We start from the raw sequence: 55,278 nt of genomic DNA on the forward strand, positions 1-55,278 counted from the left end.
TGTCCGCCCCCTGCACCCCGGACCAGCGCAAGCGCTGGACCCGGGGTCGATGAACTGCGCGATGCGCAGTTCATCGAACAGGCCGTGGCAAGACCACGAGCGGCGTTGCCAGCCAAGACGGCAGCGCTGACCTTTCAACCGGCAACGCGGTCCCACCGGCCTGTTGGGAGAACTGCGCACCGCGCAGTTCTCCCACAAAAGGTCCAGCGCTGGCGCTGGTCCGGGTCCAGGGGCGGACAGCCCCTGGTCGGGTCCGGGGTGAAACCCCGGCGCGACGCTGCCGAACACCTTCTAACTAAGGCGCGCCCGGTCCACCGAGCCAGACCGGGACGAACCTCGGGGAGGCAAGCGCCAAGATGCACGCGGCGGCTGCGAGCACGGCTCCGCCGTGGAGGAGCGCGAGACTGGCCCGCGTCAAACCCTTTGGCTGCGTTTGTCCGACGGAGCTTGCTGCCGCCAATGCGTTGGCGAGGGGAATGGCGAACGCGAGCCAGAGGAGTGGTGAGGTCGTTTCTCCCGGGGATTTCGGCGTCACCAGCGCGGCGACGAGCAGGTATGCCGAGAACAGGTAGATCGTCGGGCTTTTGATGCGTTGCGCCGCGAGGTGTGCGCGACCCTGGCGTGCGCCGCTGACGCCTCGGACTACGGCCACGACGACCGCGGCGAGCAGCCAGATCACGCTGAGGAGCCAGACGAGGGGGTACATCGCGTCCGCGCGGAAGATTCCGCCATACCACGAACCAACCGTACGGCTGTCGTGGTAAACAAAGAAACCATGAAGCGTGCGGCTCTTCCGCTCGGGTTCGCCCTCCTTGCTCTCTACGCGATCTTGCCTCTGGGCTGCGCTGGGGCGCCGCCGGAGCCCAAAGGTCCTGACATCGGCGTCGTCGATGCGACGGTCGTCGTCGAGACGTGTCCGGATTCGAAGACCATGAACGCGAAGGCTGCGCATGCTGCGATCCAGAAGCTCGTCGAGAAGTGCAGCACGGTCCCCAACGGCACTGCGCACTTCTCGACCACGCTCATGCCGGGCGGTCGGATCATGCTCGCGTCTCCTTCCGGCAATCCGGACGACGGCGTCGTGCCTACGTGCGTGCTCTCGAACCAGCTCACGCACCGCGTGTATCTGAGGCAGCCTTGCAAGTTCGACGTCAAGCTCGAAGAGCGCAAGGTCCAGCAGCAGCAAGCCTCTGCTTCGGAGGAGTGAACTGCGTCAGCGCGGGCAGTACCACGAGGGCAGTGGCCATGGGTTCGGCGTCTGCGTCATGAGCGCCCAGCCGAAGTAGACGAAGTCCACCAGCAGCACGAGCCCGCCCGCGCGCGCCACCGCCATCACTGCGCTCGGCCGCGACAGCCAGCGCGCTCGCTGCGCGAGCACGTACACGGCCACGCCTGCGGCGAGCGCGAACACGAGCCCTACCGCCGTTCGCCCGTACCAGTCCATCCCGAGCCCCGCGGGCCGCGACGCGAACACGAACCTTCGTTCGAGCGGCAGGTACCAGGGCACGGGCGACTTGCGCGCCGCGCTCACGAGGAACGCGAGCCCGTACGCGAGCCGCGCCGCGAGGAACGCGAGGAAGAGTCGCGCCGAGGGGGAAGGCGGCTTCGTCTCGCTCATCCGATCCCCCGCACTGACGCGACGATGAGGCCGAGTGTCACGTTCAGCCACACCACGCCGCACACGATGAAACTCATCACCGCGTAGATGCGCACGAGCCATCGCTCCTCGGCGGGACGGAGCGTGAACGCGAGCGCGCCGAGCCCGAGCGCCACGACGAGCGTGAGCGACGCGTACACTTCCTTCACGTCGAACAAGCCGGCGTAGAGCGGCGCGTATCGATCGAGGTAGATGCCGCGCACGTGGTAGCGGTACGTCGGGTAGAGCAGCGCGCCCACGGCGAAGGTGAACACGTACGCGACAGCGACGACCTTCGCCCACGTCTTCTCGGTCGCGACGCGGATGAACCGCTCTCGCAGATAGTGACGCATCGTGAGCGCGTGGTGTGTCGCGGCGCCGACGAGGACGATGCTGCCCGCGGCATGCAGCACCATGAGCAGGCGCCGCGCGCCGTAGAGGAACACGGCCTCCGTCTCGGGAGGCGCGCAAGGGTCGATCACGTGGAAGCCTCGGTTCGTCGCACGCGCGGACACTCGGGGTCGGGGCGGAAGCTGCTCGCCGCGTGACGCGAGACGACCTGACAACCACCACGACAGACGGGGAAGAGCGTGCACGAGGCGCAGGGCTCCGGCGGGGCTGCGTGATACGCGCGGAAGCGCTCGATCTCCTCATTCGACGCAGGCGAGAAGCTGCACGGCGCGGCGCGCCCCGCGACGTCGAGCCCGCCGAGGTGCCTGCCGGCCTCGCAGCCGAAGACGCCGAGCGAAGCGAGCATCTCGGCCGCGCGAGGTTCTTCCGCGAGCGCCTCCGAGAGCAGAGGCACGAGCGCGCAATCGATCCGCACCGACAGACGCCGCCGGTGCACGATCGCCGTGATCGCGGGCCAGAGCGCCTCGCGCTGCGCTGGCGTGAGCCGCGACTCGAAGTAGCCGATCCCCGCCGCGCGCCCCTGCGGCTTGTACCGCAAGAGCTGAAGCTCCCCCGCCCCGAGATCGGCGACACGCTCGGCCGTGGCCTCGAGATGCTCGAACGATCGCCGCGTGAGCACGAGGTTCACGCCGACGGGAATCTCCGCGCGCGCAAGAATCTCGATCGCCCGCTCGGCGACGCGCGCGCCGTCGAACCCGCGCACGGCCGCGTACGCGCCGCCCACGCCGTCGTGGCTCACGTTGATCTGCGCGAACGCGCGGAGCTCCTTCGCGCGCTCCTCTCGCAACCCGAACCCGCTCGTCGTCATCACGGGAACGAGCCCGAGCGAACGCGCGAAGGCCGCGAGCTCGCCGAGGTCCTCGCGAAGCAGCGGCTCGCCGCCGCCGAAGGCCACGGTCGAAGCGCCGCGCTCGGCCGCGGAGGCGAGCCGCGCGCGAAGCTCGTCGAGGGAAGGCTCCGCGCCGTCGGGACGCGCGTCGAGGTAGCAGTCTGCACACGGCGCGTGGCAACGCGCGTTCACCGCGAGATGCACTTCGAGCGGGCGCGGCGGTGCGGTCGCGCCCGCGGGCTCTCCCGAGGGAACGCCGAGCCGCGCGGCGAGCGCGTGATCGACGGCGACGAGGGTTCGATCATCGAGACGAACCCACGCGCCGAAGGGCTCGGGACGGGACCAGGGGGGCATGCGAGGGGAGCGGTCTAGTGCGGACGGGCGCGTGCGTCACGGGGACGGGCGAGCGGAGGCGTGCGCTTGACGGGGAAAGCGGGGTGCTCGAACCTTCGCGCGCGATGTTCCTGCGAAGCCTGAAGCTCAACCGGCTGCTCTCGTTCGGGCCCGACGCGGAGGCGGTCGAGCTTCGGCCGCTGAACGTGCTGATCGGGCCGAATGGGTCGGGGAAGTCGAACTTCATCGAGGCGATTAGCCTCCTCCGGGCTGCCCCGAAAGAACTCGTGGTCCCGGTCCGCATCGGTGGCGGGGTGGGCGCATGGATCTGGCGGGGTGCTCCTGGTGGTCAGGCTGAACTCGAGGCCGTCCTTTCCTACCAGCCAGAGAACGCGCTGAACTTGCGACACAGGATCGCGTTCACCGAGGTGAACTCCCGCCTCGATCTCGTCGATGAGCGAATCGAAAATGAATTGAATCGGGATGGGGCGTCGAAGCCGTCCTTTTATTTCGGGTATGAAAACGGACGTCCAATGCTCAACGCGAAGGAAGGCCCCAGGATGCTTCGTCGCGAGGACGTGGATCCGGAAAAATCCATTCTGGCCCAGCGCAAAGACCCAGACGTGTATCCCGAACTCTCGTTCCTGAGCGAGGCGTACGAGGGAATCCGTCTTTACAGAGAATGGACCTTCGGACGGTTTGCTCCACCGCGGCAACCACAGCGCGCGGATCTACCAGCGGGCTACCTGCTGGAGGACGCTTCCAACTTGGGACTCGTTCTGAACTGGTACAGGAACGATGTGCCGACGAAGCGGGCCCTGATCGAGCACTTGCGAACGGTCTTCGATGGGGTGGTCGACTTCTCGGTCCAGGTCCTCGGCGGCATGGTGCAAATCTTCCTCGAAGAGGAGCGCTGGACGATCCCCGCCTCCCGCCTCTCCGACGGCACGATGCGCTGGCTCTCGCTCCTCGCCATCCTCCTCGATCCCAAGCCCCCGCCCCTCGTCTGCATCGAGGAGCCCGAGCTCGGCTTGCACCCCGACCTGATGAACCCCCTCGCGCGCCTCTTGAAGGATGCGTCCGAGCGCATGCAGCTCGTCGTGACGACGCACTCGGAGGCGCTCGTGGACGCCTTCCGACATACGCCCGAAGATATTCTGGTCTGCGAACGTCGAGACGGCTCGACGACGATGCAGCGTCTCGATCCCGAGCAGCTCTCGAAATGGCTCGAGGAGTATTCGCTCGGTCAGCTCTGGTCCAAAGGGGTCCTCGGAGGGAATCGGTGGTAAGCCGAACCAAGGCAACGCCCTCCAGCGCTGTCTGGATCTTCGTGGAAGGCGGCGGGCCGACGCGCGACGAGCAAGCCGCGCTTCGACACGGCTTCTCCGATCTTTTCGCCAAGGTCCTGGGGACGCGCAAAAAACCCAGCGTGATCGCCTGCGGTGCACGCGGCCAGGCGTTCCGGGAGTGGCAATGCGCCCTGGAGAGCCATCCACACGTGCTTTGCCTCCTCCTCGTCGATAGCGAGGGCCCCGTCGCGAAGGGGGTCGACTTCTGGGCGTACATCCAGAACCGCGCAGGGGACGCGCACTGGAAGAAGCCAGCAGGCGTCTCCGATGAACAGCTCCACTTCATGGTGCAGGTCATGGAAGCCTGGTTCATCGCGGATCCCGCCGCTCTCGCGCGGTACTACGGCACGAGCTTCCAGCCGAACGCGCTCCCAGCACGCCCCGACGTCGAGAACATCCCCAAGCAAGAGCTCGCGAAGTCCCTCGCCCACGCCTCACGCAACACGACGAAGGGTTCCTACATGAAGCACCACGGCTTCGCCCTCATCGGCCTCATCGATCCCGCCAAGGTCCGCGCCGCTTCCCCCTGGGCCGCCCGCTTCTTCGACCATCTCCTCGCCATCTGCCCCGCCCGCTGACCGCGTCCGACGGGGTCGACGCGTTCCTACCCCCTCGCGTCATCTTCTCCCGTGGGCGTCGACGCGTTCCTACCCCCTCGCGTCATCTTCTCCTGTGGGCGTCGACGCGTTCCTACCCCCTCGCGTCATCTTCTCCCGCGGGGGTCGACGCGTTCCTACCCCCTCGCGTCCTCTTCTCCCGCGGGGATCGACACGTTCCTACTCCCCTCGCGGCACCCTCTCCCGCGGGGATCGACGCGTTCCTACCCCCTCACGCGCCGTTTTCCTGCTCGTTCCCGCCCCTCGTCCCTCGCCCCCGCCTCTACTTCCCCTGTCCCTCGATCCACACCTTGAGCTGGGCCCTCTCCTCATCCGTCATCGCCGTCGCGTTCCCGAGCGGCATATCCCGCGTCACGCTCGTCCGCTGCACCACCTTCTCTGCCTTTGCCAGCACTTGCTCCGGCGTCTCCAGCAGGAACCCCGACGGCGGCGCCACGAACGACGGGTGCGTCGGCTTTTGCGAATGACACGGCACGCAGCGCTTTTGCACGATCGCCATCGCCGTCGCCGTATCCACCGGCCCCACCACCGGCGGCGGCGCCGGCCGCACGAAGCTCAGCCCGATCGCCCCCCCGAACGCCGCCGCCACGGCCACGAGCAGCGACTTCTCTTTCCGGTCGTGCTTGAACGAGATGTTCAGGTAATGGCGGATCGTCACGCCTCCCGCCATCAAGAGCCACAGGATCAGCCACGCGCGGTGATGATTGTAGGCCAGCGCGAAATGGTTGCTGATCATCGCGAACGTGACCGGCAACGTGAAATAGTTGTTGTGCTGCGATCGCCGCTTCGCCTGCTCGCCGTGCCGCAGATCGAGCGGCTGCCCGGCATTGAGCTGTTTTCGCATGGCGATGTGATGGGGCACGATCGACGTCCACACGTTGAGCCCCATGCACGTCCCGAGCATCGCCCCCACGTGGATGTACGCGGCCCGCCCGCTGAAGACGTGCTGATACCCGTACGCCGCGATCCCGACGAACACGGCCATCACCGCCGTGATCACGCGATTGTCTTCAATGAAGAAACAAAGCTCGTTATAGAAGAACCAGCACGCCAGGATCGACGCGATGCTGATGCCCACCGCGGCCGTCGGGCCGATGTCCGCCACGCTCGGGTCGATGAGGTACGTCCGCGCGCCATACCAGTAGATCCCCGCGAGCAGGAGCACCCCCGTGACCAGCGTCGTCTTCGCCGGCCAGGCGTGGACGAGCAGGCGCTCGGGGTGGGCGTTCGGCCAGTATTGCTCGTGATAGTAAAAACTGCCGCCGTGGATCTCGTCGAGCGTGCCCCGGATGTTCTCCTTCAGCACCTTGCCCTTCGGCGGCCGGACGGACAGGTCGAACCAATTGAAATAAAACGACGTTCCCACCCACGCGATCCCCGCCATGAGGTGGAGCCAGCGAAGCAGAATCGCGATCCAGTCCTGGAATACCGCCATCATCGTGCCGCTCCGCGCCCCTATACCGCGACCACACGCACGCGTCGACGAGCGCGCTCGGTACGCGAGCTTTCTCCGGCCGATCCGTTCTTTTCGGGCTAAACTCCGCCCGTGGCTCTCCGTTCGTTCCTTTCCCGGCGCAGCGCCGTCTGGGGGCTCGGCCTCACCGCCCTGGTCGCCCTCGGCTGCGCCGCCGTCACCACCGCCCCGCGCCTGACCACCGGCCCGACCCCCGCGCCCGCGGTCGCCGCCGCCGCCGCCCCCGCGTCCGCGTCCGCCGCCGCCCCGTCCGCCGTCGCTCCAGCCGCCGCTTCCGCGTCCGAGGAGAGCGTCGCCTTCGATCCGGACGCCGCCGTGCCCCTGCTCGACGACGCGCGTCTCGCCGCCGTCAAAGCCGCCGTGACCCGCGAGGCGTACGTCGAGGCCGTGAAGGAGCTCGACGCCGTCCTCGCCGCCGAGCCGCGCCCCTCGAAGGAGGACGAGCACGCCTTCCGGTACCAGCTCGGACGGCTCCGCGCGCTCGCGGGCGATCCGCTCGGCGCCGCGCGCGCGTTCGGAGAATCCGCCGCGATCGGAGGGCCGCTCGAAGGATATGCCCGCTACCAGGCCGCGGACCTCTCCGTCCGCGCGGGCGAGCACGCCGAGGCCCTCCGCCACCTCGAAAAGGTGCCCGCCGATCTGCCCGTCACCTCGGACGTGGGGCTGCTCCGCGCCGACGCCCTGCTCGGCAAGGGCGACCTCGACGCGGCGCTGCCGCATTACCGCGCCTACCTCGGCAAGACGGGACACCCGCCGCGCTGGGTCGAGATCTCGCTCAAGGTGGCCCGCGCCCTCCTGCAAAAGCCCTCCGAGGAGCATGCCGAAGAGGCCATCGGCCTCGCGCGGCGTGTCCTCTACGAGGGGCCCTCCGGCGCGGGGAACGGCGAGGCGAAGTCGATCGAGACCGACGCCCTCGGCAGCTTGCCCTTCCCGCGCCGCAAGGCCTTCGAGACCCCGAGCCAGGACGACCTGCTCTCGCAGGCCAAGCGCCAGCTCGACGCCGGCCAGAGCCGCGAAGCGCTGCGCACGACCGACGGCCTCATCGCCGATCCCCTCGCCGCGAACCCCGGCGACCTCGGCTGCGGCGCGTGGATGGTCCGCGCCGAGGCCCTCGCGCGGCTGAAGAAAAAGCCCGAGGCCGAAGGCGGCTTCGGCACCGCGATCGAGCGTTGCGCCGGCACGCCCCGCCGCGTCGAGGCTCTCTGGAACGGCGGCAAGGCCTCCGCCCGCGCCGGCAGCCACGGCGAAGCCATGCGACGGTATGGCCTGCTCGAACAGGAGTTCGCCTCGCACAGGCTCGCGGACGACGCGCGCTTGAAGGGCGCGCTCGCCGCGCGCGAGCTCGGCGACGAGGTGCGCTTCACGCAGATGCTGACGAAGATGCCGGACGACTACCCGCAAGGGGACATGTCGACCGACGGCCTCTTCGAGCTCGCCCTCGCGCGCATGACGAAGCGCGACTGGGCCGGCGCCGTCGCGCCGCTCGAGCGCGCCCTCGCCCGCGCCCCGCGTGAACGCATCTACTACGCCGCCGGCCGCCTGCCCTACTACCTCGGCCGTGCGCGGCTGGAAACCGGCGCGCTCGATCAAGGCAAGGAGCTGCTCGCCAGCGTCATCCGCGACTATCCGCTCTCGTTCTACATGTCCCTCGCGTACGCGCGCCTCGCGGACAAGGACCGCGCCGCGGCCGATCGCGCGCTCGACGAGGCGCTCGCGCGGGAAGGCGCGACCGCTCCGCTACCGCCGCCGAAGAGTGCTTCCTTCGGCAAGCCCGAGTTCCTCCGCGCCCTCGCGCTCGCGCGGCAAGGGGAGTCGAGGCTCGCGCGCATCGAGCTCGATCGGCTCGGCGTCGGCACGCGCACCGCGCCGCCCGAGGTGCTCTGGGCCGCGGCGCTGCTCTTCTCGCGCGCCGGCTCGCCGAAGGAAGCGCACCAGATCCTCCGCACCGCGACGAACGCGATCGCCGCAGGCCGCGCCGAGCTGACGGACTGGACCGATCACTACCCTGCAGGCAACTGGCGCTCGGCCTGGGAGATCGCCTTCCCTCGCCCGTACGCGGCCGTCGTCGGGGCCGAGGCGCAACGCAGCGGCATCCCCGAGTCGCTGGCCTACGCGATCATGCGCGAGGAGAGCGCCTTCGATCCGCGCGTCGTCTCGAGCGCGGCCGCGGTCGGCCTGATGCAGCTCATCGTGCCCACGGCGCAGCGCATGGCGAAGCCGCTCAAGCTGAAGGGCGACGCGGAGTCGCTGAAGCGCCCCGAGATCAACATCGCGCTCGGCTGTCGTTACCTCTCGGTCCTCCGCGCGAAGTTCCAGGACAACCCGCTCCTCGCGATCCCCGGCTACAACGCCGGCGGCGGCAAGCCGAAGGACTGGGTCGACGAGCGTCCGAACGAGGACTTCGATCTCTGGGTCGAGCAGATCCCCTACGAAGAGACGCGGAACTACACGAAGCGCGTGATGACGAGCATGGCCGCGTACGACTTCCTCTACGGCAAAGGCAAATCCGGCGAGGCACTCGCCGCGCCGCTCTGGGCGAGCCCGTCGGCGCGGGCTACCCTGGCGGCCAAGGCCCCCTGACCGCGGGGGCGATTGTCAAGGAAAAACGGGCGAGACCTCACTCCTCCGCGGGACGTCGCCATCGCAGGGTGAGCTGATCGTTCTCGCGCTGCACGCCGTGCGCGCGCATGGCCTCCGCGACGAGCCCTGCGCTCTCTGCGCTGAAGACGGACGCGGCGGCGATACGCGGCCACCCCGGAGCGTTATGCAGCGGCGTGGTCGAGCAGAGCAGCTCGGTCACGCCGCGGAGGTCGTGGACGCAGTCCTCGGGCTTGATGCCGCCCCGCAGCCCGTCCACGCCGACGTCGGTCGCGAACATCGCCTTGTACTGATTCAACTGCGCTCGCACCTCGTCGGTCAGCTCGACCTCGGGCGGCAAGCCTGGCAGGGGCTTCTCGATCTCGCGCAGGGGTTCGTCGCCGACGCGCATGTACAGCGAGTAGTCGCCGATCACCACGGCCCACCCCACCACGAACGAGAACCACGCCATCGAGGCGCTGCGCACGTCGCGGTGCAGCGCGTCGTTCGGGTTCGAGGTGAGCAGCGCCTGCAAAGCCTCCACGTACTTGATCGCCAGCGCCTCGACGGCTGGACGCTCGGCGGTCTTGCCGAGCCAGGGGTCCGGCGGGGCGAACGCCTCCCAGCGAGGGTTCGGCGCGTAGCCTCGCACGCCGCGCAGATGGAGCACCCGCACGACGCGGCTGTAGTGATACCGATCGATGCGGAACTCCGGATACTCTTGCTCCGTGAATTTCCAGAGGAGCTGATCGCAGGCTTCGTAGTGAACGTGGCCGTTGGGCACTGCGTCCGTCCTTTCGGTGGGCGTGGCGGAGAGCATACGCGGGGGGAGCAGGATCGGGGTGTGTCCTCTAGGCGTGTCCCGGGGCCAGTTCTGGTAAGGTTCGCCCCGCATGACCACATCGAGCCCGGCCGAGAAGCTCGTCGGCGCGACCCTCAACCGGCGCTTTCGGCTCGTGCGCCTGCTCGGCGAAGGCGGCATGGGCGCCGTCTACGAAGCCGAGAGCGTGCAAGGCGAGGGCAAACGCGCTGTAAAACTCCTCCACGAGGAGTTCACCCGCATCCCCGAGGTCCGCGACCGCTTCCTCGCCGAGGTCACCGCCACGAAGAACCTCGTGCACCCGAACGTCGTGCCGATCCTCGAATCGGCCGTCGCCGAGGACGGCTCGCCCTACCTCGTGATGGAGCTGCTCCGCGGCCAGTCGCTCGGCGACAAGCTCGACGGCGGCGTCATCGTCCCCGTGCTCGAGGCCTACCGCATCACGAGCCAGATCCTCGCCGCGCTCTCGGCCGCCCACGCGCAGCGCGTCGTCCACCGCGACCTCAAGCCGGACAACGTCTTCGTCGCGAAGGATCCGGGCGGCAACGAGGTCGCGAAGATCCTCGATTTCGGCATCGCGAAGGTCATGGATGCGGCCGGCGGCATGGGCAACAAGACCCGCACCGGCGCGCTCATCGGCACGCCCGGGTACATGAGCCCCGAGCAGATCAAGAGCGCGAAGAACGTCGACCCGCGCAGCGATCTCTGGTCCGTCGCGACGATCCTCTACCAGATGCTCACGGGCCAGCTCCCGTTCGAGGCCGACAACGACTTCACGCGCCTCACGGCCGTCATCGTCGGCCACCCGACCCCGATCACGGTCTTCGCCCCGCACCTCGAGCGCTTCACGCCCTTCTTCGATCGCGCCCTCGAGAAGGACCCGAACAAGCGCTTCCAGAGCGCCGACGAGATGGCCCAGGTCCTCGCCGCCCTCACGCGCGCCGAGGCGCCCGAGGTCGTGGTGACCGGCGGCTGGAAGCCGCAACATGAGAGCGCCGCGACGCTGGCCTCGGCCGCCACGACCGCGATGCCCGTCGTCGACATCATGCCCACGGGCCAGACGCCGCCGCCGATGGCGCCCGTGTCGGGCTCGTTCGCCGTCGCCGATACAGATCCCGCGGCCTCGCCGCGCCACGGCGCGTCCGCGCCCGCCGCCGTGCTCTATCCGCCGCAGCCCGCGGGCGGCACGCAGATGAGCGCCGAGCCGCGCGGCGTCGCGGCCGCGGCTCGCATGCCCCCGCAGGTGGCGATCGTGCCGCCGCCGCCACTGCCGCAGCAGAAGGGCGGCGTCCCCGCGCCGATCGTCGCCGCCATCGCGATCGGCACGCTCCTCCTCGGCATCCTGATCGGTTACCTCGCGGGAGGCTCGTGACGTGGCTCCGCTCCTGCTCACGGCCCGCTTCGCCGCGACGATCGTCGGCGCCGCATCCCTGGTCGTGAGCCTCGCGAGCCCGCGCGGCGCTGCCGCCGCGGCTGAGCCTGCGCCACGTTTCATGGTCGTCGACCTGCACGTGGACGTCCCCTGGCAAGTCCACGGCAAGGGCCGCTCGCCCAAGCTCACCGAAGGGCAAGCGCGCATCGATGCGCTGCAAAAAGGCGGCTACGGCGGCGTCGTCCTGCCGATCTACATCTCCGACAAGATCAAGGGCGGCCCGAAGATCGACGACGCCGAGGCGATCTACCGCGCGGCCGTTTCGATCGTCGAAGCGAGCGCGATCTTCCTGCCCCTCGTCTCCCGCGTCGCCGAGCCCGATCGCATCAGCACCTTCCTCGCGATCGAAGGCGCGGGCGCGTTCGCCGAGGACATCACCGCGATCGATCATTTCATCGATCGTGGCGTCCGCCTCGTGAGCCTCGCGCACGCGAGGAACAACAAGCTCGCCTCGGCGGCGACGGGCGGCGGCGCGAACTACGGCCTGACCGACCTCGGCAAGCAGTTCGCCGCGCGCATCTACGAAAAAGGCGCGCTCGTCGACGTCTCGCACCTCTCCGACGCGGGCTTCCGGGACCTCGTCCCGATCGCCGAGGCGCACGGCGCGCCCATCATCGCGACGCACTCGAACGCGCGCGCGCTCTGCGACGTGCCGCGCAACCTCACCGACGAGCAACTCCGCACGATCGGCCGCACGGGCGGCGTCGCGGGGCTGAACTTCCACGCGCCCTTCGTGAAGGCCGACGGCGCGGCCACGGTCGCGGATCTCGTGGCGCAGGCCGAGCACATGATCGCGGTCGCCGGCATCGATCACGTCGCGATCGGCAGCGACTTCGACGGCGACATCAAGCCGGCCGAGGGCATGGAGGACGCCTCGCGCCTGCCCGCGCTCGCCCGCGAGCTTTCCAGGCGCGGCCGCAAGGACGACGAGATCCTCAAGCTGTTTTCGCTGAACGCGCTGCGCGTGCTCGGCTGGCGTCCTTCTCCACCTCGGGGGCTCCGCTCAGCAGAGCCGAGCTCTGCCCCCGAACCCGCCCCACCTCGGGGGCTCCGCTCGGCAGAGCCGAGCTCTGCCCCCGAACCCCCGCCGAAGACGAACGAGCCGAAGGCCCCGTGACCGAGAGAAGAAAGGACCTTTCATGACCACCGAGCTCGAGACCCGTTGCTTGAACACGTTCCCCGAGTGGCTGCGCACGCTCGCCGCCGACGCCGACGACGTCGCGAAGCTCCTCTCGTCGACGACGGCGCCCGTCTCGGCGCGGCGTTACGTCGCGGCGGGGCTCAACTACCTGTTCAAGTCGCTCGATCTCATCCCCGACGGCATCGAGGATCTCGGCTTCCTCGACGACGCGTTCGTCCTGCGCATCGCGGCCGCGCTCGCGCTCGACGAGAACCCGTCCGTGCGCGCCGAGGCGCCCGCGCTCCACCGGCTCGCGGCCGACAAGGCGCTCATCGTCGAGCTGCTCGGCAAGGACTATGGTCGCCTCGAAAGGTACGTGCGCGACCTGACCCGCGGCGCCGCGCGCGGCCGCACGGTCGACGAGATCCTCGAGGACGACGGCACGCGGACGGCCTTCCTGAACGAGGTCGCGGGCTGGGCGCAGAGCTACCAGGCACCAAGCTTCTCCCGCGACGAGAAGAACATCGTCAAGCTCCAGTCCTTCCTCTCCGCGAAGCTGCCTGCCTGATGACGAGCCACGATCCCGCCCACTTCGATCTCGTGCTGAAGGGCCGCCGCGTCGTCCTGCCGGACGGCGTGCGCGAGGCCGCGATCGCGATCACCGGCGGCCGCATCGCCGCGGTGCTCGATCCCTCGGCCGTTCCGCCGGGCGTACGCACGATCGACGCGGGCGACCGCGTGATCATGCCCGGCCTCGTGGATACGCACGCGCACGTCAACGAGCCGGGGCGCACCGAGTGGGAGGGCTTCGAGACGGCCACGCGCGCGTGCGCCGCGGGCGGCATCACGACGGTCGTCGACATGCCGCTGAACTCGATCCCCGTGACCACGACGCGCGCGGCGCTGGACGAGAAGCGCCGCGCGTCGGCGGGGCGCACGTGGGTCGATCACGGCTTCTGGGGCGGCGTCGTGCCGGGCAACGAGCGCGAGCTCGAGCCGCTCGTCGAGGCCGGCGCGCTCGGCTTCAAGGCCTTCCTCGTGCACTCGGGCATCGACGACTTCCCGATGGCCGAAGAGGGCGACCTGCGCCGCGCGATGCCGATCCTCGCGCGCCTCGGCGTGCCCTTGCTCGTGCATGCGGAGCTCGAAGGCGAAGCGCCCGAGGCCGCGGGCGATCCGCGCAGCTACGCGACGTACCTCGCCTCGCGCCCGCCGGCGTGGGAGGAGCGCGCCGTGCGCCGGATGGTCGAGCTCTGCCGCACGTTCGGCGGCCCCGTGCACGTCGTGCACCTCTCGGCCGCGGGCGCGCTCGATGACGTGGCGAGCGCGCGCGCCGAGGGCTTGCCGTTCTCGATCGAGACGTGCCCGCACTACCTGCTGCTCGCCGCCGAGGAGGTCCCCGAGGGGCACACCGAGTACAAGTGCGCGCCGCCGATCCGCGAGCGCGACAACCGCGAGCGGCTGTGGAAGGCGCTCGTCTCCGGCGCGATCGACCTCGTGGTCTCGGATCACTCGCCGTGCACGCCGCGGCTCAAGCTGCCGAACGAGGGCGACTTCCTCCGCGCGTGGGGCGGGATCGCCTCGCTCCAGCTCGGCTTGTCGCTCATCTGGACCGAGGCCAGCCAGCGCGGCGCGACGCTCTCGGATCTGGCGCGGTGGATGTGCGAGGCGCCCGCGCGGCTCGCGGGTCTGTCGCACAAGAAGGGCCGCATCGCGGCCGGGCTCGACGCGGATCTCGTCGTCTGGGATCCCGACGCCACGTTCGTCGTCGAGCCTTCGATCCTGCGTCATCGCCACAAGGTGACGCCCTACCTCGGGCGAACGCTGCGCGGCGAGGTGAAGACGACGATCCTTCGAGGTCAAACGGTGTACGAGGATGGCGTCGTCCGCGACGAGCCCCTCGGCGTCCCGCTCCTGGGACGTGGTGCGTGAACGAAGAGGAAACGATGGCTGATTTCGAGACGATGGTCGATCTCGCGTCGGAGCGCCTCGGTGGCGCGGCGATCTGGGCGACCGACGATTTCTTCGCGCCGAAGGAGAACCTGCTCAAGCCCGGCAAGGCCGTCTTCATTCCGGGCAAGTACACGGAGCAGGGCAAGTGGATGGACGGCTGGGAGTCGCGGCGCCGTCGCGTCGGCAGCGAGGACGCGTGCATCGTGCGCCTCGGCCTCGCGGGTCGTATCGCGGGCTTCGACGTCGACACGAGCCACTTCCTCGGCAACGCCCCGGCGAAGGTCTCCATCGAGGCGACGTACGTGCCCGGCTACCGGGCGCTCGAAGCGCTGCTCGGCGCGGACGTCGCGTGGACCGAGATCCTGGCGCTCTCCGCGGTCAAACCGGGCTCGCAGAATCTGTTCGCGATCACGGACGCGGGCACCTACTCGCACGTAAAACTCCGCATCTACCCCGACGGCGGCGTCGCGCGTCTCCGCGTCTACGGCGATGTCAAACCCGACTGGGCGTTGCTCCTCTCGGAGCACCGCGTCCTCGATCTCGCGTCCGTCGAGCACGGCGGCGTGGTCATCGGCGCGAGCGACGAGTTCTTCTCGGATCGGCGGAACCTGCTTTTGCCCGGTCCCTCGCGCGACATGGGCGACGGCTGGGAGAGCCGCAGGCGCCGCGGCCCGGGTCACGACTGGGCGATCGTCCGCCTCGGCCGCGCGGGCACGCTCGTGCGCACGGACATCGACACGATGCACTTCAAGGGCAACTACCCCGAGAGCTGCTCGCTCGAAGGATGTTTCCTCCGCGGGGAGGAGTCGCCCGAGGCGCTCGAAGCGGCCGCGTGGAAGGAGCTCCTGCCGCGCACGAAGCTCGAAGCGCACACGCGGCACGTCTTCTCGCTCCAGGCGAGCGAGCCGGTGAGCCACGTGCGCCTGCGCATCTTCCCCGACGGCGGCGTCGCGCGGCTGCGGCTCTACGGCGCGCCGATCACCACGTGAGAGTATCGCCATGGACGAGTGCCGCGCCTTGAACGATCTCGAAGGCGACGAAGCGCGCGCCGCGCTGACGCGCTGCTGCGGCAGCGCCCGCTGGGTCGATCGAATGCTCCACGAGCGGCCTTTCCAGAGCCGCGCCCATCTCTTCGAAGCGGCGTCGCGGCACTGGAACGCGCTCGACGTCGCCGACTGGGACGAGGCCTTCTCGCACCATCCCCGCATCGGCGAGCCCTCCGCGGCCTCGAGGTCGACGGCCGCATGGGCCGCGAACGAGCAAGCCGGCGCCGCGCGATCGGCCGACGACGTGCGCGCCGCGATCGCCGAGGGAAACCGCGCCTACGAGGCGAAGTTCGGTCGCATCTACCTCGTCTGCGCCACGGGCAAGACGGGCGAGGAGCTGCTCGCGATCCTGCGCGCGCGGCTCGACAACGACGCAGAGACCGAGCTCCGCGTCGCCGTGGGCGAACAAGAAAAGATCACGCGCCTGCGCCTGGAGAAACTCCTCTCGCCATGAGCACGAGCCCCATCACCACGCATGTCCTCGACACGAGCCGCGGCCGTCCCGCGGAGGGCGTCCCCGTCGTGCTCGAGCGTCTCGAAGACAGCGGCGAATCCGTCGTGCTCGGGCGCGGCAAGACAGACGCGGACGGCCGCCTGCGCGACCTGCTGCCGCCCGAGCCGCGCCCGAAGCCGGGGACGTACCGCATCACCTTCGACACGGGCGCCTACTACGCGGCGCAAGGCACGACGGGGTTTTACCCGACCGTCTCGATCACGTTCCTCCTCCGCGCGCCGGAGGAGCACCACCACGTGCCCCTTCTTTTGAACCCGTACGGATTCTCGACCTACCGCGGGAGCTGACCGGAGCCGCTGCGCTGGGGCGTTGCCCCAGGCCCCACCGGGGCTATCCGCCCCTGGACCCGGACCAGCGCAAGCGCTGGACCAGGATCGATGAACTGCGCGATGCGCAGTTCATCGAACAGGATCAGCCCTTCCGCGCCGCGAGGATCTTCACGAACGAACGCGTCGCGAAGTCGGCCGAGCCGAGCCCGGTCATCTGCTCGGCTTCCGCTTCCGTCAGCGCGCCGCAGGCGATTGCGCGAAGGAAGTAGTTCAGGAGCCCCTGCCCCGTCGCGGCGTCGTCGAACACGTCGCCGAGCAAGGTCGCCTGCGCGGCCTTGTCGAGGAACGCCTTCAGGCGCGCGCCCGCGGCTTCGAGACCCTCCAGGAAAAACGCGTACACCGCGCCGTAGCGCGCCGGGAGCTGCGCGGGGTGCAGATCCCATCCCTGGTAAAACCCGGTCACCAGCGAGTGCCGGATGTGATCGTGCGCGAGCCGCCACGCCCGATGCACCACCGCGCGGTTCTCCGCGAGCTCCGCCGCGCCGAGCGTCCCTCCCTCCGCCGCGCGATGCGGGCCGATCGGCATCACGTTCGTCGCGCCGTCCGACAGGAGCACGCCCGTCCCCGCAAGCGACACCTTCATCACGTGCTTCGCGAAATCACACGCTGGATGCGCCATGTGCTGGTGCGCCGCCGTGATGCTGCAACCGGCCGTGTAGTCGTACGTCCCGAAGTGCGCGCCCGTGCATCGCTCCTTCGCCAGCGCCATCAGGTGCGGCAGCGCGACGCGCCCGTCCGGCAGGAAGATCGACTGCGTCGTCTCCACCATCACCTCGAACAGCAGCGACTTCGGCGGCAGCACGAGCGCGGCTTCGAGCGATTCGAGGAGCGCCACGAGCGCCTCGACCTGCTCGGGCACCGTGATCTTCGGCAGCGTCACGACGAACCCCTCGGGCAAACGTCCACCGAGCCGGGTCACGAGCGTCGTCACGAACAGATCGAGCGTCCGCACGCTCCGCGCGCGTAGCTCCTCGTTCAGTGGCTTGATGCGGATCCCGATGAACGGCGGCGCCGTCCCGCTCGTCACGGCCTCTGCGACCTGCTCCGCCGCCGCGACCGCGTGCCCGTCCTCCTCGGCGTCCGGGCGGTTTCCGTAGCCGTCCTCGAAGTCGATGCGGAAGTCCTCCACGGGCTCGCGCGCGAGCTTCTCGAGCACGCGCTCGTGCACGACGCGCGCGAGGTATCCCGGCGAGCCTGTGGGCGCGTCCTTGAGCACGGCCGGATCGTCGGGCAGAGCGCTCGCGAACGAGAGGCCGAGCGCGCGGGCAAACGTCACGGGATCGGGCGCGTACGTGCGCATCACGTCGAGCGCGACCTCGCCGGATCGCTGACACGTGCGCGCCTTGAAGAGGTGCGCCCCGCCGTAGACCGTGTGCACCGGTTGCCTGCGTGAGGGCTCGCCGGGGAAGGCCTGGACAAAGTCGCGGTTCGCCTGGGCGAGCCGCGCGAGCGTGGCGTGGGGGAGGTTCTCCGAAGTCAGGGAGGTCTTCACGGCGCCATTGTGGAGCACTCCCTGGATGTACGGAAGCGCGAGCTACGAAGCGATCCGGCGCAGGGAGATCACCGGCTTGTTCGCGTCACGCGACTTGTCGAGATCGATCACGCCTTCGAGCGCCCATCCGCTGCTCTCGCCTTCCTCGTCGATGAGGACCTGGGAAAACTCCCAGACGAAAGGCCACTGCCGGATCTGCGTGTTCTCGGGGCTCCGCGCCTTCGGATCGATGCGGATCTCCGCGAACTCTTCCCAGAACGGCGCGAGCGCGTCCTCGAAGCGCCGCGGCGTCCAGTCCTCTCCGCCGGCCTCCACGAGCTCCGCTGCCTCGACGTAGTCCTTCCGCGCGAGCGCGCGCACCAGCGCGAACACCTCGTTCCGGATGAGCGCGATGAACGCGCGCGTGTCGGTGGTGAGGTCGAACTGCTCTTCCTTCGGCTCGGGTTTGCCCTCGACCACCGCCATCACGCGGTCGGGGTTCTTCATCCGCTCCCACTCTTCGAGCAGCGAGCTGTCGACCTGCCGCACGATCGCGCCGAGGAAGATCTCCACGTCGTCGAGCTCGTCGGTCTTCTCGCGCTCGGGCACCGTCTGCACGAGCGCCTTGTACACGTCCGAGAGGTAGCGCAGCAGCAGCCCCTCGCTCCGCTGCAGCTCGTACTCCTTCACGTAGTCCGAGAACGACCAGAGCCCCTCGAACATCTCGCGCGCGATCGACTTCGGCCGGATGTTCTCGCGTGCGACCCAGGGGTGCTTCTTGGCGAACTCGTTGAAGCTCTCGTAGATGAAGTCCGCGTTCGGCTTCGGGTACTCCATCTTGTCGAGCTCCGCGACCCGGTCCTCGAACTCCATCCCGGCGGCCTTGAGCTCGATCATCTTCTCGCGCTTCAGCTTGTCGAGCTGCTTCATCAAGAGGAGCTCGGGGTTCTCCAGGATGCTCTCGACCAGCGTGAGCACCTCGAGTGCGTACGTCTCGCTCTCGCGATCGAGCACCTCCACCGTCTCCACGAGCCAGAGCCCGAGCGCGTGGTTGATGGTGAAGTCCTCTTGCAGATCCGCGTTGACGCGCACCTTTCGGCCCGTCTCGTCGCGCTCGGCGAGCGGCACGAGCTCGATCACGTCGCCGCGCACGAGCGAGCGGAACATCGAGAGCGCGGTCTTCTTGTGGATCCGTCGCTGCGCCGGGGTCTCGTGCACGTCGTTGAGGAGCGTCTTCATCGCCCGGCAGCCGTCGCCCTCGCGCCCGAGCACGTTGAGCAGCATTCCGTGCGAGACCGAGAAGCGCGACACGAGCGGCTCGGGCTCGCCGGCGATGAGCCGGTCGAACGTCGATCGATCCCAGTGCACGTAGCCCTTCTCGGGCGGCTTCTTGCGCACGATGCGCTTCTTCTTCACGGGGTCGTTGCCCGCCTTCGCTTCGAGCCGGAGGTTCTCGATCGCGTGCTCGGGCGCCTGCGCGACCACGGTGCCTCGATCGTCGAAGCCCTTTCGACCCGCGCGCCCCGCGATCTGCTGGAAGTCGCGCACGCTGAGGATCGCCGTCTTCTGGCCGTCGTACTTGCAGAGCTTGGTGAAGAGCACCGTGCGGATCGGGATGTTCACGCCCACGCCGAGCGTGTCCGTCCCGCAGATCACCTTGAGCAGGCCCTTCTGCGCGAGCTTCTCCACGAGCAGCCGGTACTTCGGCAAGAGCCCCGCGTGGTGGAGCCCGATCCCGTGGCGCACGAAACGGCTGAACTCCTTGCCGTAGGGGCTGTCGAGGCGCACGCCTTCGAGCGCCTTCGCGATCGCGCGCTTGTCGTCCTTCGACGCGTAGTCGAGGCTCATGAGGTTCTGCGCTTCCTCGGCCGCAGCGCGCTGCGTGAAGTTGACGATGTAGATCGGCGCGCGCCCCTTCTGGACGAGGTCGTGCACGGTCTCGTGCAGCGGCCTCTCGCTGTACTCGAAGTCGAGCGGGACGGGCCGCTCGCGCGAGCGCACGAGCGCGGTCTCCTTGCCGTTCAGCTTCGTGAGGATCTTGGCGAACGCATCCGCGCCCCCGAGCGTCGCCGACATGAGCAGGTACGTGGCCTGCGGCAGCGTGAGCAGCGGGACCTGCCACGCGACCCCGCGCTCGCGGTCCGCGTAGTAATGGAACTCGTCCATGATCACGTAATCGACATCCGCGCGCTCCCCCTCGCGCAGCGCGATGTTTGCGAGGATCTCGGCCGTGCAGCAGATGATCGGCGCGTCGCGGTTCACGGACGCGTCCCCCGTCATCATGCCGACGTTCTCCGGGCCGAAATCCCGGCAGAGCGCGAAGAACTTCTCGCTGACGAGCGCCTTGATCGGGCACGTGTAGAACGAGCGCTTGCCCTGCGACATCGCAAGGAAGTGCATCGCCGTGGCCACGAGCGATTTCCCCGACCCCGTGGGGGTGTTGAGGATCACATTTTTGCCACCAACGATTTCGAGGAGCGCCTCTTCCTGGGCCGGGTAGAGCTCGAGCTCTTTCTCGGCGACGTAGTCGAGGAACCTGTCGAAGACGAGCGTCGGATCGACATCGTCCGGGGCGGGAAGGCGGCTGGCCAGGGGCGTGGGCACGGCGAGCGTCATGCCATAAAAGAGCTCTGGGGGCTTGCCTCCGAGATCGCCCTTGGCGTGAGGGGGCTGGTTGAGCTACCCCCGTCAAGGTGCGCGACGGCCAGACGAGCGACGTGAACGAACGATCGGAAGGTGGCGCTGACGCGGCGATCCGAGGCATCATGGTCCGGCGGAGCACTTGGATCGTGAAAGGCCCGGGAGGGAGCGCGTGAGCGCCGACAATCGCGAGGGAGCTCAGCCGCCGAGCGGAGCACCGGGAGCAGACGCAGGCACGCCCGCGGCGCCGTCCGCGGCGCCGGCTGCCGAAGGCGAGAACGTGATCACCTCGCACGGCGAGCGCGAAGCACGCGCCTACGTCGCGCCGATCGAGGTGCCGAAGCGACGGCAGCGCCTGAAGACCATGGACATGGCCAAGGTGCGGATCGCGGCCGACATGAAGGTCGAGGTCATGGACGCGCGGCACATGCCCACGACGAAGATGGAGCTGCCCCCCGGCGGCCTCCGTCCACCGCCGCCGCCGCCACAAGCCGAGATCGCGGACCCGAACTCGAGCCCGTGGACGGCGAGCAGCGGCATCGATCGCTCGATGCTCCCCTCCGCATCGCTCGGCCCCGCCGTGCCCGCGCCGGGCTCGCGCCCCGCGGCCCCGCAAGCCTCAGACGAGGACGAAGGCGGGCGCAGCATCGGGATCTGGATCGGCGTGGTGGTCGTCGCGGCGCTGCTCGGCGGCGGCGCGGCGTATCTCCTGCGCGGCAAGGTGTCGAGCGGAGGCAACGAGACGGGCGTCTCGTCGAGCGCGCCGATCGCAGTCACGGTGCCGGCGACGCCCGGCAAGATCCCGATGCCTCCCGTGACCGCGGAGCCCGCGGCACCCGAGCCCGCGCCGACCGAGCCCACGCCTGCCGAGCCCGCGGCGACGGCGGAGCCCGCGCCCGCGGAAGAGCTGGGGGCGGAGCCCGCGACGACGGCGCCTGTGCAACCGGGGATCAAGCCGGTCGCGACGTCGCCCCGCAAGACGACGACCACCACCACCACGAAGACCGCGCCGACCACGACGGCCGCGCCGACCACGACGGCCTCTGCGCCGCGGCGACTTTTCTAGGGAGCTTCGGGAGGGATGAGCATGCGAACCAAGGCACTGCTTTCGACGATGAGCTTCGCCCTCCTGGTCGCGGGCGCTTCGCCTGCGTACGCGGACGACGCGGCGCGGGCGGCGGAGCTGTTCGAGACGGGCAACAAGCTGTTCGACGAGCAGAAGTGGGCCGAGGCGGAGGCGTCGTACCAGGCCGCGTGGGATCTGCGAAAGAGCTTCGATCTCGCGGGAAATCTGGGCGATGTGGAGATGACGCTGGGCCAGCACCGCGATGCGGCGGAGCATCTGTCGTACGCGCTGGAGGAGTTCCCGGCGGGCGGGAAGCCCGAGGTGCGCGAGGCGCTGCAGAAGCGGCTGGAAGAGGCGAAGAAGCACGTCGGCACGGTGACGATCGGCACGAACATCGGTGGCGCGAAGATCTATGTCGACGGCCGGTTCGTGGGGCAGGCGCCGCTGGCGAAGGCAGTGTTCGTGGACCCGGGGAAGCGGGTGATCGAGGCGAAGCTGCCGGGGCACGATGACGTGCTGAAGACGGTCGATGTGGAGAAGGCGCAGAGCCAGGAGGTGAGTCTGGTGCTGGCGCCGAAGATTGGGGGGACGCCGGGGGGGAAGAGCGTGGCGCTCATTGCGGTGGGGGCCGGGCTCGGGGTGATTGGGATCGGGACGGGGATTGGGCTGATCGTGGCAGGCGAGAGCGAGCTGACCGCTGCGCGCGCGCTTCGCGATTCGATCCCCGAGGCGGTCTGCAATACCGCGCATCCGCAACACGGCATGTACACGGCCCAGTGCAGCGAGCTCAAGAACAAACTCGGCAAGACGGATACCCTTCACAACGTCGGCGTGGGTGTGGCCATCGCCGGCGGGGTGATCGCAGCCGGAACCGTGGTTTACGCGCTGTGGCCCAAGAAGAAGTCCCCGACGACGGGGCTCGACGTGCTTCCGATCGTGGCACCCACGTTCGCAGGTTTGTCGGCGTCCGGGCGCTTCTGAGGAGACCGTCCGAGTCTCGTTCGTCGATCCCGGTTCATCGAGATCGACGCATTTCCTTGGCTTCCAGCAAGTGAGGAGACATGCCGATGCGCACCCTACACAAGTCCCTTGCGTATCTCGGAATTCTGGTATGTGCCGCGATAGGGCAGCTCGCGGCATGTGCTTCGTATTCCAGCGATTGTAGCGAGAATGGCATTTGCCTGCCAAACGGCAACAAATATCTCGGCGGTGGAGAGGTCTCGCCCGAGTGCAAAGCGCTCCCGAGCGAAGACAGCTCGGTCATCAAGGACGAGTGCGGCATCTTCGTGAGCTCATCCGCTGCGGATGGCGGAGATGGAACGAAAGCCAAGCCATTCAAGTCGCTTCAAGCGGGGCTCGATGCTGCCGCGAAGTCGAAGTTCCGCGTGTATGCCTGCGCCGAGACGTATACCGAAGAGGCTAAGGCGAGCATCGTGTCGGTGTTCGGTGGGTTCGATTGTGCGAACGGCTGGACCTATGTGGTCGATCCGGCAAAACGCGCCACGATCGCGCCAACGGATGGGATCCCGTTGCGCGTGACCGGGGGTGCCTCGCTCCAGGTGCAGGACGTGATTGCGCAGGCACCGAGCTACGATCAGCCCGCGGCGACGGGTGAAGAGGCGAAGTCTTCGATCGCGGCGATCGTCGACGGCTCGACCGTCGAATTCGCCCGTTGCGATATCCTCGGCGGCAGAGCGCAGGATGGCGCTCCCCCCAGTCCTCCGCCAGACAGCACGGATCTGAAGGGTCTTGCTGGTAACCCCGGCAAGGACGCTTGCATGGCAGGAGCGGCCAATGCCGGAGGCGCAGAGCAGACTAAAACGTGCGACGAGGACGGCGTGATGGTCACGAGCGTCGGGGGCAAAGGCGGCAATGGTGGATCCGTCGAGCTCTCTCCGTTCAAAGCGCTGGCTGGTGCTCCCGGCGCTTCCGGATCGCCGGATCTCGGCGCGGGCCAGGGTGGGCAGGGGGAACCGGAGAGCGGTGTTGGATGGAGTTGCTCGGACGGCGGCAACGGGAAGGATGGCTTGGCGGGCAGCGACGGCACCGGCCCCGCGGAGGTTGCAATCAGCAACCCCGTGAACGCCTCCGGTTATGCCCCTGCGGACGGTAAGCCAGGCAACTGGGGGAGCCGCGGTCAGGGCGGCGGCGGGGGAGGCGGCGCGAGAGGCGGGCAGAACATCTGCGGCGCTGAGCGACCTGGCGCGAGCGGCGGCAGCGGCGGTACCGGTGGATGCGGGGGTAAAGGCGGCGAGGGCGGCAAGGGCGGCGGCGCGAGCGTCGCGCTGATCAGCGCGGACGCAACCGTGGCGCTAACCGATTGTAAACTCGAGGCGGGGCAAGGCGGCAATGGTGGCCCGGGCGGGCAGAGCCAATCCGGCGGAAACGGGGGCTTCGGGGGTAAAGGGGGTGAGGGAGCCAATGGCTCGAAGAACGCATGTTCCGGTGGTATCGGTGGCAATGGCGGGAGGGGTGGTCCCGGCGGTGGCGGCGCGGGCGGCCCTTCGATTGCCATTGCCCACAGCGGCAAAGCGCCCGAGAAGCGCGACGGCACCACGGTCCTTCCAGGTACCCCGGGGGAGGGTGGACTAGACGGCAGTGGCGGCATCATGAGCGCCGGAGCCGAGGGGACAACGGGAGACATCGTGAGCTTCTGACCGGACGAGGCGCCACGCGGTCCCGAGGTCACGTCAGAACACGATGGCTTCCTCGGCGGTGCCGTCCGGCCCAGCGATGACGCTCATGCCCTCGCCGCCTGCGCCGCCGAGGCTTGTCTCACCCAGGGTGTACTGCGTCGTCCCGCGCTTCGTGGGCGTCGTGCCGACGACCGCAATCACGATCGATGGCCCTCCCGCGCCGCCCCCGCCGGGGCCGCCCTTCCCACCGCTTCCACCGGGACCACCTTGGCAAGAGACCTTGGAGTTCCCGGCCTTCTGACCCGCGGCACCGCGAAGACCTCCCCCGCCTCCCGCTTGACCATCGCCACCCTTGCCCCCGTCGCCACCGCGTCCTGCAACGAGCTCGGAATCATTCAACGAGACCTGGGCATTGAGGCTCAGCAGCGCAATGCTCGCTCCACCGCTCCCGCCGGCCCCTCCGCCTTTCCCCCCACATCCGCCGCTGCCACCGCTGCCGCCGCTGGCGCCTGCGCCCGACATCCCGATGGCGCAGATGTTCGTCCCGCCGCGCGCCCCTCCACCACCTCCGCCGCCCTGGCCGATGCCGCCGGTTTTTCCTGCAGTCGCCAGAGCCGGTGTGTAGCCATCCGTGCCAATGGTTCCAACCGCCTCGGCGCTCGTGCCAGCTCCACCCTCCGCCCCATCGGCTCCGCTCATACCGCCGGTGCAAGCGAGCAACCCGTCCTTCGATTCACCAGTGCCGCCAGCTCCGCCTGCCGGACCACCATTCGCGCCATTACCAGCAGCCGCCGGGGTGGGAGGCGGTGATTCGATGGGTCCACCCAACCCGCCGGCCCCGCCCGTGGTGGCGATGCCGTCGCACATGAGTGTGACCTCTGCTCCGCCCAGATTGCCCGCAATGACGTCCCCAGAGCAGGCCTTGACCCCAGGAGTTCCATCCTTGCCGTTGAGGTTGTCATCGATGCCGAGGCTCTCGCCGGGCGCGCCATCTCCACCGCGGCCTGCCGTGAGAATACATCGCTCGACATTGACCGTTGCCGTCGCCATGATGGCCGCAATGGCTGACCCACCGGGGAGCGTCGCATTCGCCGCGACGATATCGAGATCCTCGAGCGTGGACGTGCCATCCCCCGAGACTCGAACCGAGGCTTGCAGGTCATCGGCGGTGCCGGGGGCGTCTGGATTGATGCGGCTCTTCGTGGCCCCGCCGTATGTCCACGTGCCACCCGCACAATCGATGCCCCCGAAGACGGAGATACCCGCGGGAATGTCCAGTCGTTCCTTGTAATCCCCGTCTGCGCACACATAGACGCGCGCTGTTCTCTTGGTTGCCTCCTTGACGGCCTCGTCAATCGTCTTGAAGGGGTTTGCGCTGCGGCCCGCGGGTCCGCTGCCGGCCACGGTTTTGCTCACGAAAATGCCGCATTCATCGCGGAGCACGATCGCATCTTTGCTTGGCGAAGCCACGCATCCTGGCGGAGGCTCCACTACGCCGCCGTAGGGGTTCCCATCCTCCAGGCACTGATTGTTCAACGAACAATCTTTCGGGTCGACCCCACAACCCACGACCTGCCCGAACCCAGTCGCGGCCAGGAGACCCAGAAACGCCAGGGTCGTGTGAACATTGCGCATCACAATCTCTCCTATGCGTGTAGCCAGGGTAAGCGCCTGGAACGAGAAAGCGTCCCACGTCAGCGCTCAGAATTGTCCAATCGCAGAAATCCCCGCGTACGTCGGCGCGACCGTCGGCAGTACCTGGAGACCCATGGTCGCCGACTTCTTCGATGGCATCAGAGTATAGACGAGCGTGCCGACGCCGATCACGCCCCCCGCTACGAGCGCACCGAGCCCCACGTTGTGCAGGGTTTGCGATCGCTCCAACGCACCGCGCAACTCGCCGCATGCGCCGGAGAACTCGGCGTTGCGCGGATGAAGGGGGCTACATGCCCCGTCGGGCATTCCGTTGTCCTGCGCATCCGCGTCGCTCACCAAACCGCTTGCCGCCACGAGAAGCCCAATTCCCACCCCTACCCCCACCACCCCCAGCGCCGCCCCCACCCCAACTACCACCCCACTCTTCCCCGCCCCCTCCTCCCTCACCGCCTCCCCCCGCTTCACCGTCACCTCCTCCCCCAACGCTGGCACCTTCACCCTCGTCACCGCCCCCTCCCCTGCCACCACCTTCCCCGCCCACCCCTTCTTCCCCGGCGCCGCCGCCTCCACCCGCTGCTCCCCTGGATCCACCGGCACCGCCGCTCCCCACACCGCCTCCTCCACCCGCTTCCCGTTCCGCCGCACCTCTAGCCCCGCAACCCTCGCCTCCGGCGCCACCTCCACCACCAGCTTTGCCAGCTTCGGCTCCAGCTCCCCCGCCCGCCGCGCCGCCTCCTCCATCCGCCGCTCGTCCTTCCCTGCCCGCGCCGTCGACTCCGCCTCCCGGAACGTCGCCCATGCGCTCGCCGTCTCCCCGTTCGTCTCGTAGCAATCCCCAAGCGCCAGCAGCCTCCCTGGCCGCGGATCCAGCTTCTGACTCGCCGCGAACTTTGGACACGCCTCCCCCGCGCGCCCTCCCTTCAGCAGCTCCCGCCCCTCCTGGAACAACGCATCTGCCGCAGCGCGATCCTCCGCGGGCCCTGCGTCCGCGCGCCCCCCGCCCAGACAAACCAGAGCCACGACTCCCAGCGCAGACACCTTCACGCGCATGCAATGACCTCGGCGGAGCACCTTACCAAGGCAAACCCCACCCGTCAGCATGCGCCGTCAAGGTGCGTACAAATCCTCGTTCCCCTTCGGCGGCCGAGGACGCACCGCCCCCGTGCTCGTCGCCGTCGCCTTCCCCGTTGCAGATGGTTTGACCACCGACGATCCGCGCACCGACGGCACGCTTGCCGCCGCCGCCGCTGCCGACGGCGCCGGAGCCACACTCGAAGCCGCCGCGCTCGTCGTCCCAACCGCGCGCGCGCTCGCCTCCGCCGACGCCGCATCCTCCACTGGCGCGACGATCACCGGCCCCGCCGCCTTCGCCGACGCCTCCCCCCGCACCTTCGCCGACTCCTCCCCCACCGCCCCGCTCGTCCCACCCGCGCCCGCGCCCGCACCCGAGAACAACACCACCCCGACCCCGAGCACTCCCCCCACGATCGCCAACACCACCCCGATCACCACGAGCCGCATCGGACTCGCGCCCTTCGTGCGTGAAGCCGACCCCGCGCCCGGCGCGACCACCACCGCGAGCTTCTCCGTCGCTGCCGTCCCCGACGTCGCCGACGTCATCGCTCGTGCCGCGGTGTGCTCTGCGAACGTCGGGCTCGCCTCGGGCATCGATCCCATCCGCGCGCCTTTCCCGCGCACCACCCGCCCGACCCGCTCCACGTACACCCGCGCATGCGCCGGCGCGTACGGCGCGAGCGCCGCTGCCAGCTCCCCAACGTCGCGGAACCTCTCCTCCCGATTCCGCGCCAAGCACCGCAGGATCACCGCCTCGAACCCCGCCGGCGCGTCCGCTCGGTACTGCCGCAGCGGCGTCGGTTGCCCCGCGATCACCAGCGCGCACACCGCCTGGATCGTCTCCGCGTGGAACGGCGTCCTCCCCGCGACGAGCTGGTACAGGATGATCCCGAGCGCCCACACGTCGCTCCGCGCGTCCACGCTCTTCGGCGTGTTCATCTGCTCCGGCGACATGTAGAGCGGCGAGCCGAGCATCTGCGACTCGTGCGTCAGCGCCACGTCGGAGCCCATGAGCTTCGAGATCCCGAAGTCCAGCACCTTCACGCACGCCGCTCCGCTCACGTCTTGCGTCAGGAACAGATTCGCCGGCTTGAGATCCCGGTGCACGATCCCCGCCGCGTGCGCCTCGCCGATCGCCTCGCACGCTTGCAGCACGAGATCCACCGCCTCCTCGAACGGCAGTTGCCTCCGCGCCTTCAGCGTCGCGGCGAGGTCTTGCCCGTCGAGGTACTCCATCACGATGTACGGCGCGTCGTTCTCATCTGCGCCGACGTCGAGCACCCGCGCGACGTGGTGGCTCTTCAGGAGCACCGCGGCGCGCGCCTCGCGCAAGAACCGCTCGCGTTGCTCCGGGCTCACGACGCGACCCGTGAGGAGCGACTTCACCGCGACGAGCTGCCCGAGATCCACGTGCCTCGCGGCCACCACGACGCCCATCGCGCCCGAGCCGAGCACGCGCTCCACGCGATACTTCCGCGCCAGGAGATCGCCGGGCTTGACGGGCATCTGGCTCATGAACCGCCATCTCAGCCGACTCGTACGGCAAGTCAAGAACGTGGCATCGCGCCTGTTCGTCGTCGCGAACGCCGGCCGTCCTCGCCTCGGTTTGTCTCCACCCAACACGGGCTCCCCCCGCGCCCCGGACGTCCCCCGCCTGACCCGTGTCCTCCCTCACGCACGAGCCTCGCGGTTCCTCATGGACTTTGCTCCCGTGTTGTCCGAAAATCGCAGTCGTGAGCAATCCACAAAGACCCCCGGATCGTGGCCCTCGCCGGAGCGATCCGGGCGTCGATGATCCGCGCACGGGACCGGACAGCCAGCCGCCTACGTCCACATCGTTCTCGGGCGTGATCGCGCGCGGCTTCGACACCGTGCCCATCTCCGTGCGGGGGGAGAGGGTCCAACCGCCGAGCGTGCCGTCGAGCCGCCTTCCGCCTTCGTCGGGCACCGTGCCGACCAGCGGGCCTTCTTCTTCGGGCACCCCTGCATCGGGCCAACCGAGCTCGGGCGTCCGTCGCACCAAGGGCGGCATCTACCAGGCCGTGCGCCTCCTCGATCAGAAGCATGGCTCGTTCTTCATCTCGCGGCTGATCCTCGTGACCGGCGTCAACCTCCGCAGCTTCGACTCTTCGAGCGTGGACGATCCCGTCGTCGCCGAGAAGCTCATCAAGGCGCTCCGCCCCCTGCTCTCTCCCGCGGAGCTCGACGGCCTCATGCCGCTTCTCGTCGCGCCGCAACGCTGAAGGGAGCTCGTCATGTACGTCGTTTGCGTCAAGGTCTCCGTGCTCGCCGACCACGTCGATGCCTTCGCGGAAGCGACGCTCGACAACGCCCGCGGCACCCGCGCCGAGCCGGGCAACGTCCGCTTCGACGTCCTCCGGGCCGCGGACGATCCCACGCGGTTTTTCCTGTACGAGGTCTACCAGACCGAGGCCGATTTCAAGGCGCACCAGCAGACCGCGCATTACCTCCGCTGGAAAGAGCTCGTCGCGCCGATGATGGCCGCCCCCCGCGCCGGCGAAAAATACGTCTCCGTGTTCCCCGAGCCCTGGGCCTAGAGCACCGCGTGATCCCGTGAAGTTCTCGTTCCGCACGGCGCCCGAGATCCACTTCGGCGCGGGCACCCTCGGCGAAGCGCCGGCCGCCGTCGCCCGCCTCGGCAAGCGTTGCCTCCTCGTCTCCGGCAAGAGCTCGCTCGAACGCTCCGGCAAGCTCGCCGCGATCGAGGAGGGGCTCCGCGCGCGGGGCGTATCGACGGCGCGATTCTGCGTCGATGGCGAGCCCGACCTCGCGGTCGCGGACGAGGGCGCCCGCGTCGCCCGCGAAGGTGGCCACGACGTCGTCCTCGCGATCGGCGGCGGCAGCGTGATCGACGCCGCGAAGGCGGCGGCCGCGCTCGCGACGAACGAGGGTTCGGCGATCGATTACGTCGAAGCCGTGGGCGCGGGCCGCACGATCGAGAAGACGCCATTGCCGCTCGTCGCCGTCCCCACGACCGCGGGCAGCGGCTCGGAGGTCACGAAAAACAGCGTCCTTCGTGTCCCCGATCTCCGCGTCAAGCGCAGCATTCGCAGCGATCTCATGGTCCCGCGCGTCGCGCTCGTGGACCCTTCCCTCATCGCCACGGCGCCGAAGAGCGTCGCGGCTTCCTCCGGGCTCGACGCGCTCACGCACCTCGTCGAGGCGTATCTCTCGAAGGGCGCGCAGCCGATGACCGACGTCCTCGTCGTCCCCGGCATCACGCTCGCTTATCGCGCGCTCGTCGCGCTCGCCGAGGATCGCACCACGGACGAATCCCACGAGGCCATGGCGCTCGCGGCGCTCTGGGGCGGCATTGCGCTCGCCAATGCGGGCCTCGGCGCCGTGCACGGCCTCGTCGCGCCGCTCGGCGGCCTCTCTGGCGTCCCGCACGGCGCCGGCTGCGGTTGCCTCTTGCCCGCCACCTTCGCCACGAACGTCGCCGCCTTGCGCGCCCGCGCGCCCGAACACCCGGCGCTCGCCCGCGCCCACGAGGTCGCCGACCTCCTCTTGCCCCCCGACGCGCCCGATCGCAGCCCCGAGCGCGCCGCCGACGCGTTTCGAGGTTTACGCGACAAACTCGGCGTCCCGCCGCTCCGATCGTACGGGGTTTCCGAGACGGACCTCGCGTCGATCATCGCGGGCTCGCGGGCGGGCAGCATGCGTTCGAATCCGATCGAGCTCACGGACGCCGAGCTCGAAGCCATCCTCGCGCGCTCGCTCGGCCCGCCGCTCGCCTGATCATCGGGCTTCACGGCTGCCACCGGTCTTTGGTAGGGTTCGGCCATGCGACATTCGATGGCCCTGATCCTGCTCGTCCTCGCTGGTTGTGGCTCGAGCGCCCCGAAGGCCGAGGAGCCGAAGACCGAGACCAACGCGGAGGCTGGCACGGACACGAAGACCGAAGCTGCCGAGGCGCCCAAGGCCGAGGAAGAACCGAAGGGGATCCCCGAGGCCTGCGCGGGCGACGACAAGGCCGCGTGTGTCATGCCGAAGGGCTTCGTCAAGCGCCTCTGCAACGGCGTCTACCCGGAGCTCGCGCTTTATCTCTTCCAGAAGGGCACGCCGTGGCGCCGCGCGTACGTCTCCGCGAAGGAGGTCGCGCCGTTCAACGGCCTCGGCGGACCGAGCGCGGAGGAGAAGCTCACGCTCGACGAGGAGCTGCTCGTGCTCAACCAGATGAAGGCGGACACGGGCGGCATGCAGGTGAGCGGCGCGTCGGGCAGCGTCGATGTGCTCCGCTGGGACGGCACCTGCGCGACCCTGTCGACCGAGGAGGTCCGCTTCCAGGCCCCGTCGAAGCCCAAGCACGCCATCATTCCGTGGCGCATCCTCGAGGACGCGACCCAGGAGGCGCTCAAGAAAAACGAAGCGCTCGCGAACGTGGCCACGGAGCGCAAGAAGGAATGCAAGGGCGCGACGATGGGCGCAGTCTCCGCGAAATGCGAGAAGGCCGATAAAGCGCTGAACGATCTCGTCGTGGACGCCGTGCGCGCCGGCACGACCGTGCCCAAGCCCGCGAAGGTCCCCTGAGAGGGTGGTGCTGCCACAGCGTAACGCCGGGGTTTCACCCCGGACCCGACCAGGGGCTCTTCGCCCCTGGACCCGAACCAGGGCACAGCCCTGGACCTCGGGTGCATCGACCGCGGTGCGGTCGATGCAACGATTCGCGTAGGAGCTTATCGATTCAGCGCAGCTTTGCCTTGCCCTGGCTGGCGAGCGTGAATCCGATCAGTTTGTAGAGCAGCCGCGCCCCCACGTTCGCGTCCCACTCGTCGCCGTCCGGCCCCGGGGCGACCTCGTTCAGATCGAACCCCACGATCGTTCGTCCGGACCGCACCACCTCGCCGATCACGTACACCGCCTCGTGAAAATCGAGCCCGCCGGGCACGGGCGTGCCCGTGTGCGGGCAATAACGCGGATCGAGCCCGTCGACGTCGAACGAGACCCACACCTCCCGCGGCAGCGCATCCACGATCTCCCGCGCCACGGCGGCAAACGTCTCGCCCCCGAGCTTGCGCCGCGCGAGATCGCGATCGAAAAACACCCGCGCGCGCTCGCCCTGCGAGGCGACGTAGTCCATTTCCTCCTCGCACACGTCGCGAATCCCGACCTGCACGAGTTTTCCGACGCCCGCCGCGCGCGTGAGCACGTTGTACATGATCGAGGCGTGCGAGAACGTAAACCCCTCGTAGGCGCGGCGCGTGTCCGAATGCGCGTCGAAATGGAGCACGCCGAGCCCCGGACGCCGCCGCGCGAGCACCTCGATCGCGCCGAGCGGCACCGCGTGATCGCCGCCCACGATTCCCACGATCTTCCCCTTCGCCACGAGCCGCTCCGTCTCGGCCTCGACGCGCGCATTGAGCTTCCCGCCGAGCTCGTTCACCCGCGCGAGCGCCGCGCGCAGTTCGTCCGTCTCGACGACGCCGCCTACGTCGATGATCTTCTGCGCGAGCGCCCTCCCCTCCTCGTTCCACCGGACGATCTCTTCGGCCTCGTCCTGCATGAAAATGCCGGGCGCATAAGGTTTTTCCACGTCGAGATCGTAGAGATCCACCTGCCGGCTCGCCGCGAGGATCGCCGCGGGGCCGCCCGACGTGCCGCCGCCGTACGAGGTCGTCACTTCCCACGGGACGGGCACGAGCACGACGGCCGCGTCGTCCTCCGTGAAAGGCAATCCATAAATGCCGGAGTCGGCGGCCGCGGGCGCGTTGGGATCGAACGGAACGGTCATGACGGCAGCCTCTAGCACGAGCGAGCTTGCTCCGGGAGCCGCCTCGACGGCGCTACCCGCCTTCGGCGGCGCCCTCGTCCTCTGGCCGCCGGAGCCGCTCGACGAGCGCCGCATTGAGATCCTGCACGGTCCACTCCTTCGGCAGCCAGGAGCCCGGGATCCAGTACACGTTGTCCTGAACCTGCACGACGATCGACTTCGGCCGCCCCGGCGGCTGCAGCCCGACGGAAACGATGTCGCGCACCGGCACCGTGATCACCCGCATGCTCATCGGACGTCCCACGGGGAGCGACAACGACTTGGCGCTGAGGACGAGCTCGAAGGTCTCGATCTGCAGGAAGCGAACGATGCCGAGCAGGGCCATCACGCTCATGCCCACGGAGAGCACGCCCAGCACCGCGTAAAACGCGTCCGCCCCGTCGGGGTCGAAGTGGAGGATGCCGTTCAGGATGAGGCCGCGATCGTTGACGCTCGAACGATGGAAGAAAAACGCAGCGCAGGCCCCGAACAGGACGAAGCCGGGGACGAGCTGCCCGTAGGGCTTGCGCAGAGGAATCTGGATCTTTGGCTCGCTTCGTTTCTTGCGCTTCGTCTTCTCGGGTCCCACCGCGCGTTTTTCCTCTCTTTACACGCCCTCGGCCACGCTACGATGCCGCCGTGGGCAACGGCGTTGCACTCGACCCTTTGCGCTTGGAAGCCCTCGAGCGGGAGCTCGCCGAGGCGCAAGCCACGATAACACGCCTCGAAGGTGATGCATGGCGCATTCGCCACATGCTCGAGGTCACCCAGGAGACGCTCACCGTCTTCGAGAACGGCCTCGTGATCGACACGAGCCCGCAGTTCGAGGTGATGTTCCGGGGCAAGCGCGAGGAGGCGATTGGCAAGCACGCGTTCGAGTTCGTCGCGCCCGAGTCGCGGGAGCTCGTCGCCGAGTACCAGCGCCGCGGCGTCACCGAGCCCTACGAGGCCACGCTCCTGCGGATGGACGGCACCACGTTCGTCGCGCGCATCCGCGGGCAGAACTTCGAACGCGACGGGCGCACGATCCGGGTCTCGACGTTCGCCGACGCGACCGCGGAGAAGCTCGCCGCGGAGGTGATCCGCACCGCCGCCGTGGTCGAGGAGACGGTGCAATTGCAGACCGAGCTCCTCGCGCGCCTCTCGAACCCGCTCTTGCCCATCGCCGAGGGCACGCTCCTGCTCCCGCTCATCGGCGCCGTCGACGAGGACCGCGGGAGCGGAGTGCTCGACACGCTCACGCAGGGCATCGTGGCGCACGACGCGCGTTTCGTGATCCTCGACGTCACGGGCGTCGAGGCGATGGACGCGCACGTCGCGAGTGTTCTCGTCACGAGCGCGCGCGCGGCGGCGCTCCTCGGCGCGCGCGTCCTGCTCACGGGCATCCGCGCGGACGTGGCGCGCGCGCTCGTCACGCTCGGCCACGATCTCGGCGACCTCGTCACGTTCGCCACGCTGAAGCAAGGCGTCGCGCACGCGCTGCGCGCGCGGCGTTGATCGATCACACCGCGCCGTCCACCAGAATGGTCGCTCCATTCACGTACGACGCGCGATCCGACACCAGGAACGCCGCCATCTCGGCGACCTCCTGGAACGTGCCGAGCCGCCCGAGCGCCGTGTGCCGGAGGTACTCGTCGAGCCGACCTTTCGGCAGATTCACGCTGACCCCGCCCTCGAGCACCCCGGGCGCGAGGTTGTTCACGGTGATCCCGTACCGCCCGATCTCCTTGGCGAGCGCCTCGGTAAAACCCTTGATGGCCGCCTTTGCCGTGCAGTAATGCACCGGCGCTTGCATCATCTTCACCCCGGCGAGCGAGCCGATGTTGAGGATGCGCCCGCGCCGGAGCTTGACCATGCCCCGAAGGACGGCCTGCGTGGCGAGGAACGTGCCTTTCACGTTCGTATCCATCACGCGGTCCCAATCGTCTTCGTCCATCAACGCGAGCGGAACCACGTCGGACACGCCCGCGTTGTTCACGAGCACGGAAACGGTCCCCACCGCGGACTCCATTTCCTTCACGGCTGCGGCGAGGCCCTGCTTGTCGAGCACGCTCGTTCGAAAGGAAAAACCCCGCACCCCGTGGGCCTCGATCTCGGCGAGCGTCTCCTTCGCCTCGACCTCCGATTTCGTCCAGTTGAACCCGACGTGCGCCCCTTCGCGGGCGAGCGTCACGGCGATCGCCCGCCCGAGGCCCTTGGAGCCGCCCGTCACCAGGGCGATGTGCCCTTCGCAAAGCTTCGTCATGTACTCACGATGGAAAGACGTGTCGTCCCGTTTTCCTTCACCCAGGGCTTCTTGCCCCAGGACGGCGTCACCGTCCCCGGCCCCTTCGCGGCGCCGCGGTGGAACATGTTGAAGCCACACGCCGGCATGATCCGCCCGTCCGTCTGCGGATAATGATGGCAGCATTTGCGCAGGCGCTCGAGATCGAAATCGTGCCGATCCATGTAATGGTGCAGGAAGATCGATTTCGCCTGCTGCTCGCCGACGAGCAGGCTCTCCTTCTGCGTCATCGGCCGATCCGGGAACATCACCTTCAGCGTGCGCTTGAGCGCCGCGAGGATCTCCGGCCCCCGCTCGATCTCGTCCTGCCGCGCGTACACGTCGTAGAGCACGTCCTGCAGCGTCTGCTCCATCTCCGGCGTCGCGGGGAGCGTCGCGCTCGAACGGAGGAGCGAACCGTGCTTCGTGAAATCGACGAACCGCGAGAACGGCAGGAACGTCCCGTCCTCGAGGCGGAGCAGGTAGGTGAGCGACACGCATTGCGGGTGCGAGCACGGCAGCGGGAAGAAATCCTCCACCTTGAGCTTGCCGCCCGTCTGCTCGTCGACGCGCCGCACGACGCCCGGGATCGTCAGCCGATCCATCGGATCGTGACCGAAGAGACCGCCTCCGTGGCCCGTGTAGGCGGCGGGCTGGAAGTTCAGCGAGAGGAAATGGTCCTCCGAGAGGAAGAGCTCGACGACCTTTCCGATCTGATCGTCGTTCACCCCGCGCGTCGCCACGAAGATGATCTGCGTCGGGATCTGGAGCTCGCGCAGCGCCGCGAGCGCGGCTTCCTTCTCCTTCACGAGGTCGCGGCCGCGGATCTTCTCGTGTGTATCGGCGGTGAAGCCGTCGAGCTGCAGGCCCACGTACGCGCCGCTCTCCTTGATCGCCTTCGCGAAGGCGCGGTCCTTGCCGAGCCGGATGCCGTTCGTGATCACCACGACGCGGCCGATCTCGGGGCGGCTCGCGATGCGCACGAGGTCGAGGATCTGCGGGTGGCTCGTGGGTTCGCCGCCGGAGAGCGCCACGGACTCGCACTGCCCCTCGTTCACCACGAGGGTGTCGATCATGCGCGTAAAAGTGTCGAGATCGATGTGGTTCGAGTACTGGTTGTCGACGATGCAGATCGGGCACTCGAGGTTGCAGTGGTCGGTGACCTCGATGATCGGCAGGCAGGTGTGCTGCTCGTGATCATTGCAGGTCCCACAATCCGTGGGGCAACCGTGCTCGACCTTCGTGGCGAACTTCAAAGGCTCGGTGCCGGCGCGCGCGAACGCATAGGCGCGCACGTAATATTTCGCGTCCTCTGAAACGAGCGCCTCCGAGGGACCACACGACGCGCAGTTTTTCTTGAAATACACGCGGCCTTCGCGGATCACGACCTTCGCGGGCAAGAGCGTCAGGCAACCCGGACACGTGGACGTCGTCTCCTTGAACTCGACCTCCCCCTCGAACCCCTCGGGGACCTCGCCGCGCGCGAGAAAACGGTCGACATAATCTTTTGCAGTGCCGGGAAGAATTTCCTCCGAAGGGCCACACGTGGGGCAAAGCAGCAGCCGCACGGGGTTTTCGCCGCGCAGCACGACGCGTCCTTCATGCGTTTCGCGGCACGTCGGACACGCCGCACGCTCGTGGTGGAAAAACGTATGCGGACGGTCCTGTCGTGTCGGCGTGATACAGCTAACGCAATCCATGACGCTCCCCTCGTGAGCACGTATCTTCCACTCTGTGTGCCTTGGACGTCAATTCGAACTGCTATCCTCGGCCGCACGTGCGTTACCTGCTCCTCGATCGGATCACGCGGCTCGAACCGCCGCGCCTCGCGACGGGTGTCAAGTGTGTGTCGCTCTCGGACGACACCTTCGCGGACCACTTTCCTGGCCACCCGGTGATGCCCGGCGCGCTCGTGATCGAGGCGCTCGCGCAGCTCGGCGGCGTGCTCCTCGAAGCAAGCCGGCGCGCCGAGGGACACGAGGACGTACACGCGCTGCTCACGATGATCGATCACGCCCGCTTCCGGCGCATCGTCAGGCCCGGGGACAAACTCGAGCTCGAAGCGGAGGCGATCCTCGCGCGTGAAGAAGGCGGGCAGGTGAAAGGCAAGGCGCGGGTCGACGGCGAGGTCGTGGCGACGGCCGAGCTCGGCTTCGCGTTCGCGCGCGTGACGAACCCCAAGGTGCTCGCGCGGCGGCGCGAGGTGCTCGACGTATGGCTGACGGGAGCAGCGGAGGAGCCTTGAAAAGGCGCGTTTTCGTGCGCGGTCGCGGCGCGATCACCCCGCTCGGCGAGACCTGGCCCGCGTCGAGGGACGCGCTCGCCGAAGGCCGATCCGCGGTCGGCCCCGTCAAACATTTTGACGTCGAAGGATATCCCTCGCAGGTCGCGGCGAGTGTCCCCTTCCCCCTCGAAGAAGCCGAGGATCGCCGCCTCGCGCTCGCGCGGCGCGCCGCGGACGAGGCGTGGAGCGAGGCCCAGCAGAGGGCCGAGCCGGAGCGGATCGGCGTGTTCGTCGGCGCCGAGAGCGGCCGAGCCACGTACGGGACGATCTTCGCGCTCTCACGCGCGGCGGGCGGCGGCGCGCGCTTCGATCACGCGCGCTTCGGCGAGGAGGCGCGGGGCCTCGCGACGTCCGTGCACGCGGCCGCGGTCTCGCCTGCTGCGATCGCGTCGGCGCTCGCGGCGCGGATCGGCGCCGAGGGACCGGTGGAGACGATCTCGCTCGCCTGCGCGTCGGGCGCGGCCGCGATCGTCTCGGCGACGCAGGCGATCCGGCTCGGACTTTGCGACGTCGCGCTCGCGGGCGGCGTGGGCGCGGACGTCGATCCGTTCATGCTCGTAGGATTCGGGCTGCTCGGGGCGCTCAGCGCGCGTGGTGTCTCGTGCCCGTTCGACGTGCGGCGCGACGGGTTCGTCGTGGGCGAGGGCGCGGCGTTCGTGGTGCTCTCGTCGTCTCCCGGCGACGAACCGCGCTCGGAGATCCGAGGGGCGGCGCGCACGCTCGACGCGCACCACCTCACGGCGCCCGATCCGACGGGCGACGGGGCCGAGCGGGCCATGCGCGGCGCGATCGAGGACGCGGGCCGCGTGAAGATCGGCTACGTGCAGGCGCACGGCACGAGCACGCAGCTCAACGACGCCGTCGAGGCCGCGGCGATCCGGCGGGTCCTCGCCGACGCGCTCTCCGACGTGCACGTCGGCGCGGTGAAAGGCGCGGTCGGGCACTGGATCGCGGGCGCGGGCGCGATGGGCTTCCTGTGCGCGCTCGAAGCGGTCGAGGAAGGCCTCTGTCTGCCGACCGCGGGCCTCACCGAGCCCGATCCCGCGTGCATGTTGCCGCACGTCGTGGGCGCGGCCTTGCGAAAACCCGTAGAAGCAGCGCTCGTCAACGCCTTCGCGTTCGGCGGAGCGAACGCGAGCCTCGTGGTGAGCCGATGCGCCTAGACGGAAAAGGCCTTCCCATCGTCGCCCTCTCGACCCTGACGACGGCGGGCCTCGCGGGCCGCGGCCTCGGCCGTCGCGTGCTCGAGAGCAGCCTCCCTCTGCCGTCCGAGATCGCCGCGCCCGCGCCGTCGCGGCCCGAGGATGTCCGGCAAAGAAAGCTCATGTCCCGCGCCGCGTGGTTCTCCGCGCTCGTCATGCGCGGCGCGCTCGACGAGGCGCGGTGGGACGAAGGGCGCGCCGAGATCGGCGCATTCTTCGGCGTCGGCGCCTCGGGCGCGGAGATGGACGAGGTCGCCCGGCTCGTCGCGGCGAGCATGGAGGACGGCCGGTTCTCGCTCGCGCGGTGCGGCCGCGAGGGGCTCGACGCGTGCAACCCCCTGTTCGCGTTCCAGATCATGAACAACTTCACCCTCTGCCACGGAGCGATCCTCGAGGGCCTCGCCGGCCCGAACGCCGCGTTTTTCTCGCGCGGCACGGGCACGGTGACGGCGCTCGAAGAGGCGTGCGCCGCGATCACGTCGGGCGCGTGCGAGCGCGCGCTCGTCGGCGGCGCGGACACGGCCCTGCACCCGGTCACGATGGCCGAGCTCGAACGCGAAGGCTTCTTGCGGCAAGGGCTCACGCCGGCCGAAGGCGCGGCGGCGCTCGCGCTCGCTGCCGGGGCCGAAGCGCCGATCGGTTACGTGGAGGCCGTGCGGGTGTTCACGGTCGATCGCCCCCGCGGCGCGCTCGTGCCCCGCACGGGCGTGCTGCGCGACACGGCCGTGCCTGCCGCGTTCGACGCGCTCGAGGACCAGCCTTGCGACGTCGTCGTGCTCGCGCCCTGGGGCACGCCCGCGCGCGAGGCGCTCATGGATCTGCCCGAGGTGCTCGAAGCGGAGCACGCGGTCGACGCCTCGCTCTCCCTCGGCGAATCCCTCGCCGCGACGCCGGCGCTCGCCTGGGCGCTCGCGCTCGATCTGCTCGCGCACCTCGACAAACCCCGCGCGCTCGTCCTCTCGGCGGGCCCGGACGGGGATCTCGGGGCCGTCGTGCTCGGGCGGGGGGTTTGGGGGCGTAGCTCGGCTCGTCCGAGCGTAGCCCCCATCGACGAGGAGGGCGCGTGATGGGCGCGCGTCGCGCGGTGATCACGGGCGTCGGCGCGGTCAGCGCGTTCGGCGTCGGGTACGAGGCGCTCGCGAACGGGCTCGCCGCGGGCCGCAGCGCGGTCGGCCCGATCCGCAGCTTCGACGCGCGCACCTTCCCCACGCGTGTCGCGGGCGAGGTGCCGATCGAGAAGACGGACGCGCTCTTCCTGGAAAAACACCGCGGCGTCCTGCTGCACGTCGGCGAGGCCGGGACGTGGGAAGAATCGGGCCTGCTCCGCGACCGCAAGGTGTGCTTCGGCCTCGTCGCGGCGGCGGAGGCATGGCGCCATGCGCGATGCGGGACGGCCGAGCGCAAGGCCGCGCTCTCCGTCGGCCTCGGGCTCGAACAGGCGTTCCTGGAGGACCTCGCGGAGCAGATCGACGGGGATGAGATCCGCGTCGGCGCAGGCAATCTTTCGGGTGGCGAGGGCGTTCGGTTCCGCTCGCGTGTCGACATCACGGCCGAGAAGATCCGCGCTGTCGTGGGCATCTCGGGACGCGTCGCCGTGCACGCCTCGGCATGCGCGGCGGGCGGCATGGCCGTCGCGCACGCGGCCTCGTTGATCGAGCGGGGCGCGGTGGACGTCGTGCTCTGCGGCGCGGCGGACTCGATGGTCAACCCGCTCGGCATCGGCGGCATGTCGCGCCTCGGCGCCCCCTCTCCGCGCGCCGAGGCCTCGGCATGCCGGCCGTTCGATCGACGGCGCGACGGGCTCGTCGTCGGCGAGGGCGCGGCGATGTTCGTGGTCGAGGAGGAATCCCGGGCGCGCGCGCGCGGCGCGGAGCCGCTCGCGGTCATCGCCGGCTTCGCGACCACGCAGGATGCCTACCGCGCGACGGCGCCCCGCCCCGATGGATCCCGCGCGCTCGCGGCCATGGAACGCGCTGTTCGTCGCGCCAACCTCACGCCCGCGGACATCGGGTACGTCAATGCCCACGGCACGGGGACGCCGCTCAACGATCCGGCCGAGGCGAAGGCGATCCGCGCGCTCTTCGGCGACGTGCCCACGTCGAGCATCAAGGGCGCCGTCGGCCACCTGATGGCCGCCGCCGGCGCGATTGAGCTCGCCGCGTGCCTGCTCGCGTTCACGCGGGATCTGCTCCCCGGGACGGCACATTTCGAGGAGCCGGATCCGGAGTGCCCGATCCACGTGATCGGCCCGAGGCCCCTCGCCAAACGCGTGGATCATGTGCTCTCGAACTCGTTCGGGTTTGGCGGGCAAAACGTCAGCGTGGTCCTCGGGAGACCGGGATGACGCATGCGGGCCGGATGGCCGTGACGGGGTTTGCCCTGCGCACCCCGCTCGGCGACGACCCCGCGGCCGTGCTCCGGAAGCTCCTCGCCGGCGAGCGCGCGGCGGCCCCGAATGCCCATTTCGACGCGAGCACCTACGCCTGCCGCCTCGCCGCCACGATCCCGGGCGCGCCCCGGCCGACGAAGCACCGCAAATTCGTCAAGCGGATGGGGCTCTTCGGCATGGAGGTCGGGGCCGAGGCCCTCGCCCGCTCGGGCGCCCCGGCGACAGGCGCTCGGCTCGGGCTTTTTTGCGGTTATGGAGGCCTGCGCGCGCACTGGGACGATCTGATGCCCGTGCTCGAACGGCAGGCGGGCGACGAGCGCGCGACGGGCGCATGGGCGCAGGGTTTTTCCTTGCTACACCCGTTCTGGATGTTGTTTCACCTGTCGAACAACGCGCACGCGCTCCTGTCGATCGACGTCGGCGGCAAGGGCGACGGCACGACCACGGCGGGCTCGAATGCGGGGGCGCAGGCGCTCTCGGCGGCCATCGTCGCCCTCGCCATGGAGCGCGTCGATGCGGCGCTCGTGTTCGCGTACGATTCACTCGTCGAGCCGGAGACGATCCTCTCGCTCGGCATGTCCGGCGCCGCGACGCAGGCCAACACGCCCGCGGCGATCGTGGCCCCGTACGACGAGCGCGCGGCGGGGATCGTGCCCGGCGAGGCCGCCGCGGCACTGGTGCTGGAGCGGCCCGAAGATGCGGGAAAGCGAGCGATTTCGTTCGTCTCGGCCGCGGCGACGGCCGATGGCGCCGTGGACTTTCCCTCGCCGCGCGCGATCGCCTCCCTCGCGGCCAATCTCTCCGCGGGTGACACGATCGTCGACGGCGCCGCGCTCGCCTCGCCCGCGCGCGACGCGGCCGAACGCGCGGCCCTCGCCGACGTGCTCGGCCCCTCGGCCACGCTCCTCGCCTTGACGGCTTCCACGGGCCAGCTCGGCGGCGCGACGGCGGTGGTGCAGGCGATCCTGCTCGCCGAGGCGCTCCGCACGGGCGCGCTGCCGCCCATCGCGGGCCTCGATCGTCCCGCCGAAGGCCCGCTCCGCCCGCTCCTGCGCGCCGAGGAGACACGCGCTCGCTCGGCCCTGGCCCTCTCGGCCGGCATGCCGGGGCTCGCCGGCGCCCTGCGCGTGGAGGTTCCATGAACGAAACCAAGGAGCGATCCCGCGTCGCGCTCGTCACGGGCGCCTCGCGCGGCATCGGACGCGCCATTGCGGAGGCGCTCGGCCGGCGCGGATATGCCGTCGCCGTCGATTATCGCAACGGCGAGGAAGCGGCGCAAAAGACCGTGGCCGCCGTGGAGGCGCTCGGGGCGCGGGCCGTCGCTCTCCGCGCCGACGTCTCGCGCCCCGCGGAGGTCGCGTCCCTCTTCGAGCAGGCCGAGAGCACGCTCGGGCCGCTCGACGCGCTCGTCTGCAATGCCGGCGTCACCCGCGACGGCCTCCTCGGCGCGAGCACCGAAGACGATTACGATCACGTCTGGGGCACGAACGCCGCCGGCGTGGTGCATTGCTGCCGCGAGGCCGCGCGGCGCTTCATCTCCCGACGGCGCGGCGTGATCGTCAACGTCTCCAGCGTGGCCGCGCAGCGCCCGGGCCGCGGGCAATCGCTTTATGCCGCCTCGAAGGGCGCCGTCGAGTCGTTCACCCGCGCGCTCGCGGTCGAGCTCGCGCCGCGCGGCGTGCGCGTGAACGCCGTGGCGCCTGGGCTCGTCGAGACCGACATGACGGCCGAGCTCCGGGCCCTCGCGCCGGAGGAGCTCGCGAAACGCATCCTGCTCAAGCGCGTCGGCCGCCCCGAGGAAATCGCGGCGGTCGTCGCTTTCCTCGTCTCGGACGAGGCGAGCTACGTGACGGGACAGATATGGAACGTGGACGGCGGATTCAAGCTGGAATGAGCGGCCCCGGCGGGATCGGAGGCCCGGGGATGCTGGCGTGGCTGGAAACGAGGCGATCGCGCCGCGCGTTCGAGGACACGCCCGTGCCGAAGGAGGTGCTCGCCCGGCTCGTGCAAGCCGCGATCACGGCGCCCTCGAACACGAACCGGCAGCCATGGCGGTTCACGGTCGTCACGGCCCCGGACAAACGGAAGCAAATCGCCGCGGCCGTGCGGGCGCGGGCCGAGGAGATCAAGGAAATCATCCACCGCGGGCACCACGCCGAGGATTTCGCCAATTACGGCGATTTTTTCCACGAGCCGCTGGAGAGCGCCGCGGCCATCGTGGTGCCGCAATGGCGCGATTACCCCGACCTCATCGCCGATCTCATCACCTCGGGCGGCGGGGATCCTTCGGAGTACCACACGGCCCGCAGCATGCAGGCCGAGCTCTGCTCGACGAGCGCGGCCGTGATGGCGATGCTCCTCCAGGCGCACGCCGAGGGCCTCGGCGCCTGCTGGATGGCGGGCCCGATGATCGCGAAGCCAGAAATCGAGGCGCTGCTCGGCATCCGGGAACCGTTCCGGATGGTGGGCGCCGTGGCGATCGGATACCCCGTGGGCGACGCGCCGCCGCCCGGGCGAAAGCCGATCGATCGCGTCGTGCAATGGGTGGACGATTGACAGCCTGCTGACGGCCTCAGGCCTCGGCGCGTCGGCTTTTCACGTCGACGACCGTCAATGCGACCCGCTCGACGCGGCCCTCCACGCACACCGGATGGAAGCTCGCGAGCGCGCGGTGGTGCGCTTGCCAGGCCACATCCACGTCGAGAAGCGGCTCGCCCGTGGCGAAGACCTTCCGGACGTGCTCGGCGAGGGCCATCGCGTTTGGTCCCTCCGGGAGAATCTCGGCCAGCGGGAGGCCGAGGTGCGCCTCGGCGGGCGCGCAGTTCATCGCCCGGGCGAGCGCCGCGTTGATGCGCTCGCAGCGCAGGTCCGCGTCGACGATGGCGAGGCCGATCGGCGACCGCCCGACCACCGCTTCGAGCACCGCGGCCGTCCTCGCGGCCTCCGCCAGGGCGCGTTTTTCGCGGGCGACGAGCTCGGCCCGCTCCCGCTCGAATTGCATGGCCTCGCGCATGCGCGTGACCTCGCCGCGGCGCCAGAGGTCGGCCAGCGCCGACACTTTTGCCCGCAGAACGTCGGGGCTGAACGGCTTGGGGATGTAATCGACCGCGCCGTGGGCATACCCCTTGGCTTGATAGGCGTCGTCGCGATGAATCGCCGAGATGAAGATGATCGGCACTTCCTTCGTGCGCTCGCGCCGGCGGATCAGCGCTGCGACCTCGAATCCATCCATGTCCGGCATCTGCACGTCGAGCACGATGGCCGCGAACTCCTCGCGCAAGAGGTGCGTCAGCGCCTCTTTGCCCGAGCTCGCCCGCACGAGATGCAACCCGAGGGGCTCCAGCACGGCCTCCAGGGCGAGCAGGTTCGAGGGATGGTCATCGACGAGCAAGATGCTGGGGACGAGGGAGTGCGGTGTCATTGGGGCTCGGTTCCTTGCTCATGAACGACCTTCGGCGAATGCTTTCGAGGCGGCTCATCACAAAGCATTGTTGTTCGCGCCCCTGTTTTCGAGGGCGGCCAGCTCGAGGAGCACGAGCACGATCTTGTCGTCGGCGCCCGCGACGCAAGGAACGAACCCGAGGGGCCTGTCCAGGGTGCGGAGCACCCGAGCGACGCGGGCAGGATGGTCGTCCCCCCGCGCGGCGGCCATATCGACGAGCACCTTGGCGGCGCGCTCCGTCGACTCGACGGAGCATTCGATGCTCCCCTCCGGTCCATCCTCTTTGGACAATACCAGCACCACGGGATCGGGAACGCGCGTATTGCGAAAGGCTTGCGCGAGCGGGCCGGTCAGCGACGCCTCGATGACGCGCATGAGGCCACTCGTGAGAGACCCGTCGCCCACGGGAAGCACCTTCATTCCGGGGCTGAAGATAAAACATGGACACACGCCGAATCCATGCGGACCGTGCCCCAGTCACGTGTCGGGATTTTCCCGCGGTCCTTCGGAGATTGGATGAACATCCCCGCAAAATCGGCCTTTGTCGCGGACGCAACACCGAGACACCGGGATTGGCATACTAGTCTCCGCGACAATCGCGCCCTCGCCCAACATTTTTTCGAATCGGTTACCATTCGAATTCTCAAACGTTTTACACTCGGCGCCGCGACGACGTTCCACCCCGTGTGCCGACCCTGACCCATGAGCCAGGAAATCTGCCCGCCGTCCTCACCATCCGCTGTCCCCTGTGTTCTCCTGGTCGATGACCACCCCGCGAACCTGCTCGCCCTGGAGGTGGTGCTCGAGCCCCTCGGCCTGCATTTGATGCGCGCGAGCTCGGGCAGAGACGCGCTCCGGCAACTGCTCAGCAACGAGTTCGCGGTCATCGTGCTCGACGTCAACATGCCGGACATGGACGGGTTCGAGACGGCCGCCCTCGTGCGAAGGCTCGAGCGCACGCGGGAGATCCCGATCATCTTCATCTCCGCGTTTCACCGCGACGACGCCTATCAAGCCAAGGGGTATGCCCACGGCGCCGTGGACTACCTGCCCAAGCCCTTCAATCCCGACATCCTGCGCGCGAAGGTCGCGGCCTTCGCCGAGCTCTGGCGCCGCGCCGAGAACCTCCGCGTCCGCGAAGCCATGCTCTTCGAACGGGAGCGGGCGGAGCTCGTCGCCCGCGAAAAACGCGCCCAGGCCGAGGCCGCGAACAGCGCCGCCGTCCTCGACGCCGTCGTCGCGGGCGCGCCCATCGGGATTGCCATCTTCGACGTGCACCTCCGCTGCGAGCGCATCAACGCCGCGCTCGCCGAGATGCACGGCGTGCCCGCCGAAGGCCAGGTCGGGCGCACGCTGGCCGAGACGCTGCCCGAGGGGTCCGAGACGACCGCCACGATCGAGCGCCTCGAGCGGGTCTTCACCACGGGCGAGCCGCTCCTCAACCTGGAGGTCGCCCGCCCCGTCCCCGGGGGCTCGGGGCATCAGTACTCGCTCACGAGCTACTTTCCCGTGCGCGTGGAGGGCCGCGTCGGGCGCGTGGCCATGACCGTCGTCGACGTGACGGCCCTGCGCGCAGCCGAGGCGCGCGCCGCCACGAGGCGCCAGAACCTGCACCGGCTGATGAGCGTGGCCGCGGCCCTGTCGGAGGCGCACACGAGCCAGCAGGTCGCGGAGATCGCGGTCGCCCAGGGTCGCGCGATCCTCGGCGCGAAGCGGGCCGTTCTGGGCGTGTTGACGGAGGACGGGGCAGAGCTCGCGATCTTGCAATCGGTCGGGTTCGAGGAGGCGGAGCTCTCTCCGTGGCCCTACGTGCCGCTCACCCACCCGCTCCCCATGACGGACGCTGTCCGGGAGCAGCGCCCGCTCTTCTTCGAGACGGCGGCCGCGGCGGCCGACCGATATCCCCCGATCGCCTCTTCACGGTCGCCCGGCCACGAGGCCCTGGCGGCCGTGCCCCTCCTGTTCGAAGAACGCGGGCTCGGGGTCCTGGTCCTCTCCTTCGACGAGCGCCGATCCTTCAGCGAGGCGGACCGGGCGCTGCTCACGACGCTCGCGCGCCTCTGCGCGCAGGCCATGGAACGCGCGCGCCTCTACGACGCCGAGGCCCGGGCGCGCGCCGAGGCGGAGACCGCCAATCGCGCGAAAGACGAGTTTCTCGCCCTCCTCAGCCACGAGCTGCGCAGCCCCCTCAATGCCTCGCTCGGCTGGACCACGATGCTCCGCGACAACATCCTGCCCGCCGAGAAGCGCGAGCGCGCGCTCGCCACGGTGGAGCGGAACATCCGCGCGCAGGTCGCGCTCATCGAGGACCTGCTCGACGTCTCGCGTATCGTCGCGGGCAAACTGCAGCTCAACAGCGTCCAGTCGCTCGAGCTCGCGGGCATCGTCGAATCGGCGATCGACGCCGTCCGCCCGGCGGCGGAGGCGAAATCGATCAGCGTCGAGGGCCTCGTCGAAACGCAGGACCGCGTCCACGGCGACCCGGGCCGACTGCTCCAGATCGTGACGAACCTGCTCGGCAACGCGATCAAGTTCACGCCGAAGGGAGGCTCGGTGCGCCTGCACCTCCGCCGCGTGGACGGGTCGATCGAGCTCTCCGTCACCGACAATGGGCAGGGCATCTCGCCGGCCTTCCTGCCGCACGTCTTCGACAAATTCAGGCAGGCCGACAGCGGAATGACCCGCACGCACGGCGGGCTCGGCCTGGGCCTCGCGATCGTCAAGCACCTCGTCGAGCTGCACGGCGGCACGATCACGGCGCACAGCGAGGGCAGCGGCAAGGGGGCCGTCTTCGTCATGCGCGTGCCGATCGCGGAGGTGACCGCGCGGCCGACGACACGGCCCCGCTGATTGTCCGCCGCGCGTTTTACCCCGCGCCGCGCCCCGGCATGACGGCGCGCCGGCCGAGCCGGGCGAAGCAATGCCGCAGGCCGTATCTCACGTTCCTGAGGAGGCGGAGGTGCTCGAACCGCACGTCGAGGTGGAGCAAGGAGACGGCGACGGCCGGGCGAATGCCCGTGAGGATGCACTCGGCGCCCACGAGCTCCACGGCGCGGACGAGATCCAGCAAATGGCGCGCGCTGTTCGTGTCCATCGTATCGACGCCGGTCCAGTCGATGATCACGAACCGCGAGCCCCTCGATACGACGGCGTCGAGCAGCCGCGACGTGATTTCCGCGCCGCGCCGATCGTCCACCGCGCCGATGACGGGGAGCGCGAGCACGTCGTCCCATACCTCGATGATGGGCGTCGAGAGCGCGTCGATCCCCGCTTCCAGCTGATCGATGAGCGCGCGCTTCTCGTCGTCGCTCGCCAAGATCGCATCGTCGAGCTCGCGCAGGATGTCCTTGTGCTCGGTCACGTCGCGCGTCACGGTCACCGCGGCGCGCACCACTCCGTTTGCGTCGCGGAGCGGGCGCGAAGACTGCGAGATCCACGTGCCGCGGCCCTCCTCGTCGGTCGCGGCGAGCAGGCTTTCGAGGTTGTCGACCACCTCGCCGCCGAGCGCCCGCCGCGTCGGCTCACGCTCAGGCGGCGCCGGCGAGACGCCATCCGAAACGAATACGCCCCGCGACCCCGGCTCGCCCGCGATGGCTCGCATGTGGGCGTTGTACATTCGATACCGGCCCGACGTGTCCTCGACGATCACCCCCACGGGCATCTCGTCGATCACGGCCCGCAGCAGGTCGACCTCCTCGGCGAGCCCTTGCCGGGCCTGGATCTCCTCGGCGAGCCGCGCCTCGAGCGCCGCGATCCGCGCCTGCATTTCCACGACGTCCACGTCGGACTTCTACCCCGCTTGCGGCGGGATGGCCAGGCAGGAGCCCTGGTTCAACATACGGTCGAGGGTCTCCGCGATCTCGCGCGCGGCCCGCGCTTGCCACGTGAGGTCCGTTGCAAGGCGAGGCATCAAAATGGCGCGACCCGCGCGCGGCGCGACCGTGAGCTGATAGGCCCCCGGCACCTCGATCACGTAGAGCGCGGGCCGCTCGCGGAGCTCCCCGCGAGACGCGAGCCAATCGCGAAAAGCCGTAGGAAATGGCTCCTTCGTCACGAGCTCGAACTGATCACGCCGGATGCAGCCGTAACGCCGCGTCATCCGCACGCGGCCGACATCGATCACGTCGAGGATCTCCCCGTACGAAGCGGAGCTCCGCCGGTCCTCAGCGACCTCCACGTTCATCCCTGCATTCGCTCCACGACGAACTCGCAGTGCGAATCGCCCTTCGCGGCGCAAAGATGCTCGCGCGAGCGGAAGGATCGCGGATGGCTGAACACCTCGCGATAAAGGTCCTCGGTGAGCGCGGGCCTGCGCGTGATGTCGCCCTGGTAGACGAGGTTCATGAGCCCGGCCAGCCCGCCGTTCGCGAGGTAGCAACGTGGCCCGTCGGCCTGCGGATACGATTCGAGATACCCGCACGACTCGTAGCTGTCCCGCAGCTCGACGACGAGCCGCTCGCCGGGCAGGAGCTGCGCGACGCGAAAGCGGCCCCAGCCGAAGGCGTTCACGACCGCGATCATGCCGTGCACCCAGTCCTCGCGGCTCTCGATCATGGGCTGCACCAGCGCGTCCCACTCGACGGACTCCATGATGCCGCCGAACGTGTGGAACGCGCAGACGTGCGCGGCTTCCGTGAGGAGCGCGATCGCGTCCTCCGTGAGCTCGGGGTTTTCCCGAATGAGCGCGCCGAGGACGCCGAACGAGATGCGGTTGTAAAAATCCGCGTAATGGTTCGTCAGGTACAGACCGAAGGCCGGAATGAGGCCCTCCTCGTTGCCGGCGAGGCCCATGCCGGCGACGGTTTCGACGATGACGCGCTCGTCGATGGCCATCACCACACCTCCACGCGGAAGGAGCACCGCTCGTCCCCGGCGGCGACGCATTCGGTCTCGCGGCTCGTGACGCGCTCGGGCGCGAGCCGATACGCGACCGCAACCGCGCCGGCGAGGAAACCCGCGACGAAGTAGCACCCCGGCGTGGGCCGTTTGCCCCAGCGCGAGACCCAGCCGACCGCATAATGCGAATGGTCGAGCGTCGCGAGGCCGCCGCCCACGCCGAGGCCGCTCACGTCCATCCGGCCAAACCCTTGCGCCGCGAACGTGTCCGCCGCGCGCCGGAGCGCGTCCGCGGCCGAGCCGCTCCTCGCGTCGTTTTCGAGCCCTTGCAGCATCGATCGCGACGCCTCCATCCCCGCGGCCACGAGCAGCCCCGGGGCCCGCTCCTGCAGGGCGTCCTCGATCGTGCGCTGGAGGAAGACGTTGTAATGGTGACAGTGGAACACGAGCCGACGCCCGCCGAGCGTGGTGATGCCGCGCTCGAGGTCCGCCTTCGGAGCGAGGTGAAAGCTCATCGTCTTGCCTTCCTTTCGTGTTCCAGGATCTCGCGCGCGCAAACCCACGCGCGCGCCACGAGCTCCGGGTCGTCCGGGATCGACTCCGCGTTGCGTGACAAGGCCCGCCCGACCAGCAAATTCAAGCGCGCCAGCTCCACCACGGCGGTGCCGCGGGCGCGCCCTCGGACGAACTCCACGACCTGCACGAGCTCCTTGCCCACGCCATGTCTCCGTCTGCCGGCTAGAGCCGGCGCCAATCCTCGCCGTGGAAATCGGGGAACGATACCTTGCACGTGCCCGGATCGATCCCCGTGATCCGCGCCCTTCCATTCGCGTCGAGCATGCCCTCGCGTGTCGCCCCGTCCGAAAGCTCGACGCGGTAGCGCTTGAACGGCACGGGCTTCGGCGGATCGTCGTCGTCCACGAGCTCGATGCCGAACCAGGTTTTTTCCTCCCGTGCTGCGACCTTCTCGCCCGTGGGCTCCTCCTTGCGGCCCCCCGCCGCGAGGACGAACTGCATCTCCATCTTGAACGCGCGGAGCTCGCCGCTCTCGAGCGCCCGCCGGATCCGAGCCCGCTGCGCGGCGAACGACGCGCCCTCCCGCATACCGAGCGGTCCCGCGAGGAAGGCCGCGATGTCGGCGACGAGGGGGCGCATGCGGGGTTCGTCCGGGAACCATCCGTCGACGAGCCACGCCGCGAGGCCCCGGGCGACGGGCGACGCGTCCTCGGGCACCACGCCGGCGCCGAGGCGCGGCACGATCCATACGACGTCCGAGAGCGTGCTGATGCGCCATTTCTTGCCGTGCATGATGTCGCGCCTCTGCACCACGAGGATACGCGCTCGGGCAGGCGCTCGGCAAGACACCCGAAAAGCCGTTTCGTCCCCCTCTCCTCCGGGCAAAGCCCGGACGATTCACCCCCGAGGGAGCTCGCTTCGTGATCTCCTTAGAACATCGTTCAGCTTGGCTGAACGATGTTCTAAGATGCGCTCCCGATGACATCCGTCTCCGCGCAGGATCCCTCCTCGAACACGCCGGATCGTGAGCTCGGCGAGCACGCGTTCCGACTCTGCCAGACGCTCCTCCGCATCGACACCACGAACCCGCCGGGCCGCGAGCGCGCCGCCGCGGAGGTCGTGGCCGGCGAGCTCGCGGCCGCGGGGCTCGATCCGCTCACGCTCGAGAGCGCGCCCGAGCGCACGAACGTGGTCGCGCGCCTGCGCGGCACGGGCGAGCTGCCGCCGATCCTGCTCACGGCGCACCTCGATGTCGTCGAGGCCGAGGCCTCGGCATGGAAACACCCGCCGTTCTCGGGCGTCGTCGCGGACGGCTGCCTCTGGGGGCGCGGCGCGATCGACATGAAGAACATGGCCGCGATGTCGGTCGCGATCCTCGCGCGCCTCGCCCGGGAAAAGCCGCGCCTGCGCCGCGACGTGATCTTCGCCGCCGTCGCGGACGAGGAGGCGGGCTGCGACCACGGCTCGCGTTTCCTCGTGGAGAACCACCCCGATCTCGTGCGCGCCGAGTACGCGATCGGCGAGAGCGGCGGCTACACGCTGCATCTCGGCAAGGCCACGTTCTATCCGATCCAGGTCGCGGAGAAGGGCCTCTGCTGGGTGCGCGCGCGCGTGCGCGGCGAGCCCGGGCACGGCTCGATGCCCCGCGAGGACTCGGCCGTCATCAAGCTCGCGGACGCCATCGCGCGGCTCGAAAAACCGCTGCCCGTGCACGTCACGCCCTACGTCCGCGATTTCGTGGACGGCCTCGCCGCGAAGCAACCCGCGCCGCTGCGCGCCCTCCTGCGCCGGCTCCTCCACCCCGCGATCGCGCCGCACGTGCTGCGCGCGCTGCCCGATCGCATGATCGCGCGGAGCTTCGGCGCGATGCTCTCGAACACGGCGTCGCCGACGATCCTGCGCGCGGGCGCGAAGGTGAACGTGATCCCCGGCTTCGCGGAGGCCGAGATCGACGGGCGCACGCTGCCCGGACAAACCGAGGCCGATTTCCTTCGCGAGCTCGGCGCGGTGCTCGGGCCCGAGGTCTCGCTGGAGATCGTGAAGAGCGCGCCGCCCACCACGACCGACCCCGTCGATTCGCCGCTTTACGACACGATCCGCGCGGCGATCCTCGAGCGCGAGCCCGGTGCCACGGTCGTGCCCTACATGATCCCGGGCTTCACGGACGCGAAGTACTTCACGCAGCTCGGCGCGAAATGGTACGGGTTTTCCCCCGTGAAGATGCCGAAGGGCCTGCGCTTCGCCGAGCTCTTCCACGGCCACGACGAGCGCATCCCGGTCGACGGCTTGAAATGGGGGACCGAGGTCCTCTTCGACGTCGTGCGCAGGTTTTGCCTGTAAAACTCAGGGCGAGACGAGCGCGTCCGGCCACCACGGCGCGGCCTCGGCCTCGCCGCGTTCGAGCGCGAGCGCCACGTGCGGCAACGTGGCGCGGACGCGATCGCCGATCCGGTGCATGCCGAGCCCCTCGAACGGCCGCACGAGGAGCCTCGACGTCTCGAACGTCATGCAAGGGATCTTGCCTCGCGTGAAATCGACTGTCGAGAAGGTCTTCCCGCGGCGGTCGTTCCGGTCCATCCTTTTCCGGGGAGCGAGACACGATGGCGGATGAGCTTTCGAGGCGGGGCGTGCTCAAGGTCGTGGCCGCGGCGGCGGCGGTCGCGGGTTGTAAAACCACGAGCAGCGGGACCACGGCAGGCGCAAGCGAGACGAGCGCGGCGCCGCCGGCCGCTGCATCACCGCCCGTCCCCGCGGCGCCGGCCTCCTCGGCTACGCGGACGCTCGGACGCACGGGCGCGCACGTCGAGGCGGTGTCGCTCGGCGGCGAGGGGATCTTGCGGACGTGGAACCGCGAGCGCGAGGCCGTGCCGATGATCCTCGAAGCCCTGCGGCTCGGCGTGCGGTATTGCGACACGGCGCCGGCCTACGCGGGCTCGCTCGATTATTACGGCGAGGCGTTCCGGCAAGCGCCCCCGGGGGCGCGGGATCAGGTTTTTCTCGCCTCGAAGACCCACGAGCGGAGCCGCGACGGGAGCCTGCGCCTGCTCGACGAGAGCCTGAAGCGGCTGGGGACCAGCCGCCTCGACCTCCTTCAGCTCCACGATCTGCGCACCCGCGAGGATCTCGACGAGATCTTCGGCAAGGGCGGCGCGATCCAGGCCGTCGAGGCGGCGCGGAAGGACGGCCGGATCCGGTTCGTGGGGATCACCGGGCATCACGATCCGGCCATCCTGGTCGAGGCGATGCAGCGATACGATTTCGACACGGTGCTTTGCGCGGTGAACCCTGCCGATCCGGCACGGCTCCCGTTCCTTTCGACGGTCGTGCCCGAGGCGCGGAAGCGCGGAATGGGCGTGATTGGCATGAAGGTGATGGCCGCGGGGCGGATCCTCGCGGACGGCGCGGCCACGCCCGAGGAGCTCATCGGGTACGGCGCCCATTTCGCGGATACGGTGATCGTGGGCATGCGGAGCCCGGCCGAGGTGCGGCAGAATCTCGCGATTGGCCGCGCGCTCGCGCCGCCCTCGAAAGAGGTGCTCGCGGCGCTGGAGCGGAGGCTCGCGCCGCGGGCCGACGAATATTCTTATTTCAAGGCATGAGCATGACGCCGAGCTTCTTCCGTACCGCGCCCCTCGTCGCCCTCGGTTTGCTCGGCGGCTGTCAGGTCGTGCTCGGAATCGAATCGGAGCTGCACCTCGCGACCTGCGAGGATGGCGAGGTGTACAACACGACGCCCGCCGATTGCCGGCGCGAGGTCTGCAAGGACGGCGAGCTCGTGACCGAGCCGGATCCGGACGATGTCCGGAACGACGTGAACGAATGCACGGAGGACGCGTGCGACGGCACGACGCCGGTGAACGCGCCGCGCGCCGCGGATTCGCCCTGCGGTCTCGATGGGCTCTTGCGTTGCGACGGCGCGGGCAAGTGCCAGGGCTGCGTGGACGATGCGTCGTGCCAGAGCGGACCCGCACAGCCGTGCGCGCCGATCACCTGCCAGCAAGGCATTTGCGTGACGAACATGGTGCCGCCCGGCACGCTCTTGCCCGATCCGGCCCCGGGCGATTGCATGGCGCCCGCGTGCGGCGCGAATGGCGTGGCCACGACGGTATTCGCGGCCGATCCGCCCACGCCCCCGTCGCCCTGCATCGCGACGGTGTGCATGGAGGGCATGGCGCAGAGCGGGTTTCGCAACCCCGGGACCGCCTGCTCCGGCGGGGTCTGCGACGGGAGCGGCAACTGCGTGGCGTGCCTGGAAAACGCCCATTGCGGCGGCGGGACGATGGTCTGCCTGGGCCAGGCCTGCGTGAACCATTGCACGGACGGTCTGCAAAACCATGGCGAGACGTACCTGGATTGCGGCGGCGGCTGCCCCGGCTGCGGCATCGGCGCGCCGTGCATGGCCGCGTCCGACTGCGCCACGAACTACTGCATCGAGGGGATCTGCTGGGATCCGGGCTTCGGGGGCTGAGCCATGCAATCCGGGCACATCCTCGTCCACGTCACGACACGCTCGGCCGAGGAGGCCGAGGCGCTCGGCGCCGCCGCCGTCGCGCGCAGGCTCGCCGCTTCGGCCCAGGTCGAGCCGATCACGACGAGCCATTACCGGTGGAAAGGCGCGATCCACGCCCACCCCGAGCACCGCGTGACGCTCTTCTCGCGCGCGGCGCTCTGGGATGCGATCGTCGCGTTCGTCCGTGCGAACCATTCCTACGAGCTGCCGCAGATCGTCGCGACGCCCATCACCATGGGCCTGCCGGAGTTCCTCTCCTGGATCGACGAGAACACGCGCGCGCTGGAGCAAGAGAGCGATGAGGTACAAGAAGCTCGGGACGACCTCGATTGAGGTGAGCGCCGTCATTTTCGGCGGCTGGCAGGCGGGCAAGGAGTCGTGGGTCGGCATCGACGACGCCGCGCAGATCGCCGCGCACCGGGCGGCCCTCGACGCGGGCGTGACCACGTTCGACACGGCCGAGGAGTACGGAGCCGGGCACAGCGAGCGGATCCTCGCGAAGGCGCTCGCCGGCGAGCGCGAGCGGATCGTGATCTTGACGAAGGTGTCCTGGAACAACCTGCGTCGGGAGAAGGTGATCGAGGCGTGCGAGCGCTCGCTGAAAAACCTCGCGACGGATCGGATCGATCTCTACCAGATTCACTGGCCCGCCGGGAGCTTCGGCAGCGAGGTGGTGCCGATCGAGGAGACGATGGGCGCGCTCGTGGATCTGAAGGCGCAGGGGAAGATCCGCGCGATCGGCGTATCGAACTTCGACCGACCGCAGCTCGAGGCCGCGAGCCGCGTGGGCCGGGTCGACAGCCTGCAGCCCTGCTATTCGCTGTTTTTTCGGAAGGCGGTGGAGGACACGCTCTCGTATTGTCAAAAGAACGAGATTTCGGTGCTCGCGTATTCGCCGCTCGCCCAGGGTCTGCTCACGGGCAAGTTCGGGCGCGGGCACGTGTTCGCCGAGGGCGACAACCGCGTCGACAACCGGCTCTTCAAGGGCGAGACGTTCGCAAAGGCGCTCGCGGGCCTCGACGAGCTCCGCCCGATCGCCGCGCGGAACGGCGTGCCCCTCACGAACCTCGCGCTCGCGTGGCT

General features: G+C 69.4%; 56 protein-coding genes (1 of these 56 only partly in view). 32 read left to right on the forward strand and 24 right to left on the reverse strand.

Annotation, left to right across the window (positions count from 1 at the left end; genetic code table 11):
• Positions 1-295: 295 nt before the first annotated feature.
• The gene (locus tag QHF83_RS18690) at positions 296-706 is read right to left on the reverse strand and encodes a hypothetical protein (protein WP_282419222.1); all 411 of its coding nucleotides are present in this window, start codon (positions 704-706) and stop codon (positions 296-298) included.
• Positions 707-775: 69 nt separating this feature from the next.
• Here QHF83_RS18690 and QHF83_RS18695 point away from each other — a divergent pair, with 69 nt between their 5' ends.
• Positions 776-1,207, forward strand: coding sequence for a hypothetical protein (locus tag QHF83_RS18695; RefSeq protein ID WP_282419223.1), 432 nt, complete (start codon positions 776-778; stop codon positions 1,205-1,207).
• Positions 1,208-1,213: 6 nt separating this feature from the next.
• Here QHF83_RS18695 and QHF83_RS18700 read toward each other — a convergent pair whose 3' ends face one another.
• Genes QHF83_RS18700 through QHF83_RS18710 form a run of 3 tightly spaced genes read right to left on the reverse strand, consistent with a single transcriptional unit; the run spans position 1,214 to position 3,230 of the window.
• Positions 1,214-1,618 (reverse strand): hypothetical protein, encoded by a 405-nt coding sequence (locus tag QHF83_RS18700; RefSeq protein WP_282419224.1) that lies wholly within the window; start codon positions 1,616-1,618, stop codon positions 1,214-1,216.
• Positions 1,615-2,118 carry a hypothetical protein gene (locus QHF83_RS18705; RefSeq protein ID WP_282419225.1) on the reverse strand — a complete coding sequence of 168 codons (504 nt, stop codon included), beginning with the start codon at positions 2,116-2,118 and terminating at the stop codon, positions 1,615-1,617. The genes QHF83_RS18700 and QHF83_RS18705 overlap by 4 nt, the downstream gene beginning before the upstream one ends.
• The gene (locus QHF83_RS18710; protein ID WP_282419226.1) at positions 2,115-3,230 is read right to left on the reverse strand and encodes a radical SAM protein; all 1,116 of its coding nucleotides are present in this window, start codon (positions 3,228-3,230) and stop codon (positions 2,115-2,117) included. The genes QHF83_RS18705 and QHF83_RS18710 overlap by 4 nt, the downstream gene beginning before the upstream one ends.
• 104 nt (positions 3,231-3,334) lie before the next feature.
• Here QHF83_RS18710 and QHF83_RS18715 point away from each other — a divergent pair, with 104 nt between their 5' ends.
• Together QHF83_RS18715 and QHF83_RS18720 are read left to right on the forward strand one after the other, a co-directional pair.
• Positions 3,335-4,498, forward strand: coding sequence for an AAA family ATPase (locus QHF83_RS18715; protein ID WP_282419227.1), 1,164 nt, complete (start codon positions 3,335-3,337; stop codon positions 4,496-4,498).
• Positions 4,492-5,136 (forward strand): DUF4276 family protein, encoded by a 645-nt coding sequence (locus tag QHF83_RS18720; RefSeq protein ID WP_282419228.1) that lies wholly within the window; start codon positions 4,492-4,494, stop codon positions 5,134-5,136. The genes QHF83_RS18715 and QHF83_RS18720 overlap by 7 nt, the downstream gene beginning before the upstream one ends.
• A gap of 301 nt (positions 5,137-5,437) precedes the next feature.
• Here QHF83_RS18720 and QHF83_RS18725 read toward each other — a convergent pair whose 3' ends face one another.
• Positions 5,438-6,613: a urate hydroxylase PuuD gene (locus QHF83_RS18725; protein ID WP_282419229.1), complete on the reverse strand. Its 1,176-nt coding sequence runs from the start codon at positions 6,611-6,613 to the stop codon at positions 5,438-5,440.
• Positions 6,614-6,721: 108 nt separating this feature from the next.
• On the opposite strand from QHF83_RS18725, the gene QHF83_RS18730 reads away from it, so the two are divergent.
• On the forward strand, positions 6,722-9,229 hold the full coding sequence (locus tag QHF83_RS18730; RefSeq protein ID WP_282419230.1) for a lytic transglycosylase domain-containing protein: 2,508 nt from the start codon (positions 6,722-6,724) through the stop codon (positions 9,227-9,229).
• A 37-nt stretch (positions 9,230-9,266) separates the two neighbouring features.
• On the opposite strand, the gene QHF83_RS18735 is transcribed toward QHF83_RS18730, so the two are convergent.
• Complete coding sequence (locus QHF83_RS18735; protein ID WP_282419231.1) at positions 9,267-10,010, reverse strand: hypothetical protein; 744 nt, start codon at positions 10,008-10,010, stop codon at positions 9,267-9,269.
• Positions 10,011-10,119: 109 nt separating this feature from the next.
• Here QHF83_RS18735 and QHF83_RS18740 point away from each other — a divergent pair, with 109 nt between their 5' ends.
• The 7 genes from QHF83_RS18740 to uraH are packed head-to-tail and all read left to right on the forward strand — an operon-like array spanning position 10,120 to position 16,398.
• Positions 10,120-11,418: a serine/threonine-protein kinase gene (locus QHF83_RS18740; protein WP_282419232.1), complete on the forward strand. Its 1,299-nt coding sequence runs from the start codon at positions 10,120-10,122 to the stop codon at positions 11,416-11,418.
• 1 nt (position 11,419) lies between these two features.
• The gene (locus QHF83_RS18745; protein ID WP_282419233.1) at positions 11,420-12,595 is read left to right on the forward strand and encodes a membrane dipeptidase; all 1,176 of its coding nucleotides are present in this window, start codon (positions 11,420-11,422) and stop codon (positions 12,593-12,595) included.
• Positions 12,596-12,617: 22 nt separating this feature from the next.
• Positions 12,618-13,166, forward strand: coding sequence for a YkvA family protein (locus tag QHF83_RS18750; protein WP_282419234.1), 549 nt, complete (start codon positions 12,618-12,620; stop codon positions 13,164-13,166).
• Positions 13,166-14,530, forward strand: coding sequence for an allantoinase AllB (gene allB, locus QHF83_RS18755; RefSeq protein WP_282419235.1), 1,365 nt, complete (start codon positions 13,166-13,168; stop codon positions 14,528-14,530). The genes QHF83_RS18750 and allB overlap by 1 nt, the downstream gene beginning before the upstream one ends.
• Positions 14,531-14,544: 14 nt before the next feature.
• Entirely contained in the window at positions 14,545-15,540 is a 996-nt protein-coding gene (alc, locus tag QHF83_RS18760) for an allantoicase (protein ID WP_282419236.1), read from the forward strand.
• A gap of 10 nt (positions 15,541-15,550) precedes the next feature.
• Positions 15,551-16,051, forward strand: coding sequence for a 2-oxo-4-hydroxy-4-carboxy-5-ureidoimidazoline decarboxylase (gene uraD / locus QHF83_RS18765; RefSeq protein ID WP_282419237.1), 501 nt, complete (start codon positions 15,551-15,553; stop codon positions 16,049-16,051).
• Positions 16,048-16,398 carry a hydroxyisourate hydrolase gene (gene uraH / locus QHF83_RS18770; RefSeq protein ID WP_282419238.1) on the forward strand — a complete coding sequence of 117 codons (351 nt, stop codon included), beginning with the start codon at positions 16,048-16,050 and terminating at the stop codon, positions 16,396-16,398. Before uraD ends, uraH begins: the two co-directional genes overlap by 4 nt.
• Positions 16,399-16,522: 124 nt before the next feature.
• Here the strand turns inward: uraH and QHF83_RS18775 are convergent, their stop codons facing one another.
• Positions 16,523-17,932 (reverse strand): phosphoenolpyruvate kinase, encoded by a 1,410-nt coding sequence (locus QHF83_RS18775; protein ID WP_282419239.1) that lies wholly within the window; start codon positions 17,930-17,932, stop codon positions 16,523-16,525.
• A gap of 42 nt (positions 17,933-17,974) precedes the next feature.
• Entirely contained in the window at positions 17,975-20,515 is a 2,541-nt protein-coding gene (locus tag QHF83_RS18780) for a DEAD/DEAH box helicase (protein WP_282419240.1), read from the reverse strand.
• 208 nt (positions 20,516-20,723) lie between these two features.
• On the opposite strand from QHF83_RS18780, the gene QHF83_RS18785 reads away from it, so the two are divergent.
• The 3 genes from QHF83_RS18785 (at position 20,724) to QHF83_RS18795 (ending at position 24,274) form a co-directional block, all read left to right on the forward strand.
• Complete coding sequence (locus QHF83_RS18785; RefSeq protein WP_282419241.1) at positions 20,724-21,617, forward strand: hypothetical protein; 894 nt, start codon at positions 20,724-20,726, stop codon at positions 21,615-21,617.
• Positions 21,618-21,638: 21 nt separating this feature from the next.
• Entirely contained in the window at positions 21,639-22,598 is a 960-nt protein-coding gene (locus QHF83_RS18790) for a PEGA domain-containing protein (protein WP_282419242.1), read from the forward strand.
• An 86-nt stretch (positions 22,599-22,684) separates the two neighbouring features.
• Positions 22,685-24,274, forward strand: a complete 1,590-nt coding sequence (locus QHF83_RS18795) for a hypothetical protein (RefSeq protein WP_282419243.1) — start codon at positions 22,685-22,687, stop codon at positions 24,272-24,274.
• A gap of 33 nt (positions 24,275-24,307) precedes the next feature.
• Here QHF83_RS18795 and QHF83_RS18800 read toward each other — a convergent pair whose 3' ends face one another.
• The 3 genes from QHF83_RS18800 to QHF83_RS18810 all read right to left on the reverse strand — a co-directional run bounded on the left by QHF83_RS18800 (position 24,308) and on the right by QHF83_RS18810 (position 28,498).
• Positions 24,308-25,696, reverse strand: coding sequence for a PGRS family protein (locus tag QHF83_RS18800; protein WP_282419244.1), 1,389 nt, complete (start codon positions 25,694-25,696; stop codon positions 24,308-24,310).
• A gap of 258 nt (positions 25,697-25,954) precedes the next feature.
• On the reverse strand, positions 25,955-26,959 hold the full coding sequence (locus QHF83_RS18805) for a hypothetical protein (protein WP_282419245.1): 1,005 nt from the start codon (positions 26,957-26,959) through the stop codon (positions 25,955-25,957).
• A gap of 57 nt (positions 26,960-27,016) precedes the next feature.
• Positions 27,017-28,498: a serine/threonine-protein kinase gene (locus QHF83_RS18810; RefSeq protein ID WP_282419246.1), complete on the reverse strand. Its 1,482-nt coding sequence runs from the start codon at positions 28,496-28,498 to the stop codon at positions 27,017-27,019.
• Positions 28,499-28,716: 218 nt separating this feature from the next.
• Between QHF83_RS18810 and QHF83_RS18815 the strand changes: the two genes are divergently transcribed.
• Genes QHF83_RS18815 through QHF83_RS18830 form a run of 4 tightly spaced genes read left to right on the forward strand, consistent with a single transcriptional unit; the run spans position 28,717 to position 31,534 of the window.
• On the forward strand, positions 28,717-29,226 hold the full coding sequence (locus tag QHF83_RS18815) for a hypothetical protein (RefSeq protein ID WP_282419247.1): 510 nt from the start codon (positions 28,717-28,719) through the stop codon (positions 29,224-29,226).
• Between the two features lie 12 nt (positions 29,227-29,238).
• Positions 29,239-29,541, forward strand: a complete 303-nt coding sequence (locus QHF83_RS18820) for an antibiotic biosynthesis monooxygenase (protein ID WP_282419248.1) — start codon at positions 29,239-29,241, stop codon at positions 29,539-29,541.
• A 16-nt stretch (positions 29,542-29,557) separates the two neighbouring features.
• Positions 29,558-30,742: an iron-containing alcohol dehydrogenase gene (locus QHF83_RS18825; protein WP_282419249.1), complete on the forward strand. Its 1,185-nt coding sequence runs from the start codon at positions 29,558-29,560 to the stop codon at positions 30,740-30,742.
• Positions 30,743-30,787: 45 nt separating this feature from the next.
• Entirely contained in the window at positions 30,788-31,534 is a 747-nt protein-coding gene (locus QHF83_RS18830; protein ID WP_282419250.1) for a hypothetical protein, read from the forward strand.
• Positions 31,535-31,688: 154 nt separating this feature from the next.
• Here QHF83_RS18830 and QHF83_RS18835 read toward each other — a convergent pair whose 3' ends face one another.
• Positions 31,689-32,735, reverse strand: coding sequence for an arginase family protein (locus QHF83_RS18835; RefSeq protein ID WP_282419251.1), 1,047 nt, complete (start codon positions 32,733-32,735; stop codon positions 31,689-31,691).
• Positions 32,736-32,787: 52 nt separating this feature from the next.
• On the reverse strand, positions 32,788-33,342 hold the full coding sequence (locus QHF83_RS18840) for a hypothetical protein (RefSeq protein WP_282419252.1): 555 nt from the start codon (positions 33,340-33,342) through the stop codon (positions 32,788-32,790).
• A 50-nt stretch (positions 33,343-33,392) separates the two neighbouring features.
• Here QHF83_RS18840 and QHF83_RS18845 point away from each other — a divergent pair, with 50 nt between their 5' ends.
• A complete protein-coding gene (locus QHF83_RS18845; RefSeq protein WP_282419253.1) occupies positions 33,393-34,250 on the forward strand; it encodes an STAS domain-containing protein in 858 nt (285 codons plus the stop codon).
• 4 nt (positions 34,251-34,254) lie between these two features.
• Here the strand turns inward: QHF83_RS18845 and QHF83_RS18850 are convergent, their stop codons facing one another.
• Positions 34,255-34,998 (reverse strand): 3-oxoacyl-ACP reductase family protein, encoded by a 744-nt coding sequence (locus QHF83_RS18850; protein ID WP_282419254.1) that lies wholly within the window; start codon positions 34,996-34,998, stop codon positions 34,255-34,257.
• The gene (locus QHF83_RS18855) at positions 34,995-36,605 is read right to left on the reverse strand and encodes a radical SAM protein (RefSeq protein WP_282419255.1); all 1,611 of its coding nucleotides are present in this window, start codon (positions 36,603-36,605) and stop codon (positions 34,995-34,997) included. The genes QHF83_RS18850 and QHF83_RS18855 overlap by 4 nt, the downstream gene beginning before the upstream one ends.
• A gap of 188 nt (positions 36,606-36,793) precedes the next feature.
• On the opposite strand from QHF83_RS18855, the gene fabZ reads away from it, so the two are divergent.
• From fabZ to QHF83_RS18890, 7 genes are read left to right on the forward strand one after another with little or no spacing between them, the layout of a single operon-like run.
• Positions 36,794-37,261: a 3-hydroxyacyl-ACP dehydratase FabZ gene (fabZ, locus tag QHF83_RS18860; protein ID WP_282419256.1), complete on the forward strand. Its 468-nt coding sequence runs from the start codon at positions 36,794-36,796 to the stop codon at positions 37,259-37,261.
• Positions 37,258-38,463, forward strand: a complete 1,206-nt coding sequence (locus QHF83_RS18865; protein ID WP_282419257.1) for a beta-ketoacyl-[acyl-carrier-protein] synthase family protein — start codon at positions 37,258-37,260, stop codon at positions 38,461-38,463. Before fabZ ends, QHF83_RS18865 begins: the two co-directional genes overlap by 4 nt.
• Positions 38,454-39,569 (forward strand): beta-ketoacyl synthase N-terminal-like domain-containing protein, encoded by a 1,116-nt coding sequence (locus QHF83_RS18870; protein ID WP_282419258.1) that lies wholly within the window; start codon positions 38,454-38,456, stop codon positions 39,567-39,569. Before QHF83_RS18865 ends, QHF83_RS18870 begins: the two co-directional genes overlap by 10 nt.
• Positions 39,569-40,846, forward strand: coding sequence for a beta-ketoacyl-[acyl-carrier-protein] synthase family protein (locus QHF83_RS18875; protein WP_282419259.1), 1,278 nt, complete (start codon positions 39,569-39,571; stop codon positions 40,844-40,846). The genes QHF83_RS18870 and QHF83_RS18875 overlap by 1 nt, the downstream gene beginning before the upstream one ends.
• Positions 40,843-42,033 carry a beta-ketoacyl synthase N-terminal-like domain-containing protein gene (locus tag QHF83_RS18880; RefSeq protein ID WP_282419260.1) on the forward strand — a complete coding sequence of 397 codons (1,191 nt, stop codon included), beginning with the start codon at positions 40,843-40,845 and terminating at the stop codon, positions 42,031-42,033. The genes QHF83_RS18875 and QHF83_RS18880 overlap by 4 nt, the downstream gene beginning before the upstream one ends.
• Complete coding sequence (gene fabG / locus QHF83_RS18885; RefSeq protein ID WP_282419261.1) at positions 42,030-42,785, forward strand: 3-oxoacyl-ACP reductase FabG; 756 nt, start codon at positions 42,030-42,032, stop codon at positions 42,783-42,785. Before QHF83_RS18880 ends, fabG begins: the two co-directional genes overlap by 4 nt.
• Positions 42,786-42,814: 29 nt before the next feature.
• On the forward strand, positions 42,815-43,447 hold the full coding sequence (locus QHF83_RS18890; RefSeq protein ID WP_282419262.1) for a nitroreductase family protein: 633 nt from the start codon (positions 42,815-42,817) through the stop codon (positions 43,445-43,447).
• 16 nt (positions 43,448-43,463) lie between these two features.
• Here the strand turns inward: QHF83_RS18890 and QHF83_RS18895 are convergent, their stop codons facing one another.
• Together QHF83_RS18895 and QHF83_RS18900 are read right to left on the reverse strand one after the other, a co-directional pair.
• On the reverse strand, positions 43,464-44,312 hold the full coding sequence (locus tag QHF83_RS18895; protein WP_282419263.1) for a response regulator: 849 nt from the start codon (positions 44,310-44,312) through the stop codon (positions 43,464-43,466).
• Between the two features lie 57 nt (positions 44,313-44,369).
• Positions 44,370-44,738 carry a hypothetical protein gene (locus QHF83_RS18900; protein ID WP_282419264.1) on the reverse strand — a complete coding sequence of 123 codons (369 nt, stop codon included), beginning with the start codon at positions 44,736-44,738 and terminating at the stop codon, positions 44,370-44,372.
• Between the two features lie 297 nt (positions 44,739-45,035).
• Between QHF83_RS18900 and QHF83_RS18905 the strand changes: the two genes are divergently transcribed.
• The gene (locus tag QHF83_RS18905; RefSeq protein ID WP_282419265.1) at positions 45,036-47,183 is read left to right on the forward strand and encodes an ATP-binding protein; all 2,148 of its coding nucleotides are present in this window, start codon (positions 45,036-45,038) and stop codon (positions 47,181-47,183) included.
• A 16-nt stretch (positions 47,184-47,199) separates the two neighbouring features.
• Here QHF83_RS18905 and QHF83_RS18910 read toward each other — a convergent pair whose 3' ends face one another.
• From QHF83_RS18910 to QHF83_RS18935, 6 genes are read right to left on the reverse strand one after another with little or no spacing between them, the layout of a single operon-like run.
• A complete protein-coding gene (locus QHF83_RS18910; RefSeq protein ID WP_282419266.1) occupies positions 47,200-48,114 on the reverse strand; it encodes an STAS domain-containing protein in 915 nt (304 codons plus the stop codon).
• 9 nt (positions 48,115-48,123) lie between these two features.
• Entirely contained in the window at positions 48,124-48,516 is a 393-nt protein-coding gene (locus tag QHF83_RS18915; RefSeq protein ID WP_282419267.1) for a hypothetical protein, read from the reverse strand.
• The gene (locus QHF83_RS18920; protein WP_282419268.1) at positions 48,513-49,166 is read right to left on the reverse strand and encodes a 4-vinyl reductase; all 654 of its coding nucleotides are present in this window, start codon (positions 49,164-49,166) and stop codon (positions 48,513-48,515) included. Before QHF83_RS18920 ends, QHF83_RS18915 begins: the two co-directional genes overlap by 4 nt.
• Positions 49,166-49,684, reverse strand: a complete 519-nt coding sequence (locus QHF83_RS18925) for a 4-vinyl reductase (protein ID WP_282419269.1) — start codon at positions 49,682-49,684, stop codon at positions 49,166-49,168. Before QHF83_RS18925 ends, QHF83_RS18920 begins: the two co-directional genes overlap by 1 nt.
• Positions 49,681-49,887 (reverse strand): hypothetical protein, encoded by a 207-nt coding sequence (locus QHF83_RS18930; protein ID WP_282419270.1) that lies wholly within the window; start codon positions 49,885-49,887, stop codon positions 49,681-49,683. The genes QHF83_RS18925 and QHF83_RS18930 overlap by 4 nt, the downstream gene beginning before the upstream one ends.
• A gap of 20 nt (positions 49,888-49,907) precedes the next feature.
• The gene (locus tag QHF83_RS18935) at positions 49,908-50,477 is read right to left on the reverse strand and encodes a hypothetical protein (RefSeq protein ID WP_282419271.1); all 570 of its coding nucleotides are present in this window, start codon (positions 50,475-50,477) and stop codon (positions 49,908-49,910) included.
• A 186-nt stretch (positions 50,478-50,663) separates the two neighbouring features.
• Here QHF83_RS18935 and QHF83_RS18940 point away from each other — a divergent pair, with 186 nt between their 5' ends.
• On the forward strand, positions 50,664-52,025 hold the full coding sequence (locus QHF83_RS18940) for a M20/M25/M40 family metallo-hydrolase (protein ID WP_282419272.1): 1,362 nt from the start codon (positions 50,664-50,666) through the stop codon (positions 52,023-52,025).
• A 3-nt stretch (positions 52,026-52,028) separates the two neighbouring features.
• On the opposite strand, the gene QHF83_RS18945 is transcribed toward QHF83_RS18940, so the two are convergent.
• A complete protein-coding gene (locus QHF83_RS18945; protein WP_282419273.1) occupies positions 52,029-52,262 on the reverse strand; it encodes a hypothetical protein in 234 nt (77 codons plus the stop codon).
• Between the two features lie 23 nt (positions 52,263-52,285).
• On the opposite strand from QHF83_RS18945, the gene QHF83_RS18950 reads away from it, so the two are divergent.
• The 4 genes in view from QHF83_RS18950 to QHF83_RS18965 are tightly spaced (at most 3 nt apart) and all read left to right on the forward strand, a layout consistent with a single transcriptional unit that may run on beyond the window.
• On the forward strand, positions 52,286-53,284 hold the full coding sequence (locus QHF83_RS18950) for an aldo/keto reductase (RefSeq protein ID WP_282419274.1): 999 nt from the start codon (positions 52,286-52,288) through the stop codon (positions 53,282-53,284).
• Entirely contained in the window at positions 53,281-54,153 is an 873-nt protein-coding gene (locus tag QHF83_RS18955) for a hypothetical protein (protein WP_282419275.1), read from the forward strand. Before QHF83_RS18950 ends, QHF83_RS18955 begins: the two co-directional genes overlap by 4 nt.
• A gap of 3 nt (positions 54,154-54,156) precedes the next feature.
• Complete coding sequence (gene cutA, locus QHF83_RS18960; RefSeq protein WP_282419276.1) at positions 54,157-54,528, forward strand: divalent-cation tolerance protein CutA; 372 nt, start codon at positions 54,157-54,159, stop codon at positions 54,526-54,528.
• A protein-coding gene (locus tag QHF83_RS18965; protein WP_282419277.1) for an aldo/keto reductase crosses the window boundary here: on the forward strand, positions 54,494-55,278 show its 5' portion. The gene runs 172 nt beyond the window's last position; 785 of the gene's 957 nt are visible here — the first part of the coding sequence; its start codon is at positions 54,494-54,496; the stop codon falls past the right edge of the window. The genes cutA and QHF83_RS18965 overlap by 35 nt, the downstream gene beginning before the upstream one ends.

This window comes from Polyangium sp. 15x6 (genome assembly GCF_029960785.1).
In the GTDB taxonomy this organism is placed as follows: Bacteria; Myxococcota_A; Polyangia; order Polyangiales; family Polyangiaceae; genus Polyangium.

Bases quoted from the DNA above. Each gene is read 5' to 3' on its own strand.
- QHF83_RS18690 (WP_282419222.1), bottom strand. From the start codon at position 706: ATGTACCCCCTCGTCTGGCTCCTCAGCGTGATCTGGCTGCTCGCCGCG.
- QHF83_RS18695 (WP_282419223.1), top strand. From the start codon at position 776: ATGAAGCGTGCGGCTCTTCCGCTCGGGTTCGCCCTCCTTGCTCTCTAC.
- QHF83_RS18700 (WP_282419224.1), bottom strand. From the start codon at position 1,618: ATGAGCGAGACGAAGCCGCCTTCCCCCTCGGCGCGACTCTTCCTCGCG.
- QHF83_RS18710 (WP_282419226.1), bottom strand. From the start codon at position 3,230: ATGCCCCCCTGGTCCCGTCCCGAGCCCTTCGGCGCGTGGGTTCGTCTC.
- QHF83_RS18715 (WP_282419227.1), top strand. From the start codon at position 3,335: ATGTTCCTGCGAAGCCTGAAGCTCAACCGGCTGCTCTCGTTCGGGCCC.
- QHF83_RS18725 (WP_282419229.1), bottom strand. From the start codon at position 6,613: ATGATGGCGGTATTCCAGGACTGGATCGCGATTCTGCTTCGCTGGCTC.
- QHF83_RS18740 (WP_282419232.1), top strand. From the start codon at position 10,120: ATGACCACATCGAGCCCGGCCGAGAAGCTCGTCGGCGCGACCCTCAAC.
- QHF83_RS18750 (WP_282419234.1), top strand. From the start codon at position 12,618: ATGACCACCGAGCTCGAGACCCGTTGCTTGAACACGTTCCCCGAGTGG.
- allB (WP_282419235.1), top strand. From the start codon at position 13,166: ATGACGAGCCACGATCCCGCCCACTTCGATCTCGTGCTGAAGGGCCGC.
- alc (WP_282419236.1), top strand. From the start codon at position 14,545: ATGGCTGATTTCGAGACGATGGTCGATCTCGCGTCGGAGCGCCTCGGT.
- uraD (WP_282419237.1), top strand. From the start codon at position 15,551: ATGGACGAGTGCCGCGCCTTGAACGATCTCGAAGGCGACGAAGCGCGC.
- uraH (WP_282419238.1), top strand. From the start codon at position 16,048: ATGAGCACGAGCCCCATCACCACGCATGTCCTCGACACGAGCCGCGGC.
- QHF83_RS18790 (WP_282419242.1), top strand. From the start codon at position 21,639: ATGCGAACCAAGGCACTGCTTTCGACGATGAGCTTCGCCCTCCTGGTC.
- QHF83_RS18795 (WP_282419243.1), top strand. From the start codon at position 22,685: ATGCGCACCCTACACAAGTCCCTTGCGTATCTCGGAATTCTGGTATGT.
- QHF83_RS18805 (WP_282419245.1), bottom strand. From the start codon at position 26,959: ATGCGCGTGAAGGTGTCTGCGCTGGGAGTCGTGGCTCTGGTTTGTCTG.
- QHF83_RS18810 (WP_282419246.1), bottom strand. From the start codon at position 28,498: ATGAGCCAGATGCCCGTCAAGCCCGGCGATCTCCTGGCGCGGAAGTAT.
- QHF83_RS18820 (WP_282419248.1), top strand. From the start codon at position 29,239: ATGTACGTCGTTTGCGTCAAGGTCTCCGTGCTCGCCGACCACGTCGAT.
- QHF83_RS18830 (WP_282419250.1), top strand. From the start codon at position 30,788: ATGCGACATTCGATGGCCCTGATCCTGCTCGTCCTCGCTGGTTGTGGC.
- QHF83_RS18835 (WP_282419251.1), bottom strand. From the start codon at position 32,735: ATGACCGTTCCGTTCGATCCCAACGCGCCCGCGGCCGCCGACTCCGGC.
- QHF83_RS18850 (WP_282419254.1), bottom strand. From the start codon at position 34,998: ATGACGAAGCTTTGCGAAGGGCACATCGCCCTGGTGACGGGCGGCTCC.
- QHF83_RS18870 (WP_282419258.1), top strand. From the start codon at position 38,454: ATGCGCCTAGACGGAAAAGGCCTTCCCATCGTCGCCCTCTCGACCCTG.
- QHF83_RS18875 (WP_282419259.1), top strand. From the start codon at position 39,569: ATGGGCGCGCGTCGCGCGGTGATCACGGGCGTCGGCGCGGTCAGCGCG.
- QHF83_RS18880 (WP_282419260.1), top strand. From the start codon at position 40,843: ATGACGCATGCGGGCCGGATGGCCGTGACGGGGTTTGCCCTGCGCACC.
- fabG (WP_282419261.1), top strand. From the start codon at position 42,030: ATGAACGAAACCAAGGAGCGATCCCGCGTCGCGCTCGTCACGGGCGCC.
- QHF83_RS18890 (WP_282419262.1), top strand. From the start codon at position 42,815: ATGCTGGCGTGGCTGGAAACGAGGCGATCGCGCCGCGCGTTCGAGGAC.
- QHF83_RS18895 (WP_282419263.1), bottom strand. From the start codon at position 44,312: ATGACACCGCACTCCCTCGTCCCCAGCATCTTGCTCGTCGATGACCAT.
- QHF83_RS18905 (WP_282419265.1), top strand. From the start codon at position 45,036: ATGAGCCAGGAAATCTGCCCGCCGTCCTCACCATCCGCTGTCCCCTGT.
- QHF83_RS18915 (WP_282419267.1), bottom strand. From the start codon at position 48,516: ATGAACGTGGAGGTCGCTGAGGACCGGCGGAGCTCCGCTTCGTACGGG.
- QHF83_RS18920 (WP_282419268.1), bottom strand. From the start codon at position 49,166: ATGGCCATCGACGAGCGCGTCATCGTCGAAACCGTCGCCGGCATGGGC.
- QHF83_RS18925 (WP_282419269.1), bottom strand. From the start codon at position 49,684: ATGAGCTTTCACCTCGCTCCGAAGGCGGACCTCGAGCGCGGCATCACC.
- QHF83_RS18935 (WP_282419271.1), bottom strand. From the start codon at position 50,477: ATGCACGGCAAGAAATGGCGCATCAGCACGCTCTCGGACGTCGTATGG.
- QHF83_RS18940 (WP_282419272.1), top strand. From the start codon at position 50,664: ATGACATCCGTCTCCGCGCAGGATCCCTCCTCGAACACGCCGGATCGT.
- QHF83_RS18945 (WP_282419273.1), bottom strand. From the start codon at position 52,262: ATGGACCGGAACGACCGCCGCGGGAAGACCTTCTCGACAGTCGATTTC.
- QHF83_RS18950 (WP_282419274.1), top strand. From the start codon at position 52,286: ATGGCGGATGAGCTTTCGAGGCGGGGCGTGCTCAAGGTCGTGGCCGCG.
- QHF83_RS18955 (WP_282419275.1), top strand. From the start codon at position 53,281: ATGAGCATGACGCCGAGCTTCTTCCGTACCGCGCCCCTCGTCGCCCTC.
- cutA (WP_282419276.1), top strand. From the start codon at position 54,157: ATGCAATCCGGGCACATCCTCGTCCACGTCACGACACGCTCGGCCGAG.